This is a genomic window from Rhizobium cerradonense (genome assembly GCF_030182455.1).
Taxonomy (GTDB): domain Bacteria; phylum Pseudomonadota; class Alphaproteobacteria; order Rhizobiales; family Rhizobiaceae; genus Rhizobium.
This window is the reverse complement of record NZ_JAQJCK010000021.1, coordinates 1-57,671: the sequence shown is the minus strand read 5'-3', so window position 1 is coordinate 57,671 and position 57,671 is coordinate 1. Positions and strand designations below refer to the sequence as shown.

Sequence of the window (57,671 nt, the reverse complement as noted above, 5' to 3'; positions counted from 1 at the left end):
TGGAGCCCATCGCCCAAGCCGGCTTCTTTCCGGCTTCTGTTTGGTCGCTTACGTCTGCGCGATCCCCAGTAATAGGGGCAGTTTGATACAGCACGGCAGCTAGTTCAGGATCTTGAGCTTCCGGATCTTGTTGTACAGGGTTTTGCGTGAAAGGCCGAGTGCGAGCGCCGTTTTGCCGCGATGAAGCTTGTTGCGTCGAAGGGCTTCTATGATCCACTCGCGTTCGGAGAGGCCCGCCGTTTCCTTCGAGACCGCCTTGGTACCGATGATCGGCTGCAGACGATCCGCGGTGATTTGAACGCTCGTTGGCAATGTCGCCAACTGCTCGACGACATGCCTTAGCTCCCGAACATTTTCTGGCCAGGAATGGCTGGCGAGCGCGAGGAAAGCCGAGTTCTCGATCGCCAGAGCGACCGTTCCAGCATCTCCCCTCGTCTCGACTGTGAAGTGATGGACGAGCGCCGGGAGATCCTCAAGGCGATCCCGCAGAGGCGGTAGATGAATTTCCAACCCGGCGAAGGCAGCTCGCAGCCTGGGGCCAATCGGAAGCATGTCATCTGCGATACCCGCGGACGCGGTGCAGGTGGCAATGACCTTCGCCTCGGAACGATTCGATGCGGCGCCGTTGACCGCGGTGAACATTCCGGTCTCCAGGAAATCGGCCAGTTGCTGCTGCCCCTCCTCCGTAAGGTCGTTGACGTGGAGGATGATGAGTGACGTATCCGTCGCGGTTTCCAAAACCGATATCCGACGTCGAGTATCCTTATCCGGCTCCAATCCGAATAGGGCAACCGCATTCTGGTTTCCGGGAGATGGCCGGCAGGGAAATACGACAGGCTTGCGATGTTTATGCGCTCCCAATGAATGGACAAGCGAGGCAACGCGCCGCTTGCCTGTCCCCGGCTCCCCGACAATGAGGACGGGGTTGGTGCCGGTCGCCAGGCGCTTGGCCGCGTCGAGCGCATTGTTCATGGACGCTGAACGCGCGACGATGCCGTGCCGGTACCCGTTAAGCTGCAATTGCCGCTCGAGGAGGTCGACCTTTTCCCGGAGCACATTGATGGTCTTGAAACCGGAGGTCATCTCGAGGACCGACATCTCCAGGGGAACGCGGTCCAGCGATGACCCACCTATGAACCCCTGCGTGCCAGTTTCCCGGCAGACGTCCATCAATTCCTCGGGTTTCGTGATCGGTCCGCCTCCAAGCAGACAAACGACGTTGCGATCGATCGCATGAACCGCACGGGCGATGTCGCGCGTGCGCGCAGCCAGCTCTGCAAGTCCAATTGATGAAGACGAAAGGCCCGTTTCGGCTGGGTTGAGGTTGAAATTCATACTGATCGCTTCGACGCCCGCTTCGACCATGCGCCGCGCCTCGACCTGGGTCCGAGTATAAGCGATCGTCATCAGGCCACGTCGCGCCGCCTTGACCAGGAGCTCGACTTCGCGGGCATATCCCAGCCCGCAGCTTTCCAGAACGGTCCGACGGTGCGCATCCAGATGGATGACCGAAGGAAAATTTGTGACCCCTGCAAAACCCCACCGTTTAAGCCTGTCCAGGAAATCGTCGAGATCGAGCCGCGGATCGAAGGTGCAAGCGCCGAAGAAGACCGGCAGCCGGGTGCTGCGCAAAATTTCAGATCGGCCGAAACTTGCAACGAACGCGTTGGTGTCACGTATGGGGAGAACGGACGCCGGCGAAGAACCGCCCATCGCGCGGAAACGACCGGCATTCAGCGCAAGCACGAAATCGGCTCCGGCACGCTCGGCCGCCCGCGCCGTCATGCCGGAGCCGATGGCGGCTCCGAGCATGAACGAGCGGGAGTTACCCAGAAACTGTCGGATACCGGAAATGGTCGTCACGCCTCATGGATCTTACGCTTCCAGCAGAATCACGTATCCGGAAGCGATAATCAACTCCAGCTTTTCGGTGCCTCCAGGCGCGGCAAAGCCTTTCCTTGTTGAGTGAACACATGACAGTCGGAAGCCGCCACTGCGAGCGAAACCCGCCCTCCCCGTCCGGAGTGAAAATGATCGTTGGGCGAGCGGGCTACAATGTGCTCGCCTAGTGCGGTCCCATAGAGGTAAGTCGCGCTGCCCAGATGCTCCACGAAATCGACATCGACCTCCACGATCAGTTCGCCGGGCCGGCCAGAAGGGGCCACGAAATCGTCCGGCCTCAGCCCCAAGGTCAATATGGCCCCGGGTTGGACCGTCCCTGCCTGGACCGGAAGCCATCCCGACAAGCCGTCCTTGAGAGCAATTTCCGCGCGTCCGTCGTCTTTGGTCTTCAATTTGCAGGGCAGGAAATTCATTCGCGGTGAGCCGATGAATCCCGCAACAAACTGGGTTGCCGGCCGATGGTAAAGATCGTGAGGGCTGCCGACCTGCTCGATGTGTCCGTCCTTCAAAACCACGATCTTGTCGGCCATGGTCATCGCCTCGACCTGATCGTGGGTGACATAGATCATCGTGTTGCCGAGCTGACGATGGAGCTTGGCGATCTGGACGCGCATCTGCACCCGCAATTCGGTGTCGAGATTTGAAAGGGGCTCATCGAACAGGAACACCTGGGGTTGGCGAACGATTGCCCGGCCGATCGCGACACGCTGTCGCTGGCCGCCGGAAAGCTGCTTCGGCTTGCGGTCAAGGAGGTGTTCGATCTGCAACAGTGCAGCTGCCTCGCGCACTTTAGTGGCAATCTGCTCCTTGCCCAGCTTCGCCATCCGAAGAGGGAATGCGAGATTGTCGCGAACGGTCAGGTGCGGATAGAGTGCATAACTCTGAAACACCATGCCGAGATTGCGGTCAGCGGCATCGACCGAGTTGACGACCTTGTTGTCGATCTTCAGCGTTCCGCCAGAGATCTTTTCCAAACCTCCAATCATACGCAAAAGCGTCGATTTGCCGGAACCAGATGGCCCGACGAAGACCACGAACTCGCCATGGGCGATGTCGAGATCGATGTCGTGTAAAATGCCAAGGGCACCGTAAGTCTTCCGAATTCCCTCAAGGCGGACTTCAGCCATTTTTTCCTCCCATTGTCGTTCTTGCGCGCCTGTTTCAGCGCGCCGACGGTATTTGCTTCAGACTGGATATGACGAAATCGGGCGGCTGCAGCGTGGGATCATCGACCGGCGGCACTCCCGTAGTCACGAGAACGGAACATAGTCCGGCCCGTTTTCCTGCCTGAATATCGGTGGGTATCTGGTCGCCGATCATCAGTGTCGACGCCCTGTCGGTTCCGAGCCGCGTCAGCGCGGCTTCGATCATATGAACCTCGGGCTTGCCAACAATGATGGGCTTGACCCGCGCAGCGGTCGCAACCGCGGTGAGGATCGCCCCCGCACCAGGCTCGAAGCCGGTCGGCGTGGGGAGCAGCAGATCCGGGTTGGTACCCATCAACACGGCTCCCTTCAGGATAGCGTCAACAGCGATGCGCAGCTTTTCATGGGTGATTTCGCGATCGAGACCCATGATCACGACGGCCGGCTTTTCATCGGTGATTTCGAGTTCCGCATCCGAGATCGCTCGTCTGAGAGATGGCGCGCCGATCACGTAGACGCGTGTTCCGGCAGGATGGTTCGCGCGAATCAACTGCGCCGCCGTCACTGCCGATGTGACGACATTGTCCTCGGTGACTTCCAGACCGAAGCCGTTCAACTTGGCAACGACATCCCCGGCCGAATGAGTCGAGTTGTTGGTGACGAAGCAGTATGGGATTCCGGCGGCCCGCCAGACCTGGAAGGTCTCGACCGCATCTTGAATGGCGGTCTTGCCGCGGTAGACCACGCCGTCGAGGTCGGAAACGACGCCCTCCACAAGCGGCCAGTCAAGAGCATGTGCGATCTCAACCATTCATCAACATCCCGCCGTTTACGTGCACGATCTGCCCCGTGATGTAGGCAGACGCTGGACTCGCAAGGAAGACTGCAATACCGGCGATGTCTTCCGGGGAGCCGACACGGCCGAGAGGAATGCGACCCGCATGGCGTGCTTCCGTCTCCTCGCGCGGACGACCGTGCATCGGGGTATCGATGATGCCCGGCGCGACCCCATTCACGTTGATGCCGAAAGGAGCGCACTCGTAGGCGAGCAGCTTCGTCAGATCATGCACAACTGCCTTGGAAAAGCAGTAATCGGCTCCGCCCGCCTGATAGTTGAACACGGCGCCTTGCGAAGAGAGCGAGGACCCGATGTTAACAATGCGGCCGCCCCTCTCCTTCATGAAGCGGTGTACGACAAGCTTCGAGCAGAGTAGCACCGCCCCGGAGTTGATTTCCATGGTACGATCGATCTTGGCCTTGTCGCCGGACAGCAGGGACTCCGCCGATTTGATACCGGCATTGTTCACGAGTGCGTCGAGGTGGCCGAAGCGCTCAGCAACGGCATCCATGACGCGCTCGATGTCCTTTTCGCTGGTGACATCCATTGACATCGTGACGGCCTTCTCACCGCCTTCCACCTTCGTAAGTGCACGCCCGAGCGCGTCCTCATTGGCATCGGTGGCGATCACGTTTGCGCCGTTTGACAGGAACGCAGCCACGATCGCTGCGCCAATTCCGCCGCCCGCCCCAGTCACGAGAACGGTATTGCCTGGCGTTGAGAAAAGAGGGGACGTCATCGGATCTCCAATAAAGTTTTGTGATTGAGGAATTCGTCGACCTCCGCCTCGGTCGGCATCGACGGCTGGGCACCGCGTCGAGTGACGCAAAGCGCAGCGACGGCCATGGCCTGGCGGACGGCTTCGCGAACAGGAAAATCTCTTGCGAGGGCGGCAGCAAAGCCACCGTTGAAGGCGTCGCCGGCCGCCGTAGTGTCGACAACGACAACCGGAAAGGCCGGGACAAGAAAAGTCTGCTGCCCATCGGCGTAGAAGGCGCCACGCTCTCCGAGCGTGATGAGTGCTGCCTTCGGTCCAAGCGCCAGCAAGGCTTGGGCAGCTTTAGCAGCGGCCTCCTCACTGTCGATTTCGATTCCCGTGAGTTCGTAAGCTTCCGACTCATTCGGGGTAACGAAGTCGACCGCCGACCATGCAGCGCGCGACAACCCTGGTCTCACAGGGGCAGGATTGAATATGAGCCGGAACCCGAGCTGAGCTTTCAGAGAGAAGAGCCGCTCCAAGGCTTCGATTGGCAGTCCCATCTCCGCTACGACAATCGAGTTTGGTTCGATATGGGCAGCCGCCTTGTCGATCAGTTCAGGCGTGACATTTGCGTTGGCACCCGGGTCGATGACGATCATGTTGCCGCCATCATCGCCCACCATGACCAGTGCCGAGCCGGACACCTCTGCCTGTGCAATCTGAACAACGCTTGTATCGACACCCGCATTTACGAGTGACAGCATTAAATGACCACCGGCCTCGTCATCGCCGAGACGGGAGAAGAGCTTGGGCTTCAACCCCAGCCTAGCCGCCGCGACCGCCTGGTTCGCGCCCTTTCCGCCTGGATGCCGGACCAGCGAACCGATAAGGCTCTCGCCCGGCGTGGGCAGCCGTTCGACGTTGAAGCAAAGATCGAGATTCGTCGTACCAAAGAAAATTAGAGGTGTCGGTCTCATTTGACCGCTCCGAAAGTAAGGCCGCGCTCAAGATGCCGTTGGCCGACGATAATCAGGATGACAGGAACGATCATCGTGACGACGAGACCGGCCGCCATGACGGGGTAGAACTGAACGCCTGGATTGAGCAGCTTCAAAAGCGCGACAGTTACCGGCGCCTTGGTCGAGCTCAGCATCAGGCCGAGTGCAAAATTGTGCCAGGCAAGCAGGAAGACGAGCAGAGAGGCGCCGATAAGGCCCGTTTTGAGGAGCGGCAGGACGATGTGAAGGACGATACGCACCGGCTTCGCGCCGTCGATCGCGGCCGCCTCTTCTATGTCCTTCGGAATATCCTCGACATAGGAGCGGGTAAGCCAGACGATCATGGGCAATGTGATCACCTGGTACACCCAGATCATGCCGAGGTAGGTGTCGTAGAGGCCCAACGACTGAAACAGACTGAAGAGTGGGATGACCACCAGCAGGACGGGGGCGAAGCGGAACCCTAAGATGAAGAAGGCAATGTCTTCCTTGAAGGGGATATCCCGCCGCGCAAGAACGTATCCTGCCGGGACGCCTGCGATCAATGAAACCACGACAGCCCCGAGCGCCACGACGACGCTGTTGATGATCGGGCTCAAGAAATCGACCTTGATGGTTCCGTAGCTGGTCGCACCCGCCTGGGCGACATCGAAGAGAACCCGGAAGTTCTCCAGCGTCGGAGTGAAGATGAATGTGGGCGGCCAAGCCATGACTTCGCTCTGGGTCTTGAGCGACATCATCAGGATCCAGACGAGCGGGAACGCAAGGATGAGGGCGCAGAGCAGAACGAGTGCGTTGAGAATAACCGTTGTGATCGGCGAGCGTGTAAATTCCATTGTTGCCTCCCCTAATTCACGCGGCGGCGGACAGCCTGCCAGGCCTTGACTGTCAGGAACGCGCCGATCAAAACGATCAGCCAGTTGACGACCATCAAGGCTGCACCTCGGCCAAACGTCATGTTCTGAAATGCGGTGATATAGCCCTGGACCGAAAGAGCGGACGTCGAGTTACCCGGGCCGCCTTGTGTCGTACCGAAAATGATGTCGAACTGATTGAACGACTCGATCAGACGGAAGACGGCGGCAATCAGAATGTAGGGGGCAACAAGCGGCAGTTCGATCCGCCAGAATGTTGCCCAGCCTTTCGCGCCGTTGATACGGGCGGCCTCTCGGATGTCGTCGGTAATACCCTGCAGCCCTGCGAAGATGATGAGCGCGAAAAATGGGGTATAGGTCCAGACGTCGATCAGGATGACCGATATCAATGCGGTTGCCGGGTCTGAAATCCACGCAAACGGGCCAAGGCCGGCAAGAGAGAGCAAATAGTTCAGGATACCGCTTTGCGGATTCATCATCGTTGTCCACATGAGGGCAACGCTCATCGGTGGAAGCACAAGCGGCAGCAGGATGATTGGTCTCAGCCAGCGTGCGAGCGAGACACCGGATGCAAAAAGCTTTGCTATCGCCAAGCCCAGAAGCGACTGCAGCAATACCGCTGACAGAGCATAACTGACCGTGACCCGGACGTTGTTCCAGAAGTCGGCGGAGTGCACCAGCGCGGCATAGTTCGCAAGGCCGATGAAACGCACGATCGGCCGGCCAAGACGGAGATCTGTCAGCGACTGATAGACGCCGTAGAAGAACAGAAGCAGGAAGCCAAGGAGGATCAATACGGCTGGAGCGATCACGACCAGGCTGAACCAGTCGACCTGCTGGACGGCCGGTCTTTCCGTTTTTCCGGCCAGTTGCGCTTTTCCGGGTGCGCTGGTTCGGACAACCATTGCCGTCTCCGAAACATGAGGTGTCATTGAGGTCTCCATCCAGGTAACGGAAGGCGGCAGCCACGAGCTGCCGCCTTCTTGGCTTAGAGGCCGGCGCGGATTTCTTCAGCCAACGCCTTCAGCGTGGTTTCCACGTCGTCACCGTTGACCATTTTCTGCATGGCAACCGCCCAGGCATTCATCGCCTCGCCGAAGCCGACCCGCGCGGTGAAGGCTAGTGCAGCGCGATCCTGTGTCGTCTTGAAGCTGTCGACAAAATTGTTGAATTCGGGCTTGGATGCGTAATCGAGCCACGCTTTGTCGCTCCAGGTCGAGGTTCGCGGCGGATTGACGAGCTTGCCCGAGACGGCACCTGCGAGCACGACGTCCTTGGATGTCGCCCATTGGATGAACAACCAGGCGGCACCCTTCTTTTGCGACGCAGAATTCATCGCCAATGACCAGATCCAGATGTTGGATTCAAAGTTCTTGGCATTCGGCGCATGGAGCGGCGGAGCAAAGGCAATCTTCCCCGAGGCCGGCTGGCCGGCAACGTCGTTCCAAAAGCCGAACATGTTGGAGTCGATCGCCATGGCGGTGCGGCCGGACGAAATGCCATCGACAACCTGGTACCAGTTGTCATTGGCGAAGGAGGGCGCCGCGCACTTCTTGATCATATCCACGTAGTCTTTGTGGAAGGCGATCGATTCAGGCGAGTCCAAGCCGGTGTCCAGCTTGCCATCCTTGATGACGAAGTCCTTCACGCCGTAAGAGCTTGCAATCGAAACTGCCGCGGTGTGAATGCTGCTCCAGAAGCGGACACCGCGAACCCCAAGCGGCGTGATGGAGGAATCGGCGGCCTTCAGCTTTTCGCAGGCAGCAGCCATCTCCGGCGGTGTCGTCGGCACGGCAATCTTGTATTTGTCGAGGATGTCCTTGCGGTAGAAGAGCTGGATGTTTTCGAACGCATGTGGGATTGCCCAGACATTGCCACCCTCACCGGTCGCGATCTGGCCGTCTTCCACCTTCCATGTCAGCGCTTTGCGTAGAGACGGGAAAAAGTCATTGTAGTCGTAGCTGGCATCGGTCAGCTTCGGATCGTTCAGATACTTGTCGAGCGGTTCGAGCGAACCACCAGGAGCGAAGTCCCAGGCCGGCTGAATGCCGGTTCCAACGACATCCCACGCTGGAGACTTCGTCGTCAGCTGAAGTGTCAACTTGTTCCAGTAGGAATCGTCGGGGTAGAGTTCCGGCACAACCTTGATGCCGGTCAACTTTTCGAACTCCGGCAGTTTGGCGGCAAGGGCGTCGGCATAAGGATGAATGTCATAGGCCCAGGTGATCGTTGTTCCTTCAAACTGGCGCCAGTTGACTTTGTCAGCAGCAGTCGCAGACGAGACAACACCTGTTGTTGCTATCAACGCGGACGCCAACACAATGCCTTTTGCAGTGCGAACCGCACTGCGACGAACGACGTTCGATAAATAACTCATTCTCTCCTCCCTCGGCACTCAGCCTGATTGACCTTGGCGCGACCCTCTCCAAATCCCGGGTTCGCCAACTCAATGAATAGCGAGGGAAACCGGGCGCACATACGACAGTCAGCGGAGAGTTGAGTAAAATTGGGTAAGCAGACGACCATGTGCATACTGAGCATTGGCAGCTTTGAGGCTGCAGCCAAGCTGGCATCTTTCCGCGCTGCAGCCGAGGAGCCGCACTTCTCACCGAGCGCCACAAGTCACGCCATTGCCAAGCTTGACCGTGACCTCAGCGTCTCCCTCTTTGAGCGAAGCACCGGAAGGTCACCTTGACTCTGGCTGGGCAGACGCTTCTGTCCCATGCTTCCAATGCCTTTGAAGAGCTTCGGCGCAGTGTTGAGATGATTTCATCCAACAAGGCTCACCTGCTGCGGGTACACTGCGCGCCAAGCTATGCCGCATAGATCCTCTCCGCACGCCTTCCCGATTTCCTGGGCAAGAACCAGGGGATAGAGGTCCGGGTGGCGGCATGTCTTAGTTACCCAGTGAAGCCCAGATTTTTCACCGTAAACAGTTTCGAACTGTCGATCGCATCACTCCGAATGCTCGCGCACAGCACCTTTACTCAGCGGTCCAGCCTCCATCCACCATCAACGCGGTCCCGGTGACCATGGCTGAAGCATCGGAGGCCAGATATAGGACAGCGGCCATAATGTCTTCGACCTTACCGATCCTTCCTAGCTTGATCTTCTCGCTGAGCCACCTCACCCGATCCGGGTTCGCAAAGGTTTGTTCGGTGAGCGGCGTGCGAACGAACGTCGGGCATATGGTGTTGACGCGTACACCGTGATGCCCCCATTCGATCGCCATGGATTTGGTGAAGCCTTCTACGGCGTGTTTTGTGGCGCTGTAGACGGCTCGATCGACGCCCCCAACGTGGGCCATCTGAGAGGATATCGTGATCAACGAGCCAGGCTTGCCACAGGCAGTGAGACCTTTGGCAACGGCTTGCGCAAGGAAATAGGCTCCCTTCACATTGATCGAAAAAACCGTGTCGAAATCCTGAGCCGTCGTGTTCAATGCGGGCCCGTGAATCGCCAGGCCCGCGCTGTTCACCAAGACGTCAAACGGACCGTTCGCGGCGACGGTCTTGGATATTGCTTCAACATCCGTGATGTCGAGAGCAACTGCTTCGGCCTTGAACCCCGCCGCCCTGATTGCTTTTGCCGCCTCGTGGAGCTTTGACGACTCGCGGGCCGCTAGGAAAACGGCCGCACCAGCTTCGGCGAGCGCGACCGCCGCCCCGAAACCGATACCGGATGAGGCTCCGGCAACGAGCGCCCTATTGCCATCGAGGCGGAAGGACGGAGTACGGGGAAGCGTCATGCTCATCGGAATTCCTTTTCGATCAGAGCGGATCACTCCGCTGCTGCACCATAAGGGACGTTGCGGCCACCATAGCGTCGAACACGAACATTCGCCTGCTCCGCATGGCCGACGAAACCCTCGAGCATGCACAGCCGCGAGCAATAGGCGCCAATGTCAGCGGCGGCCTGGTCAGTAACCACCTTCTGATACGAGTGCGTCTTGAGGAACTTCCCAACCCAAAGACCGCCGGTATAGCGCCCAGCTTTCTTGGTCGGCAGAGTATGGTTCGTGCCAATGACCTTGTCCCCGTTCGCGACATTTGTCCTCGGACCAAGGAACAACGCGCCGTAGGAGTGCATGTTCTGAAGGAACCAGTCGTCGCGATCCGTCATGACTTGCACGTGCTCGGAGGCTATGTCGTTGGCGACATCCAGCATCTCCTCGTATGTATCGCAAACGATGATTTCGCCATAATCGCGCCAGGATGCCGAGGCGGTCTCGGTGGTCGGCAGGATTTTCAGGATACGATCGATCTCCGACAGAGTTCCCCGCGCGAGCTTCTCCGAGTTGGTGACCAAAACCGCAGGCGAATTGTAGCCGTGCTCTGCCTGCCCGAGAAGATCGGTGGCGCAGATCTCGGCATCGACAGTCTCGTCGGCAATCACCATTGTCTCCGTCGGCCCGGCGAAAAGGTCGATGCCGACCCGACCGTACAACTGCCGTTTCGCCTCGGCGACGAACGCATTCCCAGGCCCAACCAGCATGTCGACGGGCTTGATCGTCTGTGTTCCGAGCGCCATCGCCCCGATTGCCTGCATGCCGCCGAGAACATAGATCTCGTGCGCACCGCCCTTATGCATCGCTGCGATGATGGCTGGATGAGGTTCACCTTTCTGGGCTGGCGCAGCAGCAACGATGCGCGGCACGCCGGCAACCGAGGCAGTTAGCACGGACATATGAGCCGAAGCGACCATCGGGAACTTGCCGCCCGGGACATAGCAGCCGACCGATTGGACGGGGATGTTGCGGTGGCCGAGGATGACGCCGGGGTACGTTTCCACCTCAACGTCCTTCATCGAATCCCGCTGAACCTGCGCGAACTTGCGGATCTGAGCCTGGGCGAACTCGATATCGGCCATGTCCCGTGTGGAGACCTTGTTGATGGCCGCCTCTATTTCAGACGTCGAAAGAAGGAAGGAAGGCGGCGAATACTTGTCGAACTTTTCGGAAAGCTCGCGCACAGCGGCATCGCCCCGCGCCTCGATATCCTTCAGGGTAGCTTCGACAACTGCCCGAACCTTCGCATCGTCCTCGGCGCGATCGGCGGCAGGCTTGCCTGTCTTCAGGTGGCGAATGGTCATGGGTGAACCTCCTAGAAAATTGGTTGGCTGGCGCGACCGCGCTCGAACTGTTGCAGATGGGAATCCAAGCTCCTTGCTACGGAATTCCATGTGAGATCCGGATCTGGTCCGGATCGAAATGTCAGGCGTCCAAGTCGAGGCGGACGACAGTTCCTTCCTTCAGCGATTTCCGCGCAGCGTCGGCGAGCAGCACCGCCTTGCGGCCGCTCTGGAAGTCGGACTCGATCTTCCGCTCGTTTGACACCGCGTCGATGAAGTAATCGAGTTCCGTCGCGTAGGTCGGCAGATAGCGTTCCATGAATCCCGGTAACAGCGTATCGCGTGCATTCGTGGCGGCGGCGCCGAACCGCTCGATCCCCGTCTTGAGCAGATTGGCAGAGGTCACCATGCCCTTTGATCCGAAGACCTCGACGCGCTGGTCATAGCCATAGGTTGCCCGACGACTGCAATCGATGCGGCAAAAAGCGCCGTTGGCAAACCGGATCAGAACCTGCGCAGTGTCGGTATCACCCGCCTCCCCGATTGCCGGATCGACCAGATTGCTCCCCATGGCGCATATCTCGAGTGAACCCTTCGGCTCGGCGAGCCACAGGGCCATGTCGAAGTCGTGGATCATCTGATCGTGGAACTGGCCGCCGGAAACCTTGATGTAGGATGCGGGTGGCGGAGATGGATCGCGGCTGACGATCGTGATGACCTCGACCTGGCCGACCTCTCCTCCGGCAACGGCCTTCCTCACGGCCATGTGCGTAGCGTCGAAGCGCCGTTGGAATCCGATCATGATCGGGACGTTGAGGCCGCTGATCTGCTGCGCGCAGTAATCGACCCGGGCGATATCGAGATCAATCGGCTTTTCGCAGAGGACAGCTTTGCCGGCTTTTGCAGCGTCGACTATCAGGTCTACGTGAGTGTTGGTCGCGGATGCGATGATGACCGCGTCGACGGCCGGATCGTTCAAAGCCACGCGGGGATTATCGGTGGCCTTCGCACCGTAACGAGCCGCAAGCACTTGGGCGCGACTCAAGTCGACATCAACCACATACTCGAGCACGGCATTCTCGTTGGCCGCGACATTCGCGATGTGCTGCGCGCCCATGCGGCCGGCACCGAAAACACAGAACTTCATCGTCTCATTCCTTCGTTTAAAAAGACCAATTCATAGAGCGGCAAGGCGTTGGGGAACGCCTGGGACCTTGACCTGGACCGCGAAAAGCCCGCCGGCGAGGGGTGCTGCCTCCAGTTCATCGTCGGTGTGCATAACGCGTAATGTTGTCGCGTAGAGGGTTCGTCCGTCCTTGCCACCAAGCGTCACACAGGTCGGCCCCTTGGTCGGCAGTTTCACCGTCTCCTGGACCTGACCGTCCTGACCGATCCGCGCAAGGCAGCCGCCCCACACCCGGGCGCTCCAATACGACCCTTCGGAATCGACCACAGCTCCATCCGGCCGGCCATCCGCGACGTCGAGATTGGCCAGGGGAGCAAGCTCCCTCAAGTTCGTCCAACCCGAACTTCTGATCTCGAAGCGGCGAATGGTTCCCTCGGCCGTGTCGGCGAAATACATGACGTCCCCCGAGGGCGAGAACGCGATCCCGTTGCTGATCGTGATCCCTTCGAGCAGTTTCGTGATCTCGCCTGTCGGAGCGCAGCGATAAAGGGCAGCGGCTGGCTTGCGGTCCCGCTCGTCGAACGTTCCGAACACGACGCCGCCGAAAGGATCGACAGCTGCGTCATTGACGCGGGTCTGCGGAAGCCCCTCCTCGATGACGGAGACTGTCTCGAAGTTCCTGAATCCCGCATCGCCGATCACCACACGGGTTGCGAGCCCGAGCACAAAGCCCGAATGCTTCCGAGGCAGAATGAATCCTGCCCGCTCCGGAAGCGGAAAAACCGTCACTGCGCCATCAGCGCCGAGCTTGTAGATTCTACTCTCGGCGATATCCGTCCAGTAGACACTTCGGTCGCGAGGGTCCCAAACGCAACCCTCGCCAAGCGTGTTCTTGCAATCGACGACGCAGGACGCTTCCATCTTCAGCCCCTGTCCGACGACGACATCCCGATCGAAGCGAGGTAGTCGTGGCTTTCCCTGGCATTGCTGAGCGGCGACGCATCGCCGGTGGGATCGACGTCTTGCTCGACAACGGCCATCCCACGGTAGCCGATAGCATCGAGCGCATCGCGAACTTCGACGAAGTCGACGACGCCCTTGCCCAATGGGCAGAAGATGCCGCGGGCGATCGCATCGAAGAATCCGGTCTTGTCGGCGACGCACGCCGCGTGAACGTCCCTGTCGATGTTCTTGAGGTGCATGTGGCCGATACGGCTGCCATACCGCCGGATCAGGGCGATCGGGTCGATCCCGGCATAGGCGGAATGCCCGGTGTCGACGCAAAGGCCAACCAAGTCCTCCGGAAGGACCGACAAGGCGCGGTCGAGTTCATCTTCATATTCGATGTAGCAGCCCGCGTGGGCATGGAGGTAGGATTTAACTCCGTACTCGTTCTTCGCGATCTTCGCGAGCTCGACGATACGGCCGATCATGGCCTTCCAATCCTCTGACGAAAGACGCGGAGCGTCGCTGGGGCGGCCAGCGTATTTGCCGCGCTCGTCGGACACGCAGTCGATGATGACGAGCCGGGGGGCGTCGAGATCCTTGAGGATCGAGCATGTGCGTCTCGTCTTGTCGACAACGCCATCGAACGCGCGGGCATCCGTGAGCGGATCGAAGAGACCGCCCGCCGAGAGCCGAAGATTTCTCTTCGAAAGCTCGTCCTTAAGCTGGGAGGGATCTGTCGGGAAAAATCCGACTGGCCCGAGATCGATGGCGGAGAAACCTGCAGACGCCGCTTCGTCGAGCACTTTCGTCCATGCCGGATTCTCCGGACGGTCAGCGAAATCGACGCCCCATGAGCATGGGGCATTGGCGAGCTGGTACGTGACGGTCATCAGGCAATCTCCTCAGTCTTCACCCATCGGCCTTCGTCGGCCGAAACAAGTACCGCTTCGACCACGCGGTCGACGGTGTATCCAAACTCGAAATCCGCGATCCAGCTCTTTCCAGAGACAACGGACTCGATGAGGCGACGCGCCTCGATGATTTTCAGATCGTTGTAACCGAGCGGATTTCCCTGGAGCCCGAAGAAGGCCGCATAGTCCGGGTGCTGCGGGGCAACGAGAACGCGCTTGTAGCCTCGCTCCGCCGGATTGTCGGTCTGGCGATAGAAGTTCAGCTCGTTCATGCGCTCCTGGTCGAAGAACAGCGCGCCCTTGGTGCCCTGGATTTCGTATGAGAGGTAAAGCTTGCGACCCGTCCCGATGCGGCTCGCTTCCAGATAGCCGGAAGCGCCATTCTTGAAGCGGCAGATGAAGTGCGCAAGATCGTCGTTTTCGACGGTGCGCTCTGCGCCTTTTGCGTCGCGGCGCTTGGCATGAAGGATCTGGCGCGCGCCACTTACTTCCGTCACCTCACCGACAAGATAGTGCGCGAGGCTGAGGACATGGCTCGCCATATCACCAAGCGCGCCAGCTTTACCTGCGGCAGCCGCGTCCGTCCGCCAGGTAAACGGGAAGCTCTCGTCGACCATATAGTCGTTGTCGAAAGTACCCCGGAAGTGGAAGATCTCACCGAGGTCCCCGTTCTCGATGAGTTGCCGGGCATAGGCCTGGATCGGACTGCAAAGATAGTTGAAGCCGACCAGTGTGACGACACCTGCCGTCTTGGCGGCTTCGTGCATAGCACGAGCCTCAGCCGCCGTGTTTGCCATTGGCTTCTCGCAGTAGACGTGCTTTCCCGCGGCGATTGCGGCGAGAGCAATCTCCGGATGCGCGTCGTTTGGAGTCGTGATGTCGATGACATCGATCTCGGGATCGTTGACGATGCTCGCCCAATCGCTGGTGTGTCGTTCGACACCGAAACGCTCGGCAAATCCCTTCGCTGCCTCCTCGTTGACGTCGGCCACAGCCACGATCTTCAACGTGGCAGGCTCTGTCCCGAAAATCCGGGTCGCATTCTCAAAGGCAGCCGCATGGGCTCGACCCATCCAGCCTGCGCCGATGAGACCAATTCTAATAACGGTCACTGTACTTCTCCGTGGTATTGCTAGATCGTTCCGCCGAGCTCGTCCGAGAGACTCTGCAATTCCTTGCCGCCAGCCATCAGGTTCTGGAGTTCGTCAATCGCGATCTCGTCCTTCCTGAATATGCCGAGGGTCTTGCCGCGGTTGAGAACGGTGAAGCGGTTCCCGACCGCGTAGGCATGGCGCACGTTGTGTGTAATGAAGATCACCCCAAGGCCCTTCGCGCGGACTGCGTCGATGTACTTCAGCACCATGGAGGTCTGCGCGACCCCGAGTGCCGACGTCGGTTCGTCGAGAATGAGAACCTTCGCACCGAAGTAGACCGCGCGGGCGATGGCGACACACTGACGCTCGCCGCCCGACAGCGTCCCCACGGCCTGATTTGGGTCGCGGACATCGATCCCGATCTTCATCATCTCATCGTGGGTGACCGTATCCGCGAATTTGGTGTCGAACCAAGAGAGCGGCCCCAACCGCTTCAGCGGCTCGCGGCCCATGAAGAAATTCCGGCTCACCGACATGAGCGGGATCATTGCGAGGTCCTGGTAGACCGTGGCGATTCCGGCATCCAGCGCGTCGCGCGGACTGCCGAATTCAACCGGCTCGCCGTCCACCAAGAACTCGCCGGAGGTGGGTTTGTGAACACCCGACAACGTCTTGATCAGCGTAGATTTGCCTGCGCCGTTGTCGCCCAAAAGGCAGAGCACCTCTCCAGCCCGTACGCTTAATGAAACGCCATTCAGCGCGATCACCGCTCCAAAGTGTTTGACCAAATCTCTGATCTCGATGAAGGGCGTCGTTGTGTCTGAGTTTTGACGATGTAACATAGATTTTCTCCTCAACGCTCGCCAGTTACGCGCTTGCGGATGATGTTGTTGAAGAGAACGGCAAGCAGAAGCATGCCGCCGAGGAAGACCTGATACCAGTCCTGGTCAATCTGCGTGTAGGTGAGGCCGATGAGGACCATACCGAAGATGATGGAGCCGAAGAACGCCCCGATCGCTGAGCCATAACCGCCCGTCAGAAGGCAGCCACCGATGACAGCGGCGATGATCGCTTCGAATTCCTTCTGGAAACCGCGACGCGCGTCTGTTGATCCAGCATCGAGAACCGTCAAAATGGCAACCAAAGCCGCCGCGCAGGCGGTCATGATGAACAGGATGGTCTTGACGCGAGCCACCGGAACGCCGGAATTGCGAGCCGCATTGGCGTCGCCGCCGGCAGCGAAGATCCAGTTGCCGAATCCCGTGCGGATGAGCAGATAGGTGGCCGCCAGCGCGATGACCAGGAACCAGATGAGCTCAACTGGAACACCGGGGACCGTCGGAGAGCCATTGGGAAACTTGGAAATGACGTCCTTGTCCGCGAGGTACTGGAAGAACCCCTTAAAGGCGTCTCCGGAGAAGATCGGCGCCAAGGGACTGCCGGCGACGGCGTCCTTGATCCCGCGCATTTGAGTTGCGCCGCCCGTCGCCCACTTCAGACCCACCAGGGAAAGGCCGCGCAGTACAAACAGAAAGGCGAGTGTCACGATGAAGGATGGCAGTCCGGTTCGCATGACGATCTGGGCGTTGGTGATCCCCAGAAGGGCGGCCACGGCAAGAGTCATGAGGATTGCAAGGCTGAGCGGCAGCCCCCATGCGACAACCGCGGTCCCGAAAATCATACCGCTGAATGCGATCATCGAGCCGATCGACAGGTCGAACTCGCCGCCGATCATGAGAAGAGCGGCAGCAACGGCCAGAATACCGAGCTGTGAGGCAGGCGCCATGAAATTCATCACGCCCGCCAGGGTGAACATCTGAGGGCTTGCGGTCGTGAGGAAAAACACGAAGACAAAGATCAGGCCCGCGAGCGCCCCAAGTTCAGGCCGCCGGATAAGCGATGCCATCAATGAAATGCGGATCAATCGTTCGTCTTTCGCACCATGAGGTGCCTTGGTTATGTCAACCATTTTTCGTCTCCCGATCAGGCATGGACGGCTCCAACACCATCCATGCCTTCTCTCATGCTATCGGATTGATTTCTTGGCGAGTTCGAGCACCTGTGGCGCTTCCTTGGCAGTGATGAACTTCGGTCCGCTTTCGATCAGATCGTTCGTCGGCATCAGCCCGTAGCGGATGTAGTTCGTCAGAAGGACCGTGCTGAGGTAACCGTGGAAGAACGGCTGGTGTTCGACCGCGAACGACGCCTTGCCATCGATGATGGCCTGCAGGAAGCCCGGTGAAAGGTCAAAAGAAACGACCTTTACCTTGGTGTTGCCCGTTGTCTGAACCGCATCAACTGCGGGTTCGCCGGCCTGGCCGGCGCTAAGCGCGACGATGGTATCGATCTGCGGATCGCTGGCCAGCGCTGCCGTGACCTTCGACTTTACTTCCTGGAAGTCATTGGTTGTCGGCAACACAGTGACCGGTCCTCCGAAACCGTCGGCCACACCGCGGCAACGGTCGTCGAGGGCCGTGTTGCCGACTTCGTGGTTGATGCAGATCGCCTTCTTCTGGCCAAGCTCCTTGAGCTTCTCGCCGACACGCTTGCCGGCCGGATATTCGTCCTGACCAATGTGGATCAAAGTGCCGAAGCTTTTTGCGACAGTTGCACCCGAGTTGACCGAGACCACCGGAATGCCCGACGCAACGGCGGTTTTGATGGCATCCTTCAGTGCATCGGCATCCGGGATGGTCACGATGATCCCATCGGGCTTCTGGTTGACCGCCGAGGTTATCAGCTCGGACATGCGGACCATGTCGAACGTCTCCGGAGCCACGTAGTCAAACTTCACGCCCATCTGCTTGGCGGCCATGTCGCCACCGTTCTTGACGATGTTCCAGTACGGATCGTTCGCAAGGCCGTGGCTGATCATGATGATGCGTTCCTCGGCGAAGCTGCTGGTCGCAGCTCCAATCAGTGCCGCGCCAGCAAGAACCGCGATCTTCATAAAGTTTTTCATGCCATTCTCCTCCCACGATGGAGATGGTGCATCCCGTGCACCATCAGTTACCCGCACCTATTTGCGGACATTCACTCTCGCTCCGCTCGCCTCCGCGTTGAGAGCCGATTTCAGAAGGTTTGCGTCGCTGTTTGGAACGACGAAGTCGAAGCCCTCGCTGCTGCGGCGCGCTGCGACGGCGCTCGACGGGCAAAAGATCCCAGCATGCTTGCCGTGTTTTCTTGCAACCGAAAGGCAGCGCAGGATTGCTTCCCGCACGGTTTCGTCCGTCGGATCGCCGAGCGTGCCTTTTCCCAAGGCGAGCCCCAGGTCGTTCGGGCCGACGAAAATCCCATCGAGCCCATCAACCGCACAGATCTCGTCGAGTGCATTCAAGCCTTCCAGCGTTTCGATCATGCCCAAGCGAACGATCGATCTGTCAGCATGCTGGAAATAGTCGGCGCCGCCGTAGAGAAGCCCACGAGCTGGACCGAAACTGCGGTTCCCAAGAGGCGGATATCGCGTCGCCGCAACAAAGGCCTCCGCTTCCCTAGCGCTGTTGATCATCGGGCAGATGATCCCAAACGCGCCCGCGTCCAATGCCTTCATGATGACTGGTGGATCGCACGACGGAACACGCACCATCGGCGTTGCCGGGGTTGCCGAAATCGCCTGCAGCATCGAGATCATGGTCTGCACATCTGTCATACCGTGCTGAAGGTCGACGAGGACACAATCGTATTCCGACCATCCTGCGATTTCTGCGGTGTAGGCATTTCCGATCGAGAGCCAGGCGGACACGACCGCTTCGCCACGTTCCCAGACATCGCGGATGTTGTTATTTCGCATCGACGGAAACCTTCAGAACGGATCGATTGACCACCAGTTGCGGATCGAGGTTTCCGTCGATGCCTGCAAGCGCATTGCGCGCAGTCATCACGCCCATTGCGATCAGGGATTCCTCGGTGAGCGCGGCCGAGTGCGGGCTGAGGACGACCCGCTCTTCCGAGACCAGGCGATCGGTTGTGGGGAGCGGCTCCGTTGCGAATGTGTCCAGGCCCGCCGCCCGCATGTGTCCATCCGCCAGCGCATCGGCGAGCGCCTCTTCATCGATGATCCCACCGCGGGCGGTGTTGACGATGATTGCGCCTCGCTTCAACTGTCTGAGGGCGTCGGCGTCGATGAGATTGCGCGTCGTATCCGACAGAGGAATATGAAGAGTGACGACGTCTGCTGCGGCCAAGCCATCTTCGAGGCTATCCACGAAGGTGGCACCCTCGACTTCGGAACGCTTGGCATAAGGATCGTAGACGACGATATCCATGCCGAAGCTCGCGGAACGTTTCGCCACTTCGCGTCCGATGCGTCCAAAGCCCACAACGAGGAGCGTACGTCCACGCAACTCTATCCCGATCAGTCTCGACCGTGCGGCAAAATCCCCCCGGCGGACGGCTGCATCGAGCTGGACGCCGGACTTGGCCGCGGCCAGCATGAGAAACATAGTCTGTTCGGCTACGGAGATGGCGTTTACGTCGCCGACGACGGTGACCGGAATTCCGCGCAAGGTGCAGTGGTCTATCGGAATGTTGTCATAACCGACGCCATGCCGCGATACTATTTTCAGGTTCGGAGCGGCAGCGAGGACGTCAGCCGAAAGCGGAGCATCGCGGACAGTGATGGCGTCGGCGTCGGCGACATGCTTCAGGAGGTTTTCCCGGGAGAAATCGGTGACAACTTCGTACGAAATGTCGGTTCTCTGGTCGAACAGGTGCAAAGCTTCGGGCCGAAGCGGCTGCACAACGAGTATCTTCTTCAATGTCTAGTCCTCCCTCACCAACGTCTGCCCAGGGCCGGCGCCGAAGAGCCGGACGGCACGAGCTTCTCGCGAAGACACGCAGTCCGATCCTTCAACCAGCCTGTGAAACTCAGTTCCGGTCGATGCCGCTCAAGCGGCGCGTATCCAATGGCGCGACCAGCCTCCTCGAGGTCCCAGCGCATTCCGCCGTTGCGAGAGACGACGTTGATCGCATGGAAACCTTCGTACCGGGCGGTAACCGACTTCTCGACAGCCTGCGCCCAGTCCTGATTTCCGAGCCACATCTGCTGGCCCCATGTGCCGAATGCCATCTGCGGACCGGGCTTGTTCTCGCCCGGCTGGCAATAGCCGATCCGAAGCGACAGAAACGCCATGCCCGTCTCGTCACTGACCATGCGGCCATAGCGTTCAACGAAGAGCTTCGAAGCGCCGTATGGATTGACGGGCCGCGGCGGCAGCGCCGAATTCAGCCGATCCTTCCTGAAGCGATATCCACCGAGCACCCAGTTGGAACTGGCAAAGACAAACCGCTTGACAGCCGCATGTCGCGCTGCGCGCAAGACATTGAGCGCAAGATCGATGTTAAGAGGCGACACGGTGTCCCAATCGCCGGCGGCGCGCGGGTCGGCGGCTAGATGCAGAACCGTGTCGACGCCCTTGAAGTGTTCAACCCAGGCTTCGTCGTAGACCTCGAGGTTTGCTGTGATGACCTCGGGATCAGCACCACCGTTTCTGCCGATGCGCGTCAACGACACACCCTCCACCGATTGGAGCGCCATCGTCGCCTTGTGCCCGAGGTTTCCCGTCGATCCCGTCATGAGAACGCGGGTCGTGGTCGGCGCTGACATCCGTCAGACTCCCTTGCGCTGGTGCTTGCGTTGAGCTTCCTGTGCGTCACGCGCCGTGGCGATCGAGTGACGGTTTGTCACCTCCGGCATCCCGACATCCCACCAGGAGCCGCCGTCCATCCACTCGTACGGACGCGTGCGAAGCGCGATGACGTAAGTACGATCGCTCTGGCGCGCGCGACCGATCGCCGCCTCGAGCTCTTCGATCGTCGTGACGTTTTCGGATTCCGCGCCCATCGAACGGGCGTGCATGGCGAAGTCGATACGCGGGACCTCGCCGGCATGTTTCGACGAAGCGAGAAGATTGTTGAATTCCGCCCCGCCTTTTCCAATCTGCAGGCGATTGATGACGGCGAATCCGCCGTTATCGCAGACGATGCAAATAATCTTGTTGCCCGTGAGAACCGATGAATAGATGTCGGAGTTCAACATCATGTAGGAGCCGTCACCCAGCATGGCGATGATCTCCCGCTCAGGGTTTGCGATCTTCTGGCCATAGGCTCCGGCGATCTCGTAACCCATGCAGGAAAACCCGTATTCGGATTCGAACGTCCCGACCCCGATGGACTTCCACGTGCAATAAAGCTCGCCTGGAAGACCGCCAGCCGCGGATACGATCACATCATCCGGCTTCGCATTCCGCTGAACCGCGCCGATAACCTGCGGATAATTCGGGACATCCTGGTTCGTCCGGCCAGTACGCTGTTCAACAATGGCGTCCCAGGCTTCCTTTTCCCGGACGGCCTCGTCGGCCCAAGCGGCCGGAGCAAGCCAGTCACCGAGTTTCGCTGTGATGGCTTCCAGCGACAGCTTCGCATCTCCGACGACGGGTTGCGCCATGTGCTTGTTGGCATCGAAGCGGTTTGCATTCAGCGACAGGAACTTGACATCCGGATCTCGGAACACGCTCCACGAACCGGTGATCATGTCCGCCAGCCTCGTGCCAATCGCGATTACCAGGTCAGCCTTCTGGCCGATATTGTTTCCAGCGTTTCCTCCCATGACACCAATCGACGCGATGTTGAGCCGATGGTCATGAAGAAGTGCGGATCTGCCCATGATCGTCTCTGCGACCGGGATGCCGAAGCGATCGCTGAAATCTGCGAGCTCGTCAGTGGCGCCAGAATAATGAACGCCACCTCCAGCAATGATCAACGGCCGTTTTGCTTCCTTGATCAGGCGGACAGCAGCTTCGATTTGATGATCAGCGGCCGGATAACGTGGGATCTTGTGCACACGCTCGGCGAAAAAGGATTCCGGATAGTCGAAGGCCTCTCCTTGCACATCCTGGGCAAGCGAGATGGTGGCGGGACCACAAGCGGCCGGATCGAGCATCAGAGCAACTGCCTGCGGCAGGGAATTGAGGATCTGCTCCGGGCGAGTGATGCGGTCGAAGAAAGACGAGACCGCCTTGAAGGCATCATTCGTCGTCAGCGACATGTCGTGGAAATGCTCGACCTGCTGGAGAACCGGATCCGGAAGGCGCGAGGCGAAGTTGTCGCCGCAAAGGAAGAGGACCGGAAGGCGATCGGACATCGCGACGCCAGCGGCCGTCACCATGTTCGAGGAGCCAGGACCAACCGACGCCGAGCATACATGGATCTGCTTGCGGCGACGGGCGCGGGCATAGGCCACTGCCGCGAGCGCCATGGACTGCTCATTCTGGCCTCGGTAGGTGGGCAGCTCATCCTGCACTTCCTCGAGAGCTGAGCCCAGGCACGTCACGTTTCCATGGCCGAAGATCGCGTGGACGCCTGAGAAGAGTGGCAGAACGTCCCCTTCGTCGTCGACCTTCTGCGCGATGAGAAAACGAACAACCGCCTGCGCGAGCGTCAACCGAACCATACCCATTTATTTCCTCCTTCGGGCAGCCTCCATCAAGTCATGGCGTGGCAGCGGCCGCCTTGGCTGCTTTTCACCCGTACGACTGATGGCTTCCTCATCTGTCATCACATCCATCCGACGAACGTCTTCGGAAGCGATGGCGATACATATTTCACATCCAAAACATGCTGTCAACATATCGCGCAGTTGCGCGATTATCGCACATTGACATGATATCAAGGACGTGAGATTAGATGCTCATGGACAATGACATTCAAAAGCGCGACTTCGCGCAGACCCTCGCGAGAGGCCTGAACTGCTTGGAAAAGCTGGCCGAAACGGATGCTCCGGCAACATGCACCGAGGTCGCTCGCGCGATGGATGTCAGCCGCGCCGCGGCCCGAAGGATATTGCTTACATTGGAGAGCCTGGGATACGTGAAGGAGGAGCGCGGTCTATACGCTTCCACACCAAAGGTCCTATCGCTTGGACGGGGCGTGCTTCATCGGACGAATGTCTGGACGGCGGCGTCCTCGATCATCATGCGTCTTGCCGATGAGTTGAACGAACCTTGTTCTATTTCGGTGCTGGAAGGGCTCGACATCCTGTTCGTTAGCCGCGACGCCACGCGCCGGATCTATACGTCTCGGCTGGGTGTCGGCGATCGCCTTCCCGCCCACTGTTCGGCCAGTGGCAAGATGCTGCTTGCTTCATTACCTTTCAACGAATTGGACCAAAGGCTCGACGGTGTCACTCTGCGTAAACAGGGGCCTGCCTCCATTACGGATGTCGATATCCTGAAATTGAAACTGGGCGAGGCTCGGCAGGCCGATTTCGCAACTGCAGTCGATGAGATGGAGAACGGCACCATCTCGATAGCCGTTCCACTTCGCGAGAGGGGCGGTCGCGTCGTAGCTGCGATGAGCGTTGCGTCTCACCGAGACCGGATGGCACCTGGGGAGTTGGAAGAAAGAATTCTGCCGCCGCTCCGACGTTCCGCGCGGGAGGTTCAAGACATATTGCGAGATTACCAAGATCGAAACTGGGCGGTACTTTAGACTGCCCCACCACCAGCATCCAAAGAAGAGCGAAATCAGAAATCGACAATCTCACAGATTGGCGCGGGCGCCGAGGCAAGTTGTGTTCCTCCGTCGCCTTGATGGGAATCGAACCGTAGGCCCCGGTACTTCCACCGCCCACAAACATACTAAGCCTCTGAGAATATTACGTTTTATATCAGGCCGACCTATGAAACTTGACTTTCGGCGTTTTGGATAGAAGCACTACGAAGCATGCGGTCGGTCACCGTAGCTTGACGTCCTCAAATCTCATGCCGAAGCGAAAGGATCGCGATTTCGTCAGGAAGCAACTCAATCCTGGCACCGAGCTGGCACCGCCTCCCTTTCAACTATCGACGACGTACACCCAAATGGGTCGCAAGAGCATTTGCAACCTCCATGAGCGCGACGTCAGCTCGAATCGGATGCGAGACGACCGGAGAGATTTGAGCGAGGTGCCGGCTCGAGCCGTTACTGACCTTGCTGATGACAGAGAATTCAAGCCAATGTGAGACCCGATCAATGTGAGGGAGAGTTACACGGAAGGCGGGGATCGCTGGATTGCGCAGAGCGCGATGACTAATCCGGGTCGTCACATCAGTGCAATTGCCGCGCTTCCGTCCGAGGTCGGCGCTCTGATCCAGATCATTCAGGGCATCCTGCTTCATTGCGATTGGCTAAAGGAGTACGGCCTTGACGAAACGAGGCTGGGTTCGATGCCGCGAACGACATTGCCGATTGCGGAACGCCTTGACGACGTCCTAAAAAGGGATCAACAGCCTCTCAACGTCCAGCGGCCGGCCGACAAGCGGTCTGTCGGAACCTGCCGCGACTATGCACTGATGCTCTATGCCTTTCTGCGCTGCAAAGGTGTTCCCGCCCGATCGGGCCCTGTGGTTCGCGAATGGCAGCCCTGCCGTGCTGCCTGAATTTGCTGACATTCCGAGATGCAGGGCGGCATTACCATAAGATGGATTTCTTCCGCAGTCCGGGTCGCCACGATCGGTCTTTACGGCAGATATTGGTTTGAACAACAACTCAATATTTGCCTTTCGATGAAGGGCCCACGGCAGCATCGGCGCAAAATACAAGTCAAAGCCATTTCATAACCTTGGACCTTTTGTAGCTTCTCCGTCCTTCAGGCACACCATCGATGACGCGACCCGTTTCCGGTCAGCCGCAACCGTTGGAGCCTATCTCGGTCTGACCCCAAGACGAAAGCAATCAGGCGAGACTGACCTAAACGGCAAGACATCGAAATGGGGTGATAGACTTTTACGAACCTACCTGTTCGAAGCCGCGGCAGTACTACTGCATCGGACAAAGAAATGGTGTCGCTGAAAGCGTGGGGATTACGACTGGCCTAGCGCAGCGGAATGAAAAAGGCCCATGTCGCCGTTGCCCGAAAACTCGCCATCATACTTCATTCGTACAAGACGCGATTTATTTGGAGACCTTGGATGGGAGCTGTGTGACAGCAACCCTACGCGTTGCCACAGCGGGCTACCACCGCACCTGCCCAAAGCTCCTGTAATCTTCCCTATTGCATCTGCGGAAAAGTGCTACACACTGCCATAGGACTAGCGAAAGCGCATTGAGACAGGATCTGGGAGGGTTCATGGTCGAAATCTTTTCGAAGCAGGACGGTCCGCGTCGGGAGGACGCACGCATCAAGCACCTGATACAGCAAAATCAACATGTGATCACAAAACTCGCGGACCAGATCAGCGGTGGCCATTATTCGGAATCGAAGAAGCCTAAACTGGCGCCGCAGGCTGAGGGATTGATTATCCATATCGGTGGTTCTGCGAAACCGGCTCCTGAACCTGAACCCAAAATCAGGATCACGCCTAACGGTCGTGTGATCGCCGTCGACGTCAGCTCCGGACTGCAACTGCACTATATCGGAGAGCTGCGCGAGCGCCGCGGTCTGAAGATGTTTGCGCTAGCGACTACCGACAACGGTTTCATTGCCCCGCTGGACGAGACAATGATCGAAGCACTTGCTGATATCGATGGTGTCGCGCTTGGTCCCGCTTATGACAGCGCGGATCTGGCAGCCGATATCGGTCTTCGGCTCAATATTCCTTCCGAGGCGTAACGACGAACGGCATATGCTGCTTGCAAGGGCCGAGGTGGTGTCGAATCGCTAGAGCGAGGAATGTGGTAGCCACATGAAACAAGATTCATACACGCGGAGAAATTCCGCCATGGCTCAATCGTCCAGCGGGGATCGACTCATTGCTGCCGACTTGACGCTATACGCAGACTATGACGAGCGGGTAACCATGCGGGCGTGGGAAGCGTTGCTCGAAGGCCGCTCCGAACCTGCCTCCTCCTCATTACCTGTGAGATCGACGATTCACGAGTCCTGGCACCGTTGCGCAAACGGCGGCATTGATGCGCAACAAAACGAAGCGCCTTTGGAGACAGACAAAGATGCTGTCGAGGCGCTCGCACGAAGCAATTTCGAACTTCTGGCGGCGGCCGCCCGACCGTTTTCGGCAATGGGAAGACTGCTGGACGGAACCGGCGCTATGCTGATGCTTGCCGACAGCAAGGGCGTACTGATCCAGGCGATCGGCGACAAAAAGACTATCTATGACGGAATGGACATTCATCTCGGGGTGGGCGGCAAATGGACCGAAGACGTCGTTGGAACCAATGGCATCGGCACCGCTCTGTGGACCGGCGAGCCCGTGTTCGTTCATGCCGCAGAACATTTCTGCGCCGGGATCAAGGCCTGGACCTGTGCAGGCGCGCCGATCCGCGATCCTTTCGATGGAAAAGTCATGGGTGTCGTCGACCTTTCGGGACACCCCGATATCTTCCGGCCACACAATATCGCTCTCGTCGCAGCAGCGGCTCGAGAAATCGAGCGCGCACTCGCGGACTCCCAGAATGAAGAGCGGGTGCGGCTTCTCGAAGCGTTCATCGCCTCTGTCGGCAGCTACCATTCAACTGATGCGGTGATGATCATCGATCGCCATGGACGCGCAATTTACAGCAACAACATACCGATTGCGGATAGCAAGCAGTTTGGCGACACTATTCGTCAGGAAGCCCTAAGCTGTCGGTTGCCGGAGTTGACAAACTCCGGTTTCCTGGATCGCGTCGCAGGTTCGATCCCACAGGACATGCAGTCGTGTAATGTTTGCCCCTTGGAGCTGGACGGAGCAGTGCGCGGTGCGGCGCTGGTCTTTGCCAAGGCCAAGGGCGGCAGAGCGGCCGAGATCGGTAGGGAAAGCAGAACTCAACGGCTCAAGGACGAATCTGCGCTTATCGTTGGTGAAAGCGAGGCGTTGCTGGCAGCCATAGATATCGCCTGTCGGGTCAGCGAAGCCGAAGAAGTAACATCGCTCCTGATCGAAGGCGAAACCGGCGTTGGTAAAGAGCTTTTTGCCCGGCTCATTCACGCAGGAAGCCGCAAATCGTCGAACAACCCGTTTATCGCGCTCAACTGCGGTGCCGTTACCAAGGAATTGTTCGGCAGCGAGTTGTTCGGTCATGTTAGTGGCGCTTTCACCGGCGCTTCTCGGGATGGCAAGCCAGGCGTCTTCGAGCTCGCCAATGGCGGCATTCTCAGCCTCGATGAAATCGGCGAGATGCCGCTGGATATCCAGCCGTTCCTGTTGCGCGTGCTTGAGGAAAGGGTCGTGTACCGTCTTGGAGACAGCCGTTCGCGGCCGGTCGATGTACGGGTCGTCGCCTCAACCAACCGGGACCTTAAGGAAGAAGTAGCAGCCGGTCGGTTTCGCAGAGATCTCTTTTACCGGATCAGCACGGTGTCGATTCATGTTCCTCCCCTCAGGGAACGGGGCAGTGACAGCCTGTTGCTCATCGAGCATTTCAATCGAAAGCTCGCCCACCGTAAGGGAACTGCGCCGCTGCGCTTTTCAAACGATGCACTTGATTCGTTGCTCGCCTATCGCTGGCCGGGCAATGTCCGTGAGCTGCGAAATCTTGTCGAGCGCCTGCATCTGCTTTCAAGCAACGGTTTCGTCGACCTCAAAGACCTGCCCTCAGATATGGTCGAGCGGACACGAGATCATATCGACGTCCTGTCGGCAACGGATGCGCTGCCGCGAGCGGAAGTGCCCGTCTTAAGCTTCGAGGAAGCAGAGCGGCAAGCAATTCGGAACGCACTGGCGGCGGAACACGGCAATCTCAGCAAGGTGGCTCGGCGGCTCGGCGTGTCGCGCCCGACGCTTTACCGCAAGCTGGAGCAATTCGGGATCAAACGCGGCTTCATGTGACACGGCAGCCCAAATTCATCCAGTGCGGAGCTATGAACCCTGGTATTCGCAATTTGGGTGCGAACGTCTTTTCCTTCAACTTATTGAACACTATCACGCCGGTTGCCGGACATTTTTGTTGTTCCCGGCAACCGGTCGCCCCCTCCGCTCTACGCGCGGCCAAGCTTCTCCGCGCCACCGCCGAGAGCCGGGCCGGCGGTCGGATCTTCATTCTCGGCGAGATCGCCGATGAGCGTCTCCGTCGTCAGGATCAGCTTCGCGACAGAGGCTGCGTTTCTAAGTGCGGTGTAGGTCACGCGGACCGGGTCGACGATGCCGGCGTCAATCATGTTCTCATATTTGCCGATCGACGCATTGAAGCCGTGACCGCTGTTGATCCGGGTAACTTCTGCGATAATGGTATCGGGATCGCCACCGGCGTTTGTCGCTATCCGCCATAGCGGCCGTGTCAACACCGACTGCACGAGCCGAATACCCTCTGCGACATCATGATCCACGGTCGCAAGCGTGGCATTCAGCACGGACGATATTTGGGCAAGAGCAGATCCTCCCCCGGCCACCACGCCCTCTTCAGCCGCGGCACGCACTGCATGCAGAGAGTCCTCGATCAACTGGATCGTTCTCTTCTGTTCTACCGGGGTAACTCCGCCAGCATAAAGTACCGCCGTGCCACCCGAAAGTTTGGCCAGACGTTCCCGCAGCTTGTCCTGTTCGATATTGGGCGGTGCGACCTCGAACTGCCGCTGTACTTGCGCCCGGCGGGCGACAATTGCAGAAGGATCACCGCCTCCGCGAACGATCGTCGTATAGGTCGAGCTTGTTATGACGCGTTCAGCCGAGCCGAGATCTTCTGTAGTCACGTCCTCGATCCGCCCGCCGAGATCGCGCGCTATCACCCGCCCGCCGGTGAGGATGGCGACATCCTCCAGCATCGCCTTGCGCCAGTGGCCATATTCCGGCGGATGGACCACGAGATATTTCCCTGGTCCCTGCTTGCCGAGCAATGTCACGACGACGTCCGGCGAGACTTCTTCCGCAACGATGAGCAGTGGCCGACCCGTCTTGTCGGCAATAAGGCGCGCTGCATCTAGAGCAGATGGTTCGCGAATCTTAAGGTCGGTGAGGAGGATTAGCGGACGTTCGAGCACCGCCTCCATCTTTGCCTGGTTGGTAACCATATGGTGCGAAAGATAGCCACGTTCAAAGGACATGCCTTCGACGACATCCAGTGTGGTTTCTGTCGTAACGCTGAAATCGGTGGTGATAATGCCATCCGTGCCGACGCGCTCATAGGCTTCGGCAACCAGTGCGCCGAGTTTCGGGTCAGTGGCGGCGATGTTGGCGACCGCGGTAAGCGTGCCGTTACCCTTTGCAGGCTTGGCGCCGGCCTTCAGGGCCTCGACCACCGTCTCAACCGCAAGATCGATCCCCTTGCAAAGATCGACCGATCTTGCGCCGCGCTCATTGGCGTGAATGCCACCCTGAACGAGCGCATTGGCAAGCACGATGGCCGTCGTGGTGCCGTCACCCGCAATCTCGTTGGTCTGCATCGAGACTTCACGCACGATCTGTGCGCCCATGTTCTCGAAACGATCGTGTAGCTCGATTTCGGACGCGATACTGACGCCATCGCGAGTGACCATCGGCGTACCCAGTGGCCGGTCTATCATTGCGTTCATACCTCTTGGCCCTAAAGTGGGCTCCACAGCGGCCGCCAACCTAGCGACGCCCCGGGCAAGCGCACGGCGCGCTTCGGAATTGTGCAACATCAATTTCGGCATGACTCCTCCTTCCGCCTGACGGGCGGTTTGTTGATTTGGGGCCTCTTTCGGGAAGGCCGTTGCTTTCAATTACGGGGTATCGGCGCGCACTGCGGGAGCGGGAACCCGGTTCAAGATGAAGTCGACCAGTGTCGGTTCACCATCGACTATCTCCACTTCCTTGTAGCGAGTATGCTTGAGCCCGCGGCAAAGTGCACCGTTGAACTCCATGTTGATCCGGACACTTCGAAGGTCGGCCAGATGAACGGGCAATGTCTCCGTCGTAACCCGACCGCCGTCATAGCTCAGAATTACCGGGTCGCGCGGATGCAGGGCCGGCCACCGCAAGAAAAGAGCGTGCCGATAACGCAGCCTCCGCTTCAGCACGTCTTCGCTGCCGAAGCCGAGGGTATCGAAAATGGAAAGCGTGATGCCGGCGATTTCACTATCCGCCATCCCGCTGCTGCGAAGATCGAGGATTATCGCTTCCTGACGGCGCTTGAAGGCCTTGAGCCGGAACTTCTCACGCAGATCCTCGAGGTCCGTCTTCTCCGCGAGCGATCCGAAAATCTCCGCAAAGCTCTTACCCTCCAGAATGCCCTTGTTCACCTCTTCTGCAAACATATGGTCATGTAGGGTCAACCCATATTCCGGAGACCACGATAGTGCGTCCAGCGCGGTCCTGACATCGTCTAGCATCAGGAAGGCAAAATTTGGCGAACACCAGTATGTGGGCAGCCGGAACCCGACCTCCACACGACCATCGGCCGCAATCTCCGCGCGCTCGATGAAGCCCATATCCGTCACGGGTTCATCCAATTCGGGATCGTTGACCCCTTCGAGGCGCCGCCAGAGTTCCCTCTGGCGACTTTCCAACAATTTGGCCGCGCTCATGGCCTCTACTCCGCCGCAACGCTGAACGGCGAACTGGCGAGTGCGACCTTCTTGGCTTCGATGTCGATGTCATAAATGCGCGCAGCATTAAGACCCAGGATCTTCTCCTTGATCTCTGGTGTAAGGTCGACACCTCTTTCTTTCCTGATGTCATCCGGCAGTTCGAATGCCCAGAATTTTTCGACCAACCAACGCGGCGTCCAGATCGCGTAATCGGATCCGAATAGGATTTTTTCCGGACCGGCCCAGAAAAGCAGCTCGGAAATCACTTCAGCGAAGTAGCGCGGTCGTGAATGAATGAAGGGAAGCGCGACCGCGAGACCGCCATAGACATTGGTTTCCTGCACCGCGATCCAACAGAAATCGTCCAGCCGGGGCAGTCCGCAATGTTCGACGATCCAATTGAGATTCTGGAAGTCGGTCGCAGCATAGTCGACATCATGGACGTCGAAAGCATCCTTGTTGAGCGGGATGATGGTCGGTCCCTTGTGAACATGGATGTTCTTGATCCCAAGCTTTTCGCAAAGTTCGAAACAGCGATAGGCCTCGGGATCATTGAGCTTCCAGCCTTTTGAAGCGCCATTCCACTCGGCCGTGTACATTTTCACGCCCTTGATGTCGTAGGTTTCCTTCATCCAGTGGATATACTCCAGCGCCTTCTCTCCATCGCGTGGGTCGAAAGAGCCGTTGACGATGAAGCGTTCGGGATAGCGCTTGGCCATCTCGGCGTTGCGCTCGATGGTATTGAAACCGTTCTTGTAGAAATCCTTGAGATAGGTCGACTGAACGATGGCGACATCATCCGGACCGTTGATGAACAGATCCCTGTAGAGATCGTCGGCGCTGTATTTCTCGAACTTGCTTTTTTCCCATAGTTGCTCTTTGGGACTGAGCGCCGTGTGATAGCCGTAGAAGCATTCGACGAACTGCTTGCCATGGATGTTGCGCTGGTTCTCCGGGCTGCCGTCCCAGAAATGGGTATGCCCATCGACGACGAATATTTCCCTGCCTTCCGGTGTCTTGAACATTGTTGTTCCCTCCGCTGCAAATGATTGAACATTCCGGCGCGCCACTCCGTCGGCGCGCCGACGCTGGGCTTCGTCAGATGTACTCGAAGACCTCGTCCATATCGCCGAACAGGATGACCTCATTGTCATCGATGCGGACCATCCGCCCGTAGTGGGTAGACGTATTGACCTCGAAGATTTCCGCAGTCATTTCGCGGCCGAGATATTCGCTGATCTCGTCCATTCTGAAAATTAGCTTGCCGTTGCCGTCGATGCGGATCATCGCCGGCGCGTAAGTAACGGTAACGCCGGGTTTCTTGCTCATGAACTCTGCAATGGCGCGGGCTTCGACCGAGTCATTCATGGTGACGCCACACTGGTGGGAAATCGTCTGTTCGAAGGTGATGTCCTTCATCGATTTGAAGATGTTCGATTGAGACGCGTCGCGGGCTACTGATGACATGTTGAAATCTCCTGTGTTAGCGCTTGAGGCCGAGTTCGCCGAGGATCTGGCCAATCCGCTCTTGGGACTGAGCACTGACGTCGGAAAACGAAACCGGCTTGGAATGCGGCATGGACCAGATCGGCTGGAGGCCAAGTGCGGCCTTGTCGGCCAGGGCGCCGTGCTTGGTGACCCAGCCCTGGAAAAGCTTGCGGTTTGCCGCGCCGTGCTTTTCATCGTTGGCCAGCAGGTAGATCAGATCGATCGTATTAGCGAGATTGCGCTCATAGTCAGCCTCGGCAGCCGAAATCACCGGTGGGGTGATAAAATCATGGTTTGCCGCAGCTGCCTGCATTAGAAAACCTGAGCGAAACAGTTCCCCGACCAAGGGTTCGAAGATGATGTTGATCGCGAAATATTGTTCGAGATAGTCAGTAGTACCCATGATTGTCTCAATGGCTTCGCGCGTGCCTTGCCAGACAGTGTCCTCGAGCCAATGCTTCTTGCCGAGTTCGTCGTCCCAACCAGGAATATCCATGCCGATTTCGGCCAGATAGAGCGTGATGTCCTGGGCAAGCCGGAGCTTGTAGGACGAGTTGGTCAGCGTGGCGTTGTTGATCATCTGGGTGTAGCCATAGCGCTGCGCCTGCATGAGCGAGGTGCCGAGCCCGAATTCGGCATGTTTCCAGGCTCCGAGATGGGCCTGGAGAACTTTGATCCAAACTTTGTCAAACGTCTTCGGCGCACCGGCTCGGCGGGCGTTGGAAATCACGCTCTGCACCATCGTTTCGATCTTCGATTGACGCTGATAGTGCGTGCGTTCCCACTCCTGATCGGGCGCCCGGAACGCATGCCAATTGGAGCTCTGCGCTGCCGTATTGTCCTTGACATAGGCACCCTTGCCGTTTGCGAAGGAGATGATCCAATTCTGGATCAGATAGCGCTCCGGATCCGGTTGGACGTCGACGGTGACATCCTCGTAATGTGTGGCGCGCTGTCCCTTTGGATCGAAATAGCGGTATTTCCGGCTATCGGAATCAGCAAAGATTGCCGCTCCGGCTGCGCCCGACCCCACTGAACTCGATAATGCTGGCATAGTCCTCACTCCCTTGTTGCAGTTGCACTATTGCTGTTTCTTCTTCGTCCAGCCCTCAATGGCTCGGAGTTCCTCCCCCGGACGAAGTCGTAAATTTGTCGAAGAAAATGCGCTCGGACTCGAAGCCGTTCATGAAAAGCACCGGCTGCAGAGCGTCGATCATCGGCGGCGGGCCGCAGGCATAGACATCGCCTTGGCCGTCAATTGCCAGTTCCTTGAGTTTGGCATCCACGCTTTGGTGAACAAAGCCACGCTCGCCACCCCAGCCGCTGTTCTCGCCGGCATGCGAAAGCACCGGGATGAAAGTGACTTCGGGATAACGACGCACCAACTCACCGATCCTGTCGAGGTGGAAAAGGTCATCCTCCGTCCTCGCACCATAGAAGAAATAGACCGGGCGTTTCTCACCGCTTAGAAGGTGATCATTGAGGATCGACCAGACGGGCGACATTCCCGATCCCGCCCCCACCAGCACTAGTGGTCCTTGTCGGTCTTCTCGTCGAAAGCAGGTTCCATAGGGTCCGACGACGGTGACATCGGCTCCGACCCGGATACCTCCGGAATCGAGCTCGCCGGAGAATTTTCCTGCGGGGTATTTTTTGATAATAAAGGAGAGTTTTTTGGTTTCGCTCGGCGTATTTGCCATGGAGAACGAGCGCGTAATCGTCTCCCCCTCTTCCGTGGTGACTGTGATGTCGACATACTGTCCCGCCCAAAACTTGATTGGGGAACCGAGTTCGATTTCGATGCCTCTGATATCGTGGGTCAGTTTCTCGATATGCGTGATCTGGCCCTTGAATGTCTTGACGGCAATCGACTTTGCGAGAACCTCCTCGTCATAGTTCAGGAGCTCGACTTCCATGTCGGAATAGGCGATCGACCGGCACAGCAGAATGTGTCCGGAATCCCTTTCCATGTCGTTGAGCGCGAATGTCGAGTATTTGAGCATGTCGACCTCGCCGTCGAGCAGGACGCATTTGCACGCCGAACATTGCCCTTCCTTGCAGCCGTGCGGCAAAGCGATACCCTGGCGAAACGCTGCGTTCAGAACTGTTTCGCCGTTCTCGACCTCGAATTCGACACCGACCGGCTCGAGACGAACCGTGTGTGCCTGCTGATGTAGCTTTTGAGCTTCAGCCATTGACGCAACCTCCAATTCCCGCGTGTTTCCTTGAAGGGAAACGTGCTTTTCCCGGAATGTCGCGGAGGCCGGGACCGGCCCCCGCGGCTCTACGCCTTAGTTAAAGGGCGTGATGGTGAAGCCGGCACGGTACTCGGCGAGGTGCTGTTCGCGGGCCTCCGGCGACATTTCGCGCAGAAGCGTCAGCGGGGATTGCAGTATGTGGCCGCGCACATCGTCCAGCGTCCACATATCCTTGCCGTCGAAACGCAGGTGCGGCTGCGGCACGAGCGTCTTGCCGTCCGAACGAACGAAGTTCAGATCCTTGATGGCATCGGCGAGATCCCAACCGTGATAGAGGGTTTCCCATTCGCGCTTGCCGCTGAACCGGCCCATCGCAGGCGTCGGCCGACCCTGGTATTCGTCAGCGAACGCCTCGACAGCGGTCCAGCGATCGAGTTCGTGGGCGAAGGTGTGCAACTGTCCGTCGATCTCACCGACCACCATGTCCTCGCGGATTAGGCAGGGAACAAGGCAGCTCCAGCAGCGATGCGGATAGACGTAGCCAGTTTCCTCGTTGAATGTGATGATCTTTTCGCCGCGGTGGCTAAGCTTGTCATACCATTTCCAGAAATCGCCGAACTCGGCATACCATCCCGGATATTTCTGTTCGAACCATTCAAAATCGGCTTCGCGCTGAGCTTCGATGCGCCAGAAGTTGACCGGCCAGCCGACCGCGAAGAACTGCGCCACCTTGTGGACGTAATGTTTCTTGGTAATGCGGTTCCAGGCTTCGTGAACATCGTCATGATGAACCTTGATCCCGTATTTTTCGAGCGGCAGCATGTAGGTGCGGTAATAGTCCTCGAAGATCCAGCGATGCCACATCTCCGCATAGGATTCCTTGTTCTTGTCACGGTTGGTGGTGCCGTATTCGATGAATGTTCCGATGGCCGCATCGACGATCGCGTGGTTTTGCCAGAAGGCGTAACGAAGGTCGCGCTCGAGCAGCAGGTGGTTTTCCGGCTCCTTGAGAGCTGCCATTAGCAGCGAGTGGCCGTTGCCGATATGACGGCTCTCGTCGGATTGCACCGACAGGAAGACTGTCGGGAGAGCATAGTCGCCATTGCGCGCAGCTTCGGACGGCATCGCCACGAAAAGCGTGTTGGTGAAGGCGGTTTCAGCGACGACGGTCAGATACATGCAGGCAGACGTCATCACATCACCGGTGATGAAGCCTTCGCCGAACTGGCGGCCGATCGTGGTGGCGTAGCACTTGCCGAAAGCTTCCTCGGTGATGTCGAAGCCAGCCGGATCGATATAGTTTTCCATGTACCATTTTTTGAGGTTCATCTGGATGGTCGAATGCCGGAACTCGTCGACCATCTGCATGGTGAAGCCGGTGCGCAGATCTTCACCGGGCGCGATGCGGGCGACCATCGCCATGGAACGGGCCGCCGAGATCTCCGGGAAAGGAATGATCGCCAGGAACAGCTTCATCCACTCGACCCAGCGCGGCTCGACATTGCGGAACATATCGCCGCGCAGAGCCGCATCGAGAGCGCCATAGACGCGGTTGTCCTTTTCCTCCTGCATCGGGAAATAGGAGCGAAGCACCTGCTTCATCGGATCGCGCGGCGCCTTGCTGATCTTATAATCCGTCGGAAACGTCATCGCTTCCTGGACATAGGTCGGGTTCCAACCGAGGTCGGAAATCTTCTTGGTTGCTTCGCCGACGGAGATACCGCGCTGCGAGGTTATCTTGTTAAGCGTCAAAGACGACATCGTCATTAGCCTCCACTGTGTTTGAACCGCAGGCGCTCCGGCCCCGGCTGGAACGGCGCGTTCGAGCGCCGCGTGCGAAAATTGGAACGGCACGATAAAGTGGTACGCTTGGGTGCGACCAAGGTCCGACCATTCAAGTGGATACGGCAAAGGTATTCAGGGAAACGCCGGGACACTCCTCACCCGGCTCAAGTGAACCGCTTCCCCACTCCTTCGTTCTTCTAGCGTCGCAATGAACGCGATGGCTTCTTGTGCGATTGACCTTGCAAAGCGCGTGCCAGTTCAGAAACGCAACGCGTGCCGCAGCAAATAACGATAAAGGATATTCGGAGTGTAACGTTATTTTACAGTCGTAATTTACAAGTGTAATACTTCATACACCCAAGTTTTACGGAGATATCTCAGAGTAAATTGGAAAAAATATAAATATACATCGGTTTATTATGCCGTTATATTCGCTCGGGTGTTTTATCGAAGCCTAAACTCCGTTTGGAAACCGATATGGTGGATAACAACGAAAGAGCGCAGCCTGCCGTGGCCGGCGAGAGCGATGTCACCACAGAACTCGCGCGTCTTATGAAGAGGGATCTGATCTTCACGATGCGCTTCATCGGCGAGAGCCAGCACTTGATGCAGCGTCATTTCCAGCAGTTCATCCTACGGGAACTGGCGATGATGGGCGTGACGCCGGAGAGTCACCCTATGATCCATGTCTTCTCGGAAAAACACGCGCTGATGCTGCGGGATTTCGTCTTTTCCGGCGTCTCGCTGTCACGGCAATTCCGGGTCGAGGAGGTCGAGCAATTGACTGGCGACACGATGATGCGAGTGGATGTGTGGGATGAGCTTCGCAACCATATCCGCATGGCGGAAAGCCAGTTCAGAACCCAGTTGCCGCAACTGCCAACAATTCTCGAGGCATGGAAGTCACCAGAAGCCGGGGCCACCGATACCCTGTGAACTAGCCGTTACCGACCGAAACAGGGGATTTTGTAATGACCACTCAGGACAACACCGCCCTTGAGCTCTTGCGCCGGCGCACCGAATGTGTCGCGGCTGTTTCTTCGTTGACGGCCAAGGCACTGAAGTTGGCTCAAGCGCTTTCTGGTATCGAGATGGATATCCTCAGGCTCGAACTCGCGGCCAGCCGGAGTGGCAACAGCGAGAAATTGGTACGTGAATTGCTCGACACTAAGAACAATGCCGACGAGATGCGGGAGGCGCAGGTCAGTTGCATGGAGGAAATCGCGGAAGCGGAAGCGGAAGTCGCATTACTCGACCGGCTGATTGCTGCGGCAAGAGGAGGATAATATGAACCAGCAGACCACGCCTAACGTAACCCTGTTCGATCTTCTGGCACGCAACTGGAGGCGGCCATCGGCCATCAAACATATCTGTTTCAATAATGACGATACGCTGCTGGCGATGTCATGCTTTGATGGAACCGTCGCTCTCGCCCGCCTCGCCGACAATGAACCTCCAGAGTCCCGCATTACCATCGACAACGGTCGAACCACAATCCACCCCCGTGAGGGACGGCCCTCGCCCCTGCTCAATACCCGAATTCGCGATGGCGGCAGGCTCACAGCCTTTGATGGCGGTGAAACGCTGGTCTTGACGGCAAAGGGCGACCTGTTGCGCATCAATCGATCCGGCGAGATTTCGGCAAAAGTCCTCGCGGATAAAAGCCCAATCATTGCTTTTGATTATTGCCGGTCGACGGGGCTGATGGCCGCGGTCCTCCCCAATCGGCTGCGCCTACAATGGAAGAGGACAGATTCAATCAGAGAAGCCGCTCTCAGCGATCCTATCAGCGAAATGGTATCCATTTCGAACGATGGATGCATGATCGCGCTTGTGGCTGCCACCAGCCTCAATATTCGCCACGCGGAGGGCGACCTGCGGTCATTTCGGGAAATTGCGCTCTCAGCCCGGCCAATTTCGCTGATATGGAGCGCAGACAACAGGTGGTTGGCATGCGGCCTGGAGACCGGCGGATTTTGCCTAGTCGACATAGCCTCAGGCGGCGATGCCATCCTCAGCGATTTCCCCGGTCCGATCCGCACACTGGACTGGAGCCAATCCGCAAACGCAGTTTTCGCATCAGGAGCCTATCGCGTTGCCGGATGGTCAATGGACACACCGCCTCTTTCGAACAGCTCGACAGGAGCACTGGCTACGGGGCATCCGGGCTTCGTGATGGTGGATGCCGTTGCTTCTCACCCATTCAAGAAGCTTGTGGCAGCAGGTTATGCGAACGGCAAGATCGTTATCGCCAAGATCGGCTCTCCCGACGAACTGGTGATCCGGGACACGGGCGGACCGGTCACTGCACTTCAATGGACTGCTGATGGCAAACAGCTTGGCATGGGCGACGCGCTCGGCAATGCCGCGATCATCACCTTCCCTAACCAGTTCTTCAAATAGCTGCCACTCAAACAGAAAATGGAGGATATCATGCAAAGAAAGCTCACCATTGAAGAAAAAAGCAAGGACGCTTTTTTCGAGAGAATTGCGAAGCTCTCGGAGGAAATGGTTGCCGCACATGGCAAAGAATTCAGCATGGGTGCGCTGGTGCTGGGTGCACGCTGGATCGCCGAAGGCCGCGCCGACACTGAAAAGAAAGTCAACTGAGCACGAATACTTTCCCACTCGGCCAAGAAATATATATGTCAGTCGCAGCGTGCCGCTTGCGGCTGATAGCTTTCATCACGTGATGTGAGGCACGGCGATCTCCGTACGGCGTTCTTCCTGATAGATCAGACAGACTGTGCGCAGCATCGAGGCGAGATTGGACATGTCCCCATGCAACTCCAGCGCTTCGTTGTAGAGCACGGAAATAAGTTTGGACATTGAAAGCCCCTCCATTTTCGCGATGTCCTCGAGAACCTGCCAGAATGCGGCCTCAAGCCGTACGCTTGTTGAGTGCCCGGAGATCCGGACCGACCGGCTGACTTTCAAGAATCGCTGCGGGCTCTGCGCTTTTAATACCCTGCACATCATGGCGCCCTCCTCCCTTTGCATTGTTTACGAAAAGGCTCCCCCGCAAAAGCGCGGGGGCACACCAGCATCTGCCACCATTGTGGCGGTCAGTCGGGGTCAGGGGCTAGGGAATGAGCACAGCCCGGCCATGGATTTTGCCATTATGCAGGTCCTTAAGGGCCTGATTGGCATTGGCAAGGCGATATTCGATCGTCGTCAGGTCGACCAGACCTCGGTCAGCGAGCGCCATCAACTCGACAAGTTCTGCCCACGTACCAACCAGATTGCCGATAATGTTTTTCTCGGTGATCACCATGTCGACGGTCGGCACGCGGATCTCCTCGCCGTAGCCGACGACATAGTAGCTACCCATCGGCCGGGTCATTGCGAGACCCTTGGTCGTTGTTCCTCGTTCACCGACGAAATCGATTACGGCTTCGGCGCCTTGGCCATTGGTCAGTTGCAGCACGGCTTCCACCTCGTTGCCGTCTGCCTTGACGATCTTGTCCGCTCCAATCTTGTCGGCCAGCGCCAGCGAAGCCTCCGATTTGTCAACCACGATTACGTCTGCAGCGCACATGGCCTTGAGGCATTGGATGCCAATGTGACCAAGACCGCCAGCGCCGATCACGACGCAGCTTTCGCCTGGCAACAGATGTCGTGTCGCCTTTTTTACGGCGCGATAGGCGGTGAGACCGGCATCCGCATAGGGCGCGACCTCCTTTGGCGACAGTGTCTTGGGAAGAGGTACGATGTTGCGCTCCGACGTGCAGAGGTATTCGGAATAACCGCCATTGCAATCAAGTCCTGGGAATTTTCCGGGCCCATGCATATCGAAACCTCGGCGGCATGCGAGGCAAGTGCCACCGGAAATCTTGGGATGAACGATGACCGGATCGCCGACTTTGATGCCCTCGACCTCCTTACCAATCGCCTCCACCCAGCCGGCGTTCTCATGACCCATGATCAGCGGAAGGAGATTGTCGCCAGCGGGATCCATATGCGGCCGCCAGACACCCTCGATGATGTGGAGGTCAGTGCGGCAGACACCCGCTCCCCCAATACGGACAATAACGTCGGTCGACTTGCTGATGACCGGATCGGCAACCTCCTGTAGTGAAACCCATTGATCGGCCGTCAGGTTGTCGTCATACCTGGTTAGAACTTGCGCCTTCATATCGTTGTTTCCTCCACCGTCGGGACCAATGCCCGCTGCAGAAGAACGATCAGCAAGTGCTGTGCCAGATAAGAATTCATAGCGTTGTCATAGACATAAGCGGTCAATTGACCGGCGCTGGTGTTCACCGGCTGAACGATATGGACAGTGTAACTGTACAGTTTCTGTCTATTGCGCGGTCCGGTTCGGTACTGATACCTTGTACCAAATGATGCATGAGGAGGAGACATGCAGCACCTTTCCGGAATGGACCGCGCGCGCAGTGCGCTGGAGAGGGGCGACAGAGTTCCAGCCGGCACTTTGCAGCCGATCGTTGCCGATAGCTGGCAGCGCTGCCGCGACGCCGATCTCGATCCTCGTGGTCGACCGCGGCAAAGCGTCGTCGCCCTTGCCGACGTGAAGCGACGGCGCGAGGCTAATGCGGCGATGCGGCTGTTGGCACTCGCCGAAATGCAGCTTCTCTATTCGCAGATCGCCGGCTCGAATTTCATGATCGCGCTCGGCGATGCCGATGGCATCGTGCTCGATACGATCAGTGATCAGCAATTTGCCGGTAGCTCGGCCGGACGGTCGATCATCCCCGGCAGCATGTGGAACGAGAGCGAGCGCGGTACCAATGCGCTCGGACTGGCCGGCATGACTGGCAAGCCGGTGGCAATCTACGGCCGCGAACATTATTTTGCCTGCCACGGGCACCTAAGCTGCATGGCCGCGCCGATCTTCAATTCCGCTGGAGAAATCCTCGGGCTGCTCGACGCTTCCTGCGCGCACGAGGCGCGACAGGAACACACGCACGCGTTGGTGCGGATGGCCGCCGCCCAGATCGAAAACGGCCTGATCTACCAGGATAGTGCCAAGAGCTTCGTCCTGGCCTTCCATCCACGCGCGGAATATCTCGACACGCTGTCGGCGGGGCTGCTTTCTGTTTCACTCGATGGCGAAGTGCTATCGATCAATCGGCCGGGCAAATCTCTGCTTGCGGGGCTGCCTGCTACCCCTGGAAATCGGTTCGATGGTTTGTTCGAAGCAGGGTTCGGCACAGCGATAGACGGCCTGCTGAACGGAGGCGTCATCCGTCTCCGCGATCGGACAGGCAGTGTCGTCTTCATGGTTTGCCGCCAGATCGGCGAACGCCGGACGGCGATCGAAAAACGCTCCCCTCCGACGGTGCCTGTCTTGCTAAGGCAGGAGGATGCACCCGATTTCGTTGTCGACGATCCCCAGATCAAGCGCTCGCTCATTGAACTTGCCGAAGCCGCGGCGCTCTGCATGCCTGTGCATATTGCCGGCGAAACCGGCACGGGCAAGGAGCTGATGGCCCGGCATGTCCATCGGTTGAGTGGCCGCAAGGGCGAATTCGTTGCGGTCAACTGCGGCGCGGTGCCGGAAGATCTATTCATCGCGGAAATATTCGGGCATGAGGGCGGCGCCTTTACCAACGCGCGCACCGAGGGCTCGCCTGGGTTGGCGCGAACTGCCGACCGCGGCACGCTGTTCCTGGACGAGGTCGCCGACATTCCGATTGCCGCACAGACCTCGCTGCTAAGGTTTCTCGACAGCATGGAAATCCGTGCCGTTGGCGGGCAGAAGACGCAGAAGGTGGACGTGCAGATCGTCTCCGCCACCAACCGCGACCTGGAGAACATGGTGGCGCAGCGGCAGTTTCGCGCTGATCTATATTATCGCCTCAACAGCTTCCATATCCGCCTGCCGCCGCTGCGTTCGCGCACCGATTTCGGCCGCGTTGTTCGCTTCCTGATGGGCAGCATGGCGCCCGGCACGCCAGTGACCGATGCAGCGATCGTGGCATTGTCGCGACGGCAGTGGCCGGGCAATATCCGCGAACTGAAGACAGTGCTGCGGCGGGCACTGCTGCGGCGGCGCGCTGACTATATCGATGAAGGTTGTTTCGACGAGGCCGAGCCGGTCGTAAACTCCCTTTGGGATTGCTGTGAGGAATGTCGCGGCCGGCCGCTCAGCCGAACCAAGTGCCAGGAAATCCGCGCCGTATACCAGAGGACCGGTGAGAACGTTTCGCGGACGGCCCGCGAGCTAGGCGTGTCCCGAACGACTGTCTACAAGCATGTAGGGACAAACGGCGGTGAGTTCGAAGGCTTGGCCGGTCGTCCCGCCGCATCTTAGAGATAACGCCCGGCCCGCTGCAGAACTTCAATCTTGTAGCCGTCCGGATCGCTGATGAAAAAGAAGCGTGCCATCTTCCTTCCGTCTTGATCGAAGTCAACGAGCCTGCCGGGATGGAGTCCGAGCGAGGTTAGCCGCAGATGCTCGGCATCCACATCCGCGACGGAAACCGCAAGGTGCCCATAACCGTCGCCGAGCGAATATGGCTCTGTGCGGCCTTTGTTGACCGTTAGCTCCAATTCGAACGGGGTATCGAGGTTGCTGAGATAGATGAGCGTGAATGTTTCAAAATCAAGCCGATCGACGACCGCAAGGCTAAAAGCCTGCCGGTAGAATTCGACCGATCGCTTTTCGTCTAACACCCGGACCATCGAGTGGATCATCTTGGCCATTGCGCTGCACCTTTAGCATCGTCCCTAAGGGGTTCCGCGACCAAGCTGAGCACACTTTGTCACGATTGCTGCAATGGCTTACATGAAAAGCCTCTAGGTTGGTGGTATCCGGCTATAGTTGCTGGTTTCGGACAATCAACAATGTCTGACAAGATCGCTTCACAAGTTGCCGAACATGATCCATTCGACCGCCTTCGAGGTCGGCATCGAAGCGGCCCGCCAACTCGCCGCGCTTGACCAGATATCCGCGTCGTCGAAGGCGCAACGAAACCTGCTGAAGAAGCGCGCTCGAACTCGGTTGGATGGAACAATAGGAAGACCCAATCTTCTGGATCAACTCTTCAATGTTTGCGAAGGTAGACAGCCGAAGCGCCTTTTGTATTCGGCCGCAAATCGACCGAGATGCCTAAATCCCCATTTGGCAGCAATATCGGCGACGGTTCGTTCGGAATGGTCGTCGAGCAGATCATGATGAGCTGCGGCCATCCGCATCTCATGCAGGTGAGCCATAGGGCTGGTATTCTTGAACTGCTTGAAACCTTCCTGCAGCGTTCGGACGCTGACCTTGGCGGCGGTCGCAATGTCGTTGAGCGATATCGGCTCAGCAATATGCTCCTCCATGAACTCTATGGCCCATTTTACTTGGCGCGGAGCCGGTGCCGGGGCAGTTCGCGCCAGCTCGCTTGAATAGCGATGCTGACAGTTCTCGAGAATGAGATAGGTCACAGCGTCACAAAGAGAGGCTAGTGCCAATGGCGACCGCCGCAGCCATCCGCCGTCGTAAAGGCCGCGATAAAGCTGATCGCCCAGATTCACCAACTCAAGTCCAGCATCCGACGTCAAGTCGATATGGGGATGGATGTCGATTCTGCCGCTAACGGTCCGATCAAGCATCCGGCTCAGGTGACCGGCGATCTTTGCCTTATCGATGAATAAATTTCGATGATGACGCGGGCCGAAGATGCGGCCACCTTTGCTAGGCTCCCCTTCCAGAATGATGCCGTGCCCAGGAGCTGAATGTATCGGGTTGCGGGAATAATCAAAGATCGCATGCCCTTGCTTCGCCAGAAAAATGATCATTCTATCGCTGGGCGCCTCCCGCTTAACGAGAAGCGTCCCATCGTAGGCGCAATCGGATATGGCTACCGGTCCCGCAGAGAGAAAGTGACAGCGGAATGCGACAGGATTGTTGTCGAGCGCGGCAACCTTTATTGACGAGTTTGGCGTCGACAGCAGTTCCGAAAGCTCGTCGGGATCTATTCCGCTTTGCACGGTTTTCCCCTTCATACCATACTCATTTTTGCGGCGAATCACGCGATCTCGAACGGAGTCATCATTGGCACGCATACGTGAAGCTGATGCATTTCGCGACCTTGAGAGACTGCGTCATAGAATATTTGATAGAGGCCTGTACTCAAGCATTTATATCCGCCTTCCCGGCCAGAACTGGCACTGTTGCTTTTCCGTCATCCAGCGATACGTGTACCTACCGCCGGTCAGGTCGCGGCCCAGCTCAGCTTTTTCCGAAGTCTTCGCGATAGCTGCCAGTCCCCTCTCCGTGGCCTCGGTCAGTTTTCAATCCTTCCCGACAAGGTTTGGCGCCCCGGTTTTGGTCAACAAATCCGGGCGCGCAAGTCGTTGATACTGGTGATCTTCCCAATTCGCGCCCCCACTAGATATTTCCGGCCTTGATGACATCGACTTGGTGCTGGGCTCTTCTATGGCGGCACCTGGAACCTCTTCGCCAACAGGACCAGGGCATCGAAGTCCGCTTCGTCGACCCGCAGGATCCGGAAGCCTTTGCTCGCGCCACCGACGGCCGGACGCGCGCCTACTATGCCGAGACGCTGCCCAATCCGAAGCTGCAGGTCTTCCCGATAGCCGAAGTCGCCGCCATCGGCCGCAAGCTGGGCATCCCGCTGATTGTCGACAACACGGCGGCTCCCCTGCTCGCCCGTCCCTTCGACCATGGCGCGGCCGTAGTGGTGTATTCGACGACGAAGTACATCGGTGGGCACGGCAGCTCGATCGGTGGCGCCATCATCGACGGTGGCAATTTCGACTGGGAAGCAGCCGGCAGCCCGCGCTGAACACACCAGACCCGAGCTATCATGGCGCCGTCTGGGTCGAGGCCACCAAGCCGCTCGGACCGGTCGCCTACATCGTCAAGGCGCGCACGACGCTGCTACGTGACCTGGGGTCGGCGCTGTCGCCCTTCAACGCCTTTCTGACACTGCAGGGGATCGAGACCCTGCCGCTCAGGATCGAGCGCCATAGCAGCAATGCCCAGAAAGTTGCAGAATACCTCTCGGAACGCTCGGAAATCAGCCGTGTCATCTATCCGGGCCTGCAGAGCGGCACTGCTCGTGATCGGGCAGACACGTATCTGCGCGGCGGCTATGGCGGCCTGGTCGGCTTCGAGCTGGCGGCCGGCCGTGAGGCAGGTCGGCGCTTTATCGACGCACTCGAACTGCACTACCACGTCGCCAATATCGGGGACGCCCGAAGCCTCGCGATCCACCCGGCCTCGACAACCCATTCGCAGCTGACGGCAGAAGACCAGTTGAAGACGGGTGTCACCCCTGGTTATGTCCGCCTCTCGGTCGGCATCGAGCACATTGATCACATCCTTGCAGATCTCGATCGCGGTCTTGCGGCATCACAAGGCTTCAACGCTGCCGCGGAATAAAAACACTGTTGCCAAGAGGATACGGCGCTTCCCGAGCGTGGCGCCGTACGTCAGTTTTGAGCGCTCAGCATGTCGATCTGCCGGTATCCCGAACTCGACCATCAGCGACAGGGGCAATGCTTTCGCACAACAGGTCGTCGCCCATGTGGTCTGAATCTAGATGCAGACCAGCATTCGCTTCTTTGTGCATCGTGCCCATTCAGCTCTTTTGTCCGATTTGCGGACTCCACCCGAACAAGACAGTTGGCGATGCAGCAAAGAAGGACGGCCACGCTCGAGGTGATGGTTCATCCGGCGGCGCATTTACTGTTTGGCACACGCGGATATGCGCGGCGCAAGTTCTTCGTGCTCGCAGACATCGGCGATAACCTTGCCTCCCGGCTTAAACGTCGAATCGCTGCAAAATAGCAGCACTTCGCTGCGATTGTGCGCATTATTTCCCTGAAAAGTTAGAATTTTTGCGGCCGATCCATTAGCTCATTGCAATTGCCACCGTCTCTGGCTGGATTGCTGCGTTTTCGCTGTCAGTCCACCAGCAAATTTGGAGTGACCGCATGAATGAGACCGAAGACGTGAACCAACGAATGAACATTGCTTTCAATATGGATAGTCTTCTGATCGATTGGATCGATATTGATGGCCGTATCCGCCGCATCAGCGATCGGGAGGTCAAGGAGTTGGCCCTCGACCCGCGAACGGTGATCGGTATGCCGCTCGAGAGTGTCTATAGCGCCGTATCCGCTTCGCTTATTCGCGCTGTCGTCCGCGGAGAGCGGACCGCCGATCAAAGCTTTCCAGTGTGGATGAACTCCGGTCCATATGGCGAGATAGCGATGGTGGCGAGCGTCTTCGCGGATGGCCAGAACGGTCTTGCGATCCTCAAGCAGCCGCTGACACCGCCGACCCTCGGCATCGGTGCAGAGCTGGTCGAGCGGGTGGAAATCCTGTCCCAGATGATCGGAGCTGCAACAGATGCGTGCTGGTGCATCGAGTTTCTCGAGCCGGTCGACACATCCCTGGCCGAAGAGGAAATAGTCGAGCAGATCTTCCGCAACCGGAGTCGCTGGCGAGCCTGTAACGAAGCGATGTCTCGCCTCTATCGGGTACCGGAGGATCAGGATTTCAACACGCAGCCTGTTTCCCGTTACTTCCCGGCGACTGAGATCAATCGACAGATGGTGCGGGACCTCGTCCGGTCCAACTACCGCCTCGACCGAGCGCAAGCCGTGGACAGGCGGCACGACAACAGCGAGATGCTGGTCGAGAATGACTTCCGTGCGGCCGTCAAGGATGGCTTTCTGATCCGGCTCTGGGGCACGACGCGCGATATCGGGATGCACAGAAAGCGCGAGCAGCAGCTTTACGATCGTGCTGAGACCATGCTCGACATCCTGAGCGCCACACCCGACCCCATCCTCGTCATATCGGACGACGGTTTGCTGCAGGCGGCAAATCCCGCCGCCGAGATCGCGTGGGGCCGCCCGGTCGATCAGATGCTCGGCCGGCCGCTCCAGCATTTCGTGGAGACGAAGAATGCCCTGGAAAAACTGCTGCAAACAGCGATCGAGGAAGAGCCCGGGGAAAGTGAATGCGATCTCATCATCATCTCGGCCAGCGACAGCAAGGACAGTTGGCGGTTCAGAGCCGCGCCCATTGAGGGAGAGACGTGCCGATATGTGCTGACGGCACGGAAAAAGCCGAGAAGAAAGTCGCGCCTCGTTGTTCAGGAGGCGCTGTGATGAAGTTCTATGCCAACGACATCACCGCGTCCGCACCGCGGGGGCTCCGTCCCGGCTTCATCGACGATCCGCAATTCCGTAGCCTGCTCGAGGCCCTCCCCGATGGAGTCGCCTTTTTGGAAATCGACGGCACGATCAAGCTCGTCAACAGCAAGTTAGAACTAATCCTCAACCTCGCGCGCGCGGACCTCGTCGGAACCGAGCTGGCGAAGCATGCCAAGACGGCCGGCCCCATTGTCCAGAAGCTGGCGGTAGCTCTTCATCAACTCAAACGGACCGAAATCTCGGGCGTACTCAACTCCCAGCGGAACGTATTCGCGTCGCTGAGCATCCTGCGCAACCCGGAGGGTGGCGCTTACGGCGCGCTGATCACCATGCGTGAATCGAGCCGGCAATACCGGACAAGCGAAGGCCTCGAGCGGTTTCGTTTCGAGGCGGAAACAGGAGAACTCGCAAGACCGTCCTACCATATGACGCCACGGCTCCAGAGTCTGGCTCGCAAGGCCGAGGTTGCTTTGGAACGCGGCAGCGCAATCCTGCTGACGGGGGAAACAGGAACGGGCAAGACCGAGTTCGCCACGCGTGTGGGCGGTTCGGGCGAAGCGGGAGCTGGGCCATTCGTCCATGTTAACTGCGGCTTGCTGTCGGACGAGCAGTTCGATGCAGAGATGTTCGGCATCGAACCAGGGTCGCCGCTCGATAAATCCACGCGCGGGAAGCTCGGCTTCATCGAAGCGGCGGACGGTGGGATCCTGTTTTTGGATCAGATCACCGATCTGTCCGTCACCGCTCAAATGAAACTCGTATCCTTTCTGGAGACCCAGACTTTTAGCAGGTTGGGATCGATGCAGCGGCGTCGCGCGCGCCTGCGCTTCATCTCGTCCACAAACCTCGACCTGCAGAAATGCATCGTCAACGGGTCTTTCCGGCAAGACCTCTTTTATCGCATCGCAGTCGTAACGATCCCCCTCCCGCCACTGCGGGAGCAGCCCGACCTTGTGAGGGTTGTCGCAGACCAGATGCTTCATCGGATCAATCTCGGACGGAAGCCCCAGATTCGGCTGTCGCCGGAATTTACCGATCTCCTTTTGGCGCATGCCTATCCGGGGAACCTGCGGGAACTGTCTAATATTCTGGAGCATGCCGCTGCCTCGGCCGAGGAGATCGCGCTTGCCGAGCACTTCATCGCGCCGGCGTCGGCCTCTGCCGTCGTGGAGCCCGAGCGCCTGGAGCGGCTGGACTCCGCCGCGCCCGCGCGTGCCAGTTTGAAAGATCTGGTCCAGGAGTTCGAGACCTGGATCCTGGAAAAATCCATCGCAGAGAATGGAAGCAAACGAAGCGCCGCCAAGGCGCTCGGAATCGACATCGCCACGCTCGTCCGCAAGACAAAGCGCAACCAATAAACACGATACAGGGGAACTATATCATGAGTTTTGTTAGAAGATTCGCCATCGCCGCATTGGCGACGATTTCCGCTCTACCACCCATTGCCTCGGCTAATGCAGCCGAACTCAACATTCTCACCTGGGAGGGCTATGCCGCTGACGGTTTCGTTCCGAAATTCGAGGCGGCATCCGGCTGCAAGGTCACGGCCTCCTACGTCGGCTCCAACGACGACTTTGCCGCTAAACTGGCTGCTGGGGGCGGTGTCTATGACATCATCACGCCTTCCCTGGACACCGTTCCAATGATGTACCAGGCTGGCTTCGTGGATCCGATCGACACTGGCAAGGTCCAGGGCTTCAGTGGCATCTACCCGCAATTCTCGACATCGAGCGCGGTCGTGGCCGATGGCAAGACCTGGGCCGTCCCCCTGATCTGGGGCTCCGTCTCTCTCATCTACCGGCCGGACAAGCTCTCTTCCACACCCGACTCCATCGGTATCCTGTTTGATCCCGCAAGCAAGGGAAAGATCTCCCTGTGGGACGATAAGTCGGCGATTTACTGGACGGCACGTTATCTCGGCTATGACAACGTCTTCGACCTCTCGGACGAGCAGTTGGAGGCCGTCAAGGCAAAGCTGATCGAGCAGAAGCCGTTCATTCGCAAATATTGGGCGTCAGCTGGCGAACTGACTGAACTGATGGCCAACGAGGAAGTCTATGTCTCCAATGCCTGGACCGGCCTGACGAGCAAGGACGTCAATGCCTTGAACAAGGGTTTCAAGGTCGTTGAATTCACGCCGAAGGAAAAGGCCGAGGGCTGGATGGATTCCATGATGGTCGTCAAAGGCTCTCCGAACACCGAATGCGCCTATAAATTCATATCCTTCATGCAGTCCGCGGATGGCCAGTGCGGCATTGCCCAATCGACGGGCTACTTCCCGGTCAATCCGAAGGCCGTGGAAAGCTGCATGAATGAAGAGATGAAGAAGGAACGCCAAGTCAACAATATCGAGTTCGTCAAGAGCTTGGTGATGTGGCAGCAGCCGAAGCGTCTGGACAAGTACCTCGAGGTCTGGAACGCGGTCAAGGCTGCGCCCTGAACGACACCATGGTTCGGAGGATGCGACATGCATCCTCCATTTCCTGTTCCTCGCAATTTCGGAGAACGCATGAGCTCGCGTGCTATCGTGACGCTGAACGGCGTGACAAAGACCTATGGCCATTTCACGGCCCTGCATGAAACGGACCTCGAAGTAGGTGAAGGCGAGTTCGTCACCCTTCTCGGACCATCAGGATGCGGAAAAACTACGACTCTGAGACTGATCGGCGGCTTCGAATATGCAAATTCGGGCATCGTCTCCATTGCTGGACAGGACGTGACCGCCTCTCCACCTTTCCGGCGTCCCGTCAACACCGTCTTCCAGGACTATGCGCTTTTTCCTCATATGACGGTCGCGCAAAACATAGCCTACGGCCTGTCCGTCAAGGGCGCCGCGGTCGCATCGGGAGAGCGGAAAAAACGTGTCGAGGAGGCCCTTGCGATGGTCGGCCTCGAGACGATGGGAAACCGGGTGCCCGCTGCCCTCTCTGGTGGCCAGCGCCAGCGTGTCGCCATGGCCCGCGCGATCGTGCGTCGGCCGCGTGTCCTGCTGCTCGATGAGCCCCTGTCGGCGCTCGACGTAAAGCTGCGGGAAGGTATGCAGGTCGAGCTCAAACGGCTTCATCGTGAACTTGGCATCACTTTCCTGATGGTGACCCACGACCAGGCAGAGGCGTTGGCGCTGTCCGATCGCATCGTCGTGATGAACCAGGGAAGGATCGTCCAGATCGGGGCGCCCACCGAACTCTACGACAATCCCTCGACGCCCTATGTCGCCGACTTCATCGGCGCCTCGAACCTGGTGCCGGCGCGATATGAAGGTCGGGATGGAGATTCTGACATGCTTCGTCTCAGTAATGGAACGCTCCTGAGGCGGACCGGTAAGCACCATGATTCGGCAGTCAAAGGCACGATCACCGCCGGCATCAGGCCGGAAAGAATAAGGCTGGACGTTTTTGATGGCGCCAACACCATGGAGGCTCGGATCGTCGAGACGCTCTTCCATGGAGATCGGATGCGTCTGGAACTGGCTTTGGCCGGCGATGCCGCGAGAATCTTCGCGGATATCCCGCGTGTCGCGGGGACGAGCCGGCAGCTTGAGCCCGGAGCGGTCATTAGCCTGCACGTGGATCCCGCAGACGTGATGCTGTTTGCTCCGGAGCCGAGCGCATGATCGTCAGCCGTCGCAACCTGGCAGCGTTCGCAGCCCTTTTTTCCATTCCGCTCGGCTGGACACTGATCTTCCTGATCATTCCTTATGCGGTCATGATCGCCGTCAGTTTCTGGACGCGACAATTCCCGCTCTTCATTCCAGACTTCCAGTGGGGCAACTTCGCCCAATTGTTCAACGATCCCCAATACAGCACGGTCATCCTGCGCACCCTGAAGATTGCCCTGCTTGTCACGTTCGGGGCGGTTCTGCTCGGTTATCCCCTCGCTTACTTCCTGGCCCTCACGGTCAAATCCCAGAAGTGGCGGAACCTTCTCTACATGTCCGTCATCGTCCCGCTCTGGGTGTCGTATCTTTTGCGCGCTTACACCTGGAAGATCATCCTTGGAACGAACGGAGCGCTCAACTCTCTGCTCATTTCCTTGGGGCTTATCGATCAGCCTTTGTCGCTGTTTCTATATAACCAGACCGCAATGGTGATCACCCTGGTCTACATCTTTGTTCCGTTCATGGTGATGCCCCTTTTCACCGTGCTCGACAATATCCCGAAGGCATTGATCGAAGCTTCGGAGGATCTTGGCGTCGGTCCCTTCATGACCTTCTGGAAGGTGATCTTTCCGTTGTCACTGGGCGGGCTCACGGCCGGCGCGACGATGACGTTCTGCTTGTCTTTCGGAGATTTCGTTGCGCCTGTGCTCGTCGGCGGGCCCGACGGCACCATGGTTGCCAATCTCCTGCAGAGCCAGTTCGGCGCCGCGCTCAACTGGCCACTGGGTTCTGCTCTCGCAACGCTCGTACTGATCCTCGTGCTCGCCGTTCTCACCGTCTCCAGCCGGTTCGACCGCACCGGTCACATCGACATGAATTAGGAGGACGAGATAATGGCTTCTCTTCAATGGTGGCAGCGGGGAATGGTGAGTTTGAGCCTGCTGGTGCTGGTTTTTCTATATGTTCCGATTATCATCCTCGTGTTGTTCTCGTTCAACGACAGCGCCGTGACATCCTTCCCGCTTTCGGGGTTTACATTGCGCTGGTACTACCAATTCCTCGCAAATGGCCAGATGCTGGCAGCACTTGCCAACAGCTTGATCGTGGCAACCTTCGCCACAATCCTGAGTGCGGCGGTTGGCGTTGCCGCGGCTTTGGCGCTCGATCGCTACAGTTTCCCGGGCAAGGGCCTCTTTCGCAATGCGATGCTGCTGCCGCTCAGCCTGCCCGGGATCGTGACAGGCATCGCGATGCTGAATTTCTACAAGCAGATAGGCATTCCGCAAAGCCTGACTGCTGTGGTCATTGGCCACGCCACAGCGCTGCTTGGCGTCGTCGTCTCGCAAGTAATGGCCCGTCTCGCCAAGCTCAATCGGCGTCTGCTTGAGGCTTCGGCTGATCTTGGGGCAACGCCTTTCGAGACATTCTACCGGGTCGTTCTTCCCAATATCCGCACTTCGATCTTCGGATCGGCGCTGCTCTGCTTCACGCTGTCTTTCGATGAAATTCCCGTCACCTACTTCCTCACCGGTCGCGAGGTGACACTTCCCATCTACATTTACTCGACTCTCAGGCGTGGCATCACTCCGGAGATCAATGCCGTCGGCAGTGTGATCGTCGCCGTTTCATTCGTCCTTGTCGTCCTTTCCGTGACGATGCTCAGGAACCAATCCAAATCAAGCTAACCAAGGAGGATCATCATGGATGCATCGACTTACACGCGGGATTTCTGGCACGCAAAAGCCAAAGCTCTCAAATTCAGAACGCAGCACTTCATCAACGGAACCTATGTTCCCTCGGCCGATGGCCGCACTTTCAAAAGCACTAACCCGGCCACAGGAGAAGTGTTGGCTGAGGTTGCCCGCGGGGGCCAGGCGGAGGTCGACCTGGCGGTCGCCGTCGCGCGTAAGACGTTCAAATCGGGCTCCTGGTCCCGCATGGACCCGCGCGACCGGATGGCCGTGCTGGAGCGGTTCTCCGCTCTTGTGCAGGAGAACGCGGAAGAATTCGCCCTGCTCGACAGCCTCGACATGGGTAAGCCGGTCATGGACATGATCAACATCGACATCCCCGGTTCGGTCACGTCGCTCAAGTTTTTCTCCGAAACGATCGACAAGATCGAAGGCGCCGTGACCAACACTTCGGCCAATGCCCTCCACTACATTCTACGGCAGCCACTCGGCGTCGTCGGCCTCATTGTGCCGTGGAACTACCCGCTGATGATGGCCGCCTGGAAGCTCGGTCCCGCCCTCGCGACAGGAAATTCCGTTGTCCTGAAGCCGGCGGAGCAATCGCCGCTTTCGGCAAACCTGCTGGCCGAACTGTTCATTAAAGCAGGTGGTCCGGCCGGCGTGCTCAATGTCGTCCATGGCCTCGGCGAGGAGGTCGGCAAGGCACTGGGCCTGCACAATGACATCGACAAGATCGGCTTTACCGGTTCGACCGAAGTGGGCAAGCTTTTGATGATCTATGCTGGCCAGTCCAACATGAAGAGGGTCTCTACGGAATGCGGAGGAAAGACGCCGCAGATCGTGCTTGGCGACTATGACGATCTCGACACAGCGGTCACCTATGCCGTCAATGGCATCTATGGAAACCAGGGCGAAGTCTGCAACGCCGGTTCCCGTATTCTGGTCGACAAGAGCATCCACGATGATTTCGTAGAACGCTTTTCGGCGCGTACGAAGCAGAACTTCGTGCTTGGCGATCCGCTCGATCCTTCCACGACCATCGGGCCGCTCGTAACTTCGTCGCATCAACAGCGTGTCTTGAACTATATCGACATCGGTCGCAAGGAAGGTGCTGCCCTCAGATTTGGTGGAGGCACGTTAGCGTCATCGCCAGCCGGTGCCTTCGTCGAGCCGACTCTCTTTACCGGTGTCAACAACTCCATGCAGATCGCTCGGGAAGAGGTCTTCGGACCTGTCGCGACGATTATCCCCGTCGACGGGATCGATGACGCGGTCGAAATCGCCAATGACACGATCTATGGACTGGCGGCCTCGATCTGGACACGCGATATCGGGAAGGCTCATCGTTTCGCCCGCGACGTGGAGGCCGGCGTGGTGTGGGTCAACTGCTTCGACCACGGCGACATGACTTCGATCTGGGGCGGCTACAAGCAGACGGGCAACGGCCGCGATAAATGCCTGGAGGCGCTTACCCAATACAGCCAGACGAAATCGGTCTGGGTTCATCTCGGCTAACCGCAGCTCAGCACATGTTTGTCTGGGCAGTTGCACCTGCCCAGACAGCAAAAGGCATGCGGAAGAGCCCGCACACCCGATCAACGATATGGATTTTCAAGAATGACCGCCTCAGCAGACCTGCACTCGCGTCAAAAGGCCGCCGTCGCTGGCGGCGTCGGAACACGCGCCATCTTCGCCCAAAGAGCCCTAAATGCGGAACTCTGGGACGTGGACAGTAAACGCTTCATCGATTTCGCGGCCGGTATCGCTGTCAACAATACAGGCCATCGCCATCCCACCGTCATGAAAGCCGTCGCTCGACAGGCGGAACAATTCACGCATACCTGCTTTCATGTCGCTCCCTATGAAGGATACATCAAGCTTGCGGAGCGGTTGAATGCGATTGCGCCGACAGGCGCGGAAAATCGCACGATGTTGGTAACCACGGGCGCCGAAGCGGTCGAGAACGCCATCAAGATCTCCCGCGCCTATACGAAACGGCCCGGTGTTATCGCATTTTCCGGCGCTTTCCATGGTCGCACGATGCTTGGTATGGCGCTGACCGGCAAGGTCATGCCCTATAAGAAGAATTTCGGACCTTTCCCAGCGGAAATCTACCATGCGCCGTTCCCGAACCCGTACCTCGGCATTTCCACGGAGGAGACGATCGCAAGCCTTGAGCGCCTGTTCGCAGCCGATATCGATCCCGAGCGTATCGCGGCCTTTATTGTCGAACCTGTTCAGGGCGAAGGCGGCTTCAATATTGCTCCGAATGAATTCCTTGTCCGCTTGCGCGAGATCGCAGACAGGCATGGCATAGTGCTGATCGCCGATGAAGTGCAGGCCGGTATGGCGAGAACGGGCAAGATGTTCGGTTTCGAACACTCTGGCGTAAAACCGGATCTCGTGACTATGGCAAAAGGCCTCGCCGGCGGCTTCCCGTTGTCGGCCGTTACCGGCAAGGGTGAGATCATGAACGCAGCCCACGCGGGAGGGCTTGGCGGTACCTATGCGGGAAATCCGCTGAGTGTCGCGGCCGCCAATGCGGTCCTCGATGTCATTGACGACGAGCAACTTTGTGAACGCGCGACCGAAATCGGCCGTCGCATCACCGACCGCTTGACGTCTCTTGCATCTCGACAGGGGATGGAACGGATTGGCGATGTGCGCGGTCTTGGCGCCATGGTCGCCTTCGAACTCGTCGAGGATCGCCAGACGAAAACAGCAGCACCCGCGATCACCAACCGTATCGTCGCGGAAGCTGAAGCGCGCGGGCTCATCCTGCTCTCGTGCGGAACCCGCCTGAACGTGATCCGTCTGCTGCCACCCCTGACGATCGAATGGGATACCCTTTTGGAGGGTTTGGACATCTTGGAGGCCTCGATCGAGGCAGCATTCTCTGCGTCACGGGGCACGGTGGCAGCGTAAGGCTCGAGACCTGGATGCCGGCAAATAACCGGTATCCTACCCCGTCTCGCTCCGGAGATTCAGGAAGTTCCCGACAGGGTTTCTGTAGCAAGCCAGGCGCGGAAAGCTTCCAGCGGCGGGTAGTTGGCGCGTGATTGCGGCCAAACCAGCCAGTAGGATCCGGAACCTGGCATCGATCTCTTCAGGACCGGTGCCAGGCGCCCTTCGATTATTTCAGTGTCGGCGAGATAGTCCGGAAGAACAGCCACGCCGAGCCCGGAGATCGCTGCCTGCGTCATCGTTGCGAACTGGTCGAAAAGCATCCCCGTCACGCTCGCCGGTTCTGCTCCCTGGGCGGCAAACCAGATCCTCAGGCCCCTTTGACGCCCGCCTTGGTCTTGAGCACGTTCTGCTGTTGAAGGGGATGTCACGCCCGGCGTGAGCGTGATTTTCTGGATGGCTCGTGCCATGTCGTTTCTCTGTGGCGGGCTGGCCGGAGCGCAACCCGCCGCGAACGCCCCTTCCCTGTCCGCAGCCTCCACCGTTTCCGGCTGGCGTCCGCCTCGTCACAAGCCACAGATTACCGGCATGATGGAAATCGGATGCAAAGCACGGGTCATCGCCCGCCCAATAACGGGACAGCGCGAGGAGATCGAAGGCCTGTTCGAGTGATGCCTTCTGGAACGGTGGAAATTGAACCGCTGGCCCCTACGATCTTAATAGCTATTGTCTCTATTCGGCTTCCTCGCCGATTTCCATATAGCGTGCCAATGCCAGGGCGGCATTCAGCATGTGCTCGCGCATGATCAACGCCGCTTCGGTCGCATCACCGCGCATCATTGCACGCAGGATCGCTTCATGTTCAAGGAATGACGCTTCCAATCGCTTCGGTTGACGCAACTGGGTTCTGCGGAATGGCAGGAGCCTTGCACGAAGCCGTATCAACTCATCAAACAGAAACTCATTATGCGCGCCGCGATACAACGTTTCGTGGAAAGATAAATTGAGTTTGTCATATTGTTCAAAGTCGTCGGCCTTCGCTGCAAGCTCGGAAGCCTCGTGAATTTCACGAAGCGCCGCGCGTTCCATGCCTGTTATCCGATGAGTTGCCAGACGGACGCACATGCATTCCATCTCTGCAGTCACTTCGAACATCTCCATGAGCCGCGGCAAAGTCAGCGGCAGGACCGTTGCACCGCGTCGGGGGCGGATCTCAACCAAGCCGATCGCCTCCAGCTGACGTAGAGCCTCCCTTACCGGCGTACGAGAAGCGCCAAAGCGGCTACTCAGCGTTGCCTCGTCCAGACTCGTACCAGGCCTTATGGCGCCGGAGGAAATCTCATCCATCAGCACTAATTTAATGCGCTGACCGATCGATCCGGCTTCGTCAATTTCAGTCATTTCAAACCTTACTTCCGATTTGGCGGTTCGGTTTTACACCATCCAATTCGAAAGATAGCAATCAATATAAAGCATCAAGCCGCATCCGCCCTGTTCTGCCGGTTGGCGATCAGATCATCGACAACAGCGGGATCGGCCAGCGTCGACGTATCGCCAAGCGCGCCGAAATCGTCTTCGGCGATCTTGCGCAGGATGCGGCGCATGATCTTGCCGGAGCGGGTTTTCGGCAGGCCCGGGGCGAACTGGATCTTGTCGGGCGAGGCGATCGGGCCGATTTGGGCACGAACATGTTTGACGAGCTCCTGGCGCAACGCATCCGAACCCTCCTGACCCGCCATCAGCGTCACGTAGCAATAGATGCCCTGACCCTTGATCGCATGCGGATAGCCGACAACGGCGGCCTCCGAGACATGCTGGTGCGAGACGAGGGCCGATTCGACCTCGGCCGTGCCGAGGC

Annotated in this window: 53 protein-coding genes and 5 pseudogenes (1 of these 58 running past the window's edge); 23 read left to right on the top strand and 35 right to left on the bottom strand. The window is 58.3% G+C overall.

The features are described 5' to 3' along the window. Positions 1–86: the end of a hypothetical protein gene (locus tag PH547_RS29155; RefSeq protein WP_285170143.1), read on the top strand. The gene continues 565 nt to the left of window position 1, outside the view; 86 of the gene's 651 nt are visible here — the last part of the coding sequence; the start codon falls outside the window, past its left edge; its stop codon occupies positions 84–86. Between the two features lie 13 nt (positions 87–99). On the opposite strand, the gene PH547_RS29150 is transcribed toward PH547_RS29155, so the two are convergent. From PH547_RS29150 to PH547_RS29115, 8 genes are read right to left on the bottom strand one after another with little or no spacing between them, the layout of a single operon-like run. After that, positions 100–1,863 (bottom strand): phosphoenolpyruvate hydrolase family protein, encoded by a 1,764-nt coding sequence (locus PH547_RS29150; protein WP_285170142.1) that lies wholly within the window; start codon positions 1,861–1,863, stop codon positions 100–102. A 50-nt stretch (positions 1,864–1,913) separates the two neighbouring features. Then, a complete protein-coding gene (locus PH547_RS29145; RefSeq protein WP_285170141.1) occupies positions 1,914–3,029 on the bottom strand; it encodes an ABC transporter ATP-binding protein in 1,116 nt (371 codons plus the stop codon). Between the two features lie 34 nt (positions 3,030–3,063). Then, positions 3,064–3,858: an HAD-IIA family hydrolase gene (locus PH547_RS29140; protein WP_285170140.1), complete on the bottom strand. Its 795-nt coding sequence runs from the start codon at positions 3,856–3,858 to the stop codon at positions 3,064–3,066. Then, on the bottom strand, positions 3,851–4,624 hold the full coding sequence (locus tag PH547_RS29135; protein ID WP_285170139.1) for an SDR family NAD(P)-dependent oxidoreductase: 774 nt from the start codon (positions 4,622–4,624) through the stop codon (positions 3,851–3,853). Before PH547_RS29135 ends, PH547_RS29140 begins: the two co-directional genes overlap by 8 nt. Next, positions 4,621–5,562: a ribokinase gene (locus tag PH547_RS29130; RefSeq protein WP_285170138.1), complete on the bottom strand. Its 942-nt coding sequence runs from the start codon at positions 5,560–5,562 to the stop codon at positions 4,621–4,623. The genes PH547_RS29135 and PH547_RS29130 overlap by 4 nt, the downstream gene beginning before the upstream one ends. After that, positions 5,559–6,419, bottom strand: coding sequence for a carbohydrate ABC transporter permease (locus PH547_RS29125; RefSeq protein WP_285170137.1), 861 nt, complete (start codon positions 6,417–6,419; stop codon positions 5,559–5,561). The genes PH547_RS29130 and PH547_RS29125 overlap by 4 nt, the downstream gene beginning before the upstream one ends. An 11-nt stretch (positions 6,420–6,430) precedes the next feature. Then, positions 6,431–7,390 (bottom strand): carbohydrate ABC transporter permease, encoded by a 960-nt coding sequence (locus PH547_RS29120; protein ID WP_285170136.1) that lies wholly within the window; start codon positions 7,388–7,390, stop codon positions 6,431–6,433. A 56-nt stretch (positions 7,391–7,446) separates the two neighbouring features. After that, positions 7,447–8,835, bottom strand: a complete 1,389-nt coding sequence (locus tag PH547_RS29115) for an ABC transporter substrate-binding protein (protein ID WP_285170135.1) — start codon at positions 8,833–8,835, stop codon at positions 7,447–7,449. Between the two features lie 147 nt (positions 8,836–8,982). Here PH547_RS29115 and PH547_RS29110 point away from each other — a divergent pair. Next, positions 8,983–9,362 (top strand): annotated as a pseudogene (locus PH547_RS29110) (LysR family transcriptional regulator); the annotation flags it as partial. A 79-nt stretch (positions 9,363–9,441) separates the two neighbouring features. Here the strand turns inward: PH547_RS29110 and PH547_RS29105 are convergent. The 13 genes from PH547_RS29105 to iolD all read right to left on the bottom strand — a co-directional run bounded on the left by PH547_RS29105 (position 9,442) and on the right by iolD (position 23,063). After that, positions 9,442–10,206: an SDR family NAD(P)-dependent oxidoreductase gene (locus tag PH547_RS29105; protein WP_285170158.1), complete on the bottom strand. Its 765-nt coding sequence runs from the start codon at positions 10,204–10,206 to the stop codon at positions 9,442–9,444. A 32-nt stretch (positions 10,207–10,238) separates the two neighbouring features. Then, complete coding sequence (hisD, locus tag PH547_RS29100) at positions 10,239–11,549, bottom strand: histidinol dehydrogenase (protein ID WP_283052712.1); 1,311 nt, start codon at positions 11,547–11,549, stop codon at positions 10,239–10,241. A gap of 121 nt (positions 11,550–11,670) precedes the next feature. Beyond that, positions 11,671–12,675: an inositol 2-dehydrogenase gene (gene iolG / locus PH547_RS29095; protein WP_285170134.1), complete on the bottom strand. Its 1,005-nt coding sequence runs from the start codon at positions 12,673–12,675 to the stop codon at positions 11,671–11,673. A 30-nt stretch (positions 12,676–12,705) separates the two neighbouring features. Continuing rightward, the gene (locus PH547_RS29090) at positions 12,706–13,575 is read right to left on the bottom strand and encodes an SMP-30/gluconolactonase/LRE family protein (RefSeq protein WP_104827734.1); all 870 of its coding nucleotides are present in this window, start codon (positions 13,573–13,575) and stop codon (positions 12,706–12,708) included. Between the two features lie 2 nt (positions 13,576–13,577). Beyond that, a complete protein-coding gene (locus PH547_RS29085; RefSeq protein ID WP_285170133.1) occupies positions 13,578–14,492 on the bottom strand; it encodes a TIM barrel protein in 915 nt (304 codons plus the stop codon). Continuing rightward, positions 14,492–15,625, bottom strand: a complete 1,134-nt coding sequence (locus PH547_RS29080; protein WP_285170132.1) for a Gfo/Idh/MocA family protein — start codon at positions 15,623–15,625, stop codon at positions 14,492–14,494. The genes PH547_RS29085 and PH547_RS29080 overlap by 1 nt, the downstream gene beginning before the upstream one ends. A gap of 20 nt (positions 15,626–15,645) precedes the next feature. Further along, positions 15,646–16,449: an ATP-binding cassette domain-containing protein gene (locus PH547_RS29075; protein ID WP_285170131.1), complete on the bottom strand. Its 804-nt coding sequence runs from the start codon at positions 16,447–16,449 to the stop codon at positions 15,646–15,648. Between the two features lie 11 nt (positions 16,450–16,460). Next, complete coding sequence (locus PH547_RS29070; protein WP_104827738.1) at positions 16,461–17,576, bottom strand: ABC transporter permease; 1,116 nt, start codon at positions 17,574–17,576, stop codon at positions 16,461–16,463. Positions 17,577–17,633: 57 nt separating this feature from the next. After that, entirely contained in the window at positions 17,634–18,569 is a 936-nt protein-coding gene (locus tag PH547_RS29065; RefSeq protein ID WP_104827739.1) for a sugar ABC transporter substrate-binding protein, read from the bottom strand. A 57-nt stretch (positions 18,570–18,626) separates the two neighbouring features. Further along, complete coding sequence (locus PH547_RS29060; protein ID WP_285170130.1) at positions 18,627–19,397, bottom strand: HpcH/HpaI aldolase family protein; 771 nt, start codon at positions 19,395–19,397, stop codon at positions 18,627–18,629. Next, positions 19,387–20,364 carry a hydroxyacid dehydrogenase gene (locus PH547_RS29055; protein ID WP_285170129.1) on the bottom strand — a complete coding sequence of 326 codons (978 nt, stop codon included), beginning with the start codon at positions 20,362–20,364 and terminating at the stop codon, positions 19,387–19,389. Before PH547_RS29055 ends, PH547_RS29060 begins: the two co-directional genes overlap by 11 nt. A gap of 14 nt (positions 20,365–20,378) precedes the next feature. Further along, positions 20,379–21,212, bottom strand: a complete 834-nt coding sequence (locus tag PH547_RS29050) for an NAD-dependent epimerase/dehydratase family protein (protein WP_285170128.1) — start codon at positions 21,210–21,212, stop codon at positions 20,379–20,381. Between the two features lie 3 nt (positions 21,213–21,215). After that, positions 21,216–23,063 (bottom strand): 3D-(3,5/4)-trihydroxycyclohexane-1,2-dione acylhydrolase (decyclizing), encoded by a 1,848-nt coding sequence (gene iolD, locus PH547_RS29045; RefSeq protein WP_285170127.1) that lies wholly within the window; start codon positions 23,061–23,063, stop codon positions 21,216–21,218. 227 nt (positions 23,064–23,290) lie between these two features. On the opposite strand from iolD, the gene PH547_RS29040 reads away from it, so the two are divergent. From PH547_RS29040 to PH547_RS29015, 6 genes and pseudogenes are all read left to right on the top strand, one after another. Next, the gene (locus tag PH547_RS29040) at positions 23,291–24,094 is read left to right on the top strand and encodes an IclR family transcriptional regulator domain-containing protein (protein ID WP_104827744.1); all 804 of its coding nucleotides are present in this window, start codon (positions 23,291–23,293) and stop codon (positions 24,092–24,094) included. A gap of 575 nt (positions 24,095–24,669) precedes the next feature. Beyond that, complete coding sequence (locus PH547_RS29035) at positions 24,670–25,023, top strand: transglutaminase-like domain-containing protein (RefSeq protein ID WP_285170126.1); 354 nt, start codon at positions 24,670–24,672, stop codon at positions 25,021–25,023. Between the two features lie 193 nt (positions 25,024–25,216). Continuing rightward, positions 25,217–25,569 (top strand): annotated as a pseudogene (locus tag PH547_RS29030) (transposase); the annotation flags it as partial. Positions 25,570–25,712: 143 nt separating this feature from the next. Continuing rightward, positions 25,713–26,195: a hypothetical protein gene (locus tag PH547_RS29025; protein WP_260304549.1), complete on the top strand. Its 483-nt coding sequence runs from the start codon at positions 25,713–25,715 to the stop codon at positions 26,193–26,195. 73 nt (positions 26,196–26,268) lie between these two features. After that, positions 26,269–26,922: pseudogene (locus tag PH547_RS33865) on the top strand (GAF domain-containing protein); the annotation flags it as partial. 84 nt (positions 26,923–27,006) lie between these two features. Continuing rightward, positions 27,007–28,350 (top strand): sigma-54 interaction domain-containing protein, encoded by a 1,344-nt coding sequence (locus PH547_RS29015; protein WP_285170157.1) that lies wholly within the window; start codon positions 27,007–27,009, stop codon positions 28,348–28,350. A gap of 149 nt (positions 28,351–28,499) precedes the next feature. Here PH547_RS29015 and groEL read toward each other — a convergent pair whose 3' ends face one another. From groEL to PH547_RS28980, 7 genes are all read right to left on the bottom strand, one after another. Further along, a complete protein-coding gene (gene groEL, locus PH547_RS29010) occupies positions 28,500–30,131 on the bottom strand; it encodes a molecular chaperone GroEL (protein ID WP_285170125.1) in 1,632 nt (543 codons plus the stop codon). Between the two features lie 69 nt (positions 30,132–30,200). After that, positions 30,201–31,004, bottom strand: coding sequence for an iron-sulfur cluster assembly protein (locus PH547_RS29005; RefSeq protein ID WP_285170124.1), 804 nt, complete (start codon positions 31,002–31,004; stop codon positions 30,201–30,203). 5 nt (positions 31,005–31,009) lie between these two features. Next, entirely contained in the window at positions 31,010–32,032 is a 1,023-nt protein-coding gene (locus PH547_RS29000) for an amidohydrolase family protein (RefSeq protein WP_285170123.1), read from the bottom strand. Positions 32,033–32,105: 73 nt separating this feature from the next. After that, positions 32,106–32,474: an MmoB/DmpM family protein gene (locus PH547_RS28995; protein WP_260304554.1), complete on the bottom strand. Its 369-nt coding sequence runs from the start codon at positions 32,472–32,474 to the stop codon at positions 32,106–32,108. 16 nt (positions 32,475–32,490) lie between these two features. Continuing rightward, positions 32,491–33,549, bottom strand: coding sequence for an aromatic/alkene monooxygenase hydroxylase subunit beta (locus tag PH547_RS28990; RefSeq protein WP_285170122.1), 1,059 nt, complete (start codon positions 33,547–33,549; stop codon positions 32,491–32,493). Positions 33,550–33,604: 55 nt separating this feature from the next. Then, positions 33,605–34,690, bottom strand: a complete 1,086-nt coding sequence (locus PH547_RS28985; RefSeq protein WP_260304556.1) for an NADH:ubiquinone reductase (Na(+)-transporting) subunit F — start codon at positions 34,688–34,690, stop codon at positions 33,605–33,607. A gap of 96 nt (positions 34,691–34,786) precedes the next feature. Next, positions 34,787–36,460, bottom strand: coding sequence for an aromatic/alkene/methane monooxygenase hydroxylase/oxygenase subunit alpha (locus PH547_RS28980; RefSeq protein WP_285170121.1), 1,674 nt, complete (start codon positions 36,458–36,460; stop codon positions 34,787–34,789). 483 nt (positions 36,461–36,943) lie between these two features. Here PH547_RS28980 and PH547_RS28975 point away from each other — a divergent pair, with 483 nt between their 5' ends. Genes PH547_RS28975 through PH547_RS28960 form a run of 4 tightly spaced genes read left to right on the top strand, consistent with a single transcriptional unit; the run spans position 36,944 to position 39,088 of the window. Next, positions 36,944–37,414 carry a hypothetical protein gene (locus tag PH547_RS28975; protein ID WP_285170120.1) on the top strand — a complete coding sequence of 157 codons (471 nt, stop codon included), beginning with the start codon at positions 36,944–36,946 and terminating at the stop codon, positions 37,412–37,414. 35 nt (positions 37,415–37,449) lie between these two features. Continuing rightward, positions 37,450–37,764 carry a hypothetical protein gene (locus PH547_RS28970; protein WP_260304559.1) on the top strand — a complete coding sequence of 105 codons (315 nt, stop codon included), beginning with the start codon at positions 37,450–37,452 and terminating at the stop codon, positions 37,762–37,764. Between the two features lies 1 nt (position 37,765). Then, positions 37,766–38,881, top strand: coding sequence for a WD40 repeat domain-containing protein (locus tag PH547_RS28965; RefSeq protein WP_285170119.1), 1,116 nt, complete (start codon positions 37,766–37,768; stop codon positions 38,879–38,881). Positions 38,882–38,911: 30 nt separating this feature from the next. Continuing rightward, on the top strand, positions 38,912–39,088 hold the full coding sequence (locus PH547_RS28960; protein ID WP_260304561.1) for a hypothetical protein: 177 nt from the start codon (positions 38,912–38,914) through the stop codon (positions 39,086–39,088). Positions 39,089–39,163: 75 nt separating this feature from the next. On the opposite strand, the gene PH547_RS28955 is transcribed toward PH547_RS28960, so the two are convergent. Both PH547_RS28955 and PH547_RS28950 read right to left on the bottom strand, forming a co-directional pair. Further along, positions 39,164–39,454, bottom strand: coding sequence for a ribbon-helix-helix domain-containing protein (locus PH547_RS28955; RefSeq protein ID WP_285170156.1), 291 nt, complete (start codon positions 39,452–39,454; stop codon positions 39,164–39,166). Positions 39,455–39,560: 106 nt separating this feature from the next. After that, the gene (locus tag PH547_RS28950; RefSeq protein ID WP_285170118.1) at positions 39,561–40,613 is read right to left on the bottom strand and encodes an NAD(P)-dependent alcohol dehydrogenase; all 1,053 of its coding nucleotides are present in this window, start codon (positions 40,611–40,613) and stop codon (positions 39,561–39,563) included. Positions 40,614–40,841: 228 nt separating this feature from the next. Here PH547_RS28950 and PH547_RS28945 point away from each other — a divergent pair, with 228 nt between their 5' ends. Then, complete coding sequence (locus PH547_RS28945; protein WP_285170117.1) at positions 40,842–42,755, top strand: sigma-54-dependent Fis family transcriptional regulator; 1,914 nt, start codon at positions 40,842–40,844, stop codon at positions 42,753–42,755. Here the strand turns inward: PH547_RS28945 and PH547_RS28940 are convergent. Both PH547_RS28940 and PH547_RS28935 read right to left on the bottom strand, forming a co-directional pair. Next, positions 42,752–43,147 carry a VOC family protein gene (locus PH547_RS28940; RefSeq protein ID WP_285170116.1) on the bottom strand — a complete coding sequence of 132 codons (396 nt, stop codon included), beginning with the start codon at positions 43,145–43,147 and terminating at the stop codon, positions 42,752–42,754. The genes PH547_RS28945 and PH547_RS28940 overlap by 4 nt on opposite strands. A gap of 333 nt (positions 43,148–43,480) precedes the next feature. Next, the gene (locus tag PH547_RS28935) at positions 43,481–44,434 is read right to left on the bottom strand and encodes a helix-turn-helix transcriptional regulator (protein WP_285170115.1); all 954 of its coding nucleotides are present in this window, start codon (positions 44,432–44,434) and stop codon (positions 43,481–43,483) included. 432 nt (positions 44,435–44,866) lie between these two features. Here PH547_RS28935 and PH547_RS28930 point away from each other — a divergent pair. From PH547_RS28930 to gabT, 9 genes and pseudogenes are all read left to right on the top strand, one after another. After that, positions 44,867–45,836 (top strand): annotated as a pseudogene (locus PH547_RS28930) (O-acetylhomoserine aminocarboxypropyltransferase/cysteine synthase family protein); the annotation flags it as partial. A 554-nt stretch (positions 45,837–46,390) separates the two neighbouring features. Continuing rightward, a complete protein-coding gene (locus tag PH547_RS28925; RefSeq protein ID WP_285170114.1) occupies positions 46,391–47,575 on the top strand; it encodes a PAS domain-containing protein in 1,185 nt (394 codons plus the stop codon). After that, on the top strand, positions 47,575–48,978 hold the full coding sequence (locus tag PH547_RS28920) for a sigma 54-interacting transcriptional regulator (protein WP_285170113.1): 1,404 nt from the start codon (positions 47,575–47,577) through the stop codon (positions 48,976–48,978). The genes PH547_RS28925 and PH547_RS28920 overlap by 1 nt, the downstream gene beginning before the upstream one ends. Before the next feature lie 23 nt (positions 48,979–49,001). Then, on the top strand, positions 49,002–50,060 hold the full coding sequence (locus PH547_RS28915) for an ABC transporter substrate-binding protein (protein WP_285170112.1): 1,059 nt from the start codon (positions 49,002–49,004) through the stop codon (positions 50,058–50,060). Between the two features lie 69 nt (positions 50,061–50,129). Next, complete coding sequence (locus PH547_RS28910; RefSeq protein WP_285170111.1) at positions 50,130–51,233, top strand: ABC transporter ATP-binding protein; 1,104 nt, start codon at positions 50,130–50,132, stop codon at positions 51,231–51,233. Then, positions 51,230–52,099 (top strand): ABC transporter permease, encoded by an 870-nt coding sequence (locus PH547_RS28905; RefSeq protein WP_285170110.1) that lies wholly within the window; start codon positions 51,230–51,232, stop codon positions 52,097–52,099. The genes PH547_RS28910 and PH547_RS28905 overlap by 4 nt, the downstream gene beginning before the upstream one ends. Positions 52,100–52,111: 12 nt before the next feature. Next, complete coding sequence (locus PH547_RS28900; protein ID WP_285170109.1) at positions 52,112–52,903, top strand: ABC transporter permease; 792 nt, start codon at positions 52,112–52,114, stop codon at positions 52,901–52,903. 15 nt (positions 52,904–52,918) lie between these two features. Further along, positions 52,919–54,424 carry an aldehyde dehydrogenase gene (locus tag PH547_RS28895; RefSeq protein WP_285170108.1) on the top strand — a complete coding sequence of 502 codons (1,506 nt, stop codon included), beginning with the start codon at positions 52,919–52,921 and terminating at the stop codon, positions 54,422–54,424. Between the two features lie 102 nt (positions 54,425–54,526). Then, positions 54,527–55,834, top strand: a complete 1,308-nt coding sequence (gene gabT / locus PH547_RS28890; RefSeq protein ID WP_285170107.1) for a 4-aminobutyrate--2-oxoglutarate transaminase — start codon at positions 54,527–54,529, stop codon at positions 55,832–55,834. Positions 55,835–55,893: 59 nt separating this feature from the next. Here the strand turns inward: gabT and PH547_RS28885 are convergent. Further along, a pseudogene (locus PH547_RS28885) lies at positions 55,894–56,181 on the bottom strand (LysR substrate-binding domain-containing protein); the annotation flags it as partial. 100 nt (positions 56,182–56,281) lie between these two features. Here PH547_RS28885 and PH547_RS28880 point away from each other — a divergent pair. Then, positions 56,282–56,485, top strand: a complete 204-nt coding sequence (locus PH547_RS28880; RefSeq protein ID WP_285170105.1) for a hypothetical protein — start codon at positions 56,282–56,284, stop codon at positions 56,483–56,485. A gap of 60 nt (positions 56,486–56,545) precedes the next feature. Here PH547_RS28880 and PH547_RS28875 read toward each other — a convergent pair whose 3' ends face one another. Together PH547_RS28875 and PH547_RS28870 are read right to left on the bottom strand one after the other, a co-directional pair. Then, entirely contained in the window at positions 56,546–57,214 is a 669-nt protein-coding gene (locus tag PH547_RS28875; RefSeq protein WP_285170104.1) for a GntR family transcriptional regulator, read from the bottom strand. A 74-nt stretch (positions 57,215–57,288) separates the two neighbouring features. Further along, positions 57,289–57,671 (bottom strand): AMP-binding enzyme (locus PH547_RS28870; RefSeq protein ID WP_483315539.1); only part of this gene is annotated, 383 nt, incomplete at its 5' end.

Coding starts and splice junctions, on each gene's coding strand:
- PH547_RS28895 (WP_285170108.1), top strand. CDS start 52,919: ATGGATGCATCGACTTACACGCGGGATTTCTGGCACGCAAAAGCCAAA.
- PH547_RS28910 (WP_285170111.1), top strand. CDS start 50,130: ATGAGCTCGCGTGCTATCGTGACGCTGAACGGCGTGACAAAGACCTAT.
- iolG (WP_285170134.1), bottom strand. CDS start 12,675: ATGAAGTTCTGTGTTTTCGGTGCCGGCCGCATGGGCGCGCAGCACATC.
- iolD (WP_285170127.1), bottom strand. CDS start 23,063: ATGGGTATGGTTCGGTTGACGCTCGCGCAGGCGGTTGTTCGTTTTCTC.
- PH547_RS28940 (WP_285170116.1), bottom strand. CDS start 43,147: ATGGCCAAGATGATCCACTCGATGGTCCGGGTGTTAGACGAAAAGCGA.
- PH547_RS29040 (WP_104827744.1), top strand. CDS start 23,291: ATGCTCATGGACAATGACATTCAAAAGCGCGACTTCGCGCAGACCCTC.
- PH547_RS29085 (WP_285170133.1), bottom strand. CDS start 14,492: ATGACCGTCACGTACCAGCTCGCCAATGCCCCATGCTCATGGGGCGTC.
- PH547_RS28960 (WP_260304561.1), top strand. CDS start 38,912: ATGCAAAGAAAGCTCACCATTGAAGAAAAAAGCAAGGACGCTTTTTTC.
- PH547_RS29000 (WP_285170123.1), bottom strand. CDS start 32,032: ATGTTCAAGACACCGGAAGGCAGGGAAATATTCGTCGTCGATGGGCAT.
- PH547_RS29120 (WP_285170136.1), bottom strand. CDS start 7,390: ATGACACCTCATGTTTCGGAGACGGCAATGGTTGTCCGAACCAGCGCA.
- hisD (WP_283052712.1), bottom strand. CDS start 11,549: ATGACCATTCGCCACCTGAAGACAGGCAAGCCTGCCGCCGATCGCGCC.
- PH547_RS28985 (WP_260304556.1), bottom strand. CDS start 34,690: ATGGCTGAAGCTCAAAAGCTACATCAGCAGGCACACACGGTTCGTCTC.
- PH547_RS28920 (WP_285170113.1), top strand. CDS start 47,575: ATGAAGTTCTATGCCAACGACATCACCGCGTCCGCACCGCGGGGGCTC.
- PH547_RS29065 (WP_104827739.1), bottom strand. CDS start 18,569: ATGAAAAACTTTATGAAGATCGCGGTTCTTGCTGGCGCGGCACTGATT.
- PH547_RS29125 (WP_285170137.1), bottom strand. CDS start 6,419: ATGGAATTTACACGCTCGCCGATCACAACGGTTATTCTCAACGCACTC.
- gabT (WP_285170107.1), top strand. CDS start 54,527: ATGACCGCCTCAGCAGACCTGCACTCGCGTCAAAAGGCCGCCGTCGCT.
- groEL (WP_285170125.1), bottom strand. CDS start 30,131: ATGCCGAAATTGATGTTGCACAATTCCGAAGCGCGCCGTGCGCTTGCC.
- PH547_RS29135 (WP_285170139.1), bottom strand. CDS start 4,624: ATGACGTCCCCTCTTTTCTCAACGCCAGGCAATACCGTTCTCGTGACT.
- PH547_RS28980 (WP_285170121.1), bottom strand. CDS start 36,460: ATGACGATGTCGTCTTTGACGCTTAACAAGATAACCTCGCAGCGCGGT.
- PH547_RS29075 (WP_285170131.1), bottom strand. CDS start 16,449: ATGTTACATCGTCAAAACTCAGACACAACGACGCCCTTCATCGAGATC.
- PH547_RS29050 (WP_285170128.1), bottom strand. CDS start 21,212: ATGTCAGCGCCGACCACGACCCGCGTTCTCATGACGGGATCGACGGGA.
- PH547_RS28990 (WP_285170122.1), bottom strand. CDS start 33,549: ATGCCAGCATTATCGAGTTCAGTGGGGTCGGGCGCAGCCGGAGCGGCA.
- PH547_RS28935 (WP_285170115.1), bottom strand. CDS start 44,434: ATGAAGGGGAAAACCGTGCAAAGCGGAATAGATCCCGACGAGCTTTCG.
- PH547_RS28880 (WP_285170105.1), top strand. CDS start 56,282: ATGTCGTTTCTCTGTGGCGGGCTGGCCGGAGCGCAACCCGCCGCGAAC.
- PH547_RS28875 (WP_285170104.1), bottom strand. CDS start 57,214: ATGACTGAAATTGACGAAGCCGGATCGATCGGTCAGCGCATTAAATTA.
- PH547_RS28905 (WP_285170110.1), top strand. CDS start 51,230: ATGATCGTCAGCCGTCGCAACCTGGCAGCGTTCGCAGCCCTTTTTTCC.
- PH547_RS28970 (WP_260304559.1), top strand. CDS start 37,450: ATGACCACTCAGGACAACACCGCCCTTGAGCTCTTGCGCCGGCGCACC.
- PH547_RS28915 (WP_285170112.1), top strand. CDS start 49,002: ATGAGTTTTGTTAGAAGATTCGCCATCGCCGCATTGGCGACGATTTCC.
- PH547_RS29070 (WP_104827738.1), bottom strand. CDS start 17,576: ATGGTTGACATAACCAAGGCACCTCATGGTGCGAAAGACGAACGATTG.
- PH547_RS28955 (WP_285170156.1), bottom strand. CDS start 39,454: ATGTGCAGGGTATTAAAAGCGCAGAGCCCGCAGCGATTCTTGAAAGTC.
- PH547_RS28950 (WP_285170118.1), bottom strand. CDS start 40,613: ATGAAGGCGCAAGTTCTAACCAGGTATGACGACAACCTGACGGCCGAT.
- PH547_RS28945 (WP_285170117.1), top strand. CDS start 40,842: ATGCAGCACCTTTCCGGAATGGACCGCGCGCGCAGTGCGCTGGAGAGG.
- PH547_RS29145 (WP_285170141.1), bottom strand. CDS start 3,029: ATGGCTGAAGTCCGCCTTGAGGGAATTCGGAAGACTTACGGTGCCCTT.
- PH547_RS29140 (WP_285170140.1), bottom strand. CDS start 3,858: ATGGTTGAGATCGCACATGCTCTTGACTGGCCGCTTGTGGAGGGCGTC.
- PH547_RS28995 (WP_260304554.1), bottom strand. CDS start 32,474: ATGTCATCAGTAGCCCGCGACGCGTCTCAATCGAACATCTTCAAATCG.
- PH547_RS29035 (WP_285170126.1), top strand. CDS start 24,670: ATGACTAATCCGGGTCGTCACATCAGTGCAATTGCCGCGCTTCCGTCC.
- PH547_RS29115 (WP_285170135.1), bottom strand. CDS start 8,835: ATGAGTTATTTATCGAACGTCGTTCGTCGCAGTGCGGTTCGCACTGCA.
- PH547_RS29090 (WP_104827734.1), bottom strand. CDS start 13,575: ATGGAAGCGTCCTGCGTCGTCGATTGCAAGAACACGCTTGGCGAGGGT.
- PH547_RS29130 (WP_285170138.1), bottom strand. CDS start 5,562: ATGAGACCGACACCTCTAATTTTCTTTGGTACGACGAATCTCGATCTT.
- PH547_RS29060 (WP_285170130.1), bottom strand. CDS start 19,397: ATGCGAAATAACAACATCCGCGATGTCTGGGAACGTGGCGAAGCGGTC.
- PH547_RS28925 (WP_285170114.1), top strand. CDS start 46,391: ATGAATGAGACCGAAGACGTGAACCAACGAATGAACATTGCTTTCAAT.
- PH547_RS28965 (WP_285170119.1), top strand. CDS start 37,766: ATGAACCAGCAGACCACGCCTAACGTAACCCTGTTCGATCTTCTGGCA.
- PH547_RS29025 (WP_260304549.1), top strand. CDS start 25,713: ATGGTCGAAATCTTTTCGAAGCAGGACGGTCCGCGTCGGGAGGACGCA.
- PH547_RS29005 (WP_285170124.1), bottom strand. CDS start 31,004: ATGAGCGCGGCCAAATTGTTGGAAAGTCGCCAGAGGGAACTCTGGCGG.
- PH547_RS28900 (WP_285170109.1), top strand. CDS start 52,112: ATGGCTTCTCTTCAATGGTGGCAGCGGGGAATGGTGAGTTTGAGCCTG.
- PH547_RS29105 (WP_285170158.1), bottom strand. CDS start 10,206: ATGACGCTTCCCCGTACTCCGTCCTTCCGCCTCGATGGCAATAGGGCG.